Raw genomic sequence first — 56,054 nt, 5'->3', positions numbered from 1 at the left:
GTTAGCATCGGGTGCTGAGTTCGAATACTTGCAGTTGGAGTATCTTGCAGAGGTGACGATGGGAATCCTCGACCGGCTCCGCGACCGCGATCCGGAGAAGGGGTACGCGACAGATTTCGTCGAGTACGTCATTGCTGAGCATCTGGCAGACCTAGTTGACCGTGAAGTGCGCATAGTGACGAACGCTGGTGGGCTGAATCCGTCGTCATGTGCGGCTCGGGTCCGTGAGCATGCCGCTGAGCAGGGAGTGGATGTGACTGTTGCTACCGTCACCGGCGATGATATTACTGACCAGCTGGATCGGCTGCATGCTCGACACGGGTTAGAGCCCTTCGAGGACGATACGCGGTATGAGGACGTGGCCGATGATGTCGTGACGGCGGCGGCATATTTGGGTGCGTTCCCGGTTGCGGCGGCGCTCGATTCGGGTGCTGACGTGGTCATTACTGGGCGTGTGGTTGACCCAGCGTTAGCGCTCGGCCCGCTGATCCATGAGTACGAGTGGGGCCGAGAGCAGTACGACCGGCTTGCAGCTGGAATCGTCGCAGGACATCTCATCGAGTGCGGGACGCAAGTGACAGGTGGGAACTCGACGCGAGAGTGGGAAACAATCGAGTATGACGACGTTGGATACCCGATCGTGGCAGTTGAGCCCGACGGCGAGATACAGCTCACCAAGCCGGACGGTACTGGTGGAGAGGTGTCGCGGGCAACGGTCGCTCAGCAGTTAGTGTACGAGATCGGTGACCCACAGGCGTATCTGACGCCAGATGTGGCTGCAGATTTTACTGCCCCTGAGATTACGGAGGTTGGGGGAGATACGGTGGCGATCACAGGCTGTGAAGGGACAGCGCCACCGGACTCATATAAGGTGAGTGTGCATTTCGAAAACGGGTACCGTGTCGCGGGGAATATGCTGTACTCTCGACCGGATGCGTTAGCGAAAGCGAAGCGCGCGGCGTCGGTGATTGAAACCCGGATCGAAGACCGGGGTCTCACAGTTTGGGACACACGCGCGGAGTTTGTTGGACATAACGCAGCGCACGGTCCGGCTGCGCCTGCTCGCGATAATCACAACGAGGTGTTACTCCGGTTTGCTGCCCGCGGTCCGGAACGCGAGGATCTTCGACGGTTAGGCACTGAGTTTGCTCCTCTGTCACTGGCCGGTCCGCCGAGCGTAACCGGACTCACTGACAGCGGGCGACCGCGTCCCCGCCCGATTATTGATGTGTGGCCGACGCTGGTGCCAAAATCAGTGGTTGACCCTGAGGTGAGTGTCGATGAGTGATGACGGGGACGGGTCAGGGGTGTCGCCGAAGCAAGCAGTTCGAGTCGACGAGATTGCGTACGGCCGGTCTGGTGACAAGGCAAATACAGTTAATATCGGCATTATCGCCGAGTCCGATGCCGCATACCGCCGGCTGGAGAGACAGTTGACCGCTGATCGCGTCGCTGATCTGTTTGGGGAGCTCATCGACGGATCGGTAACTCGGTATCAACTGCCGAATCTACCGGGGTTCAATTTCGTAGCTAGTGAGGCACTTGACGGTGGCGGTCAGTTCAGTCTCCGGTATGACAGTCAAGGGAAAACGTATGCGGCCGCGGTGCTCCGACTTGAACTGCCTCCAGAGTCCGATGAGGAGCGCGATGAGTGATGTTGACCCCGGCCAGGTTACAGAGATCGAGACACCTCGATGGTGGGAATCGCAGTGGTATCAAGTATCACCGCGGTCGTTCCAGCACTATGAATTGTTGTTTGAGCCAGATCAGTTGCTGATGGTGTTCGCCGGAGAGTCATACAAGTCGTTTCTTCTCCGGCAGGACGGTCGTGAGCGGCGTGCAACGGAAATTGGTCGGGAGAACGCGAGGGAACCGGAGTCTGTGATTCTTGCCGACGAACACAATGACGTGATTTCGCTGTCAGAGGTGCGTGAGATCCGAATCCAAGAGGGATCGTGGATCCGCAAGCCAAGACTTAGTGTTGACACAGAAAAAACACAATTGAAATTCTATCATTTCTCCCGAACATACGATGCAAGCGACTTCGCCGAATGGGCACGCAGTACGTATGGAGATAATGTAGTACGTTACTCAGGATAACATATTCCATTATTTTTATATAGTGTTTATTCATGTTATTGGCTGTCACGTATGGCACTCAATTTCAATCCTAGCGAAGACAAGTACGTCGTCGGAGGATTGCTTGCTGCGGTGGTAATGCTCGTGGCAATGTACTTCGGCGGGCAAGTTGGACAGATCGTGTTCTCGGGGAGTGCGGTGGCGTTTATTGGGTTATACGTGCTGTTAGGCGTACAATCGTCCGAGCAGCGCCACGACACGAACGTGTTCAAACTAATGGTAGCTGGGTTGTGGCTCATCCTCGGTGTTGCGTTCGCGTTGCTATGGCACTTTCACTTCCAGAATCCCGCGTACACCGATCCGACGTACTGGCTTGGATTCCCGCGGGCGACAGCAATCGTCGTCTATGGGTTGTGGATGCCGCCCGCGTTATACCTGATGTTCGCGTATCCGTACCTCTTCAGTAGGTACATTTGGGACAAAGATCAAGTAGCGGAGTTCCGCACGATGGGGTCCGACGAGGAGGGAGATAAATGATTGACATCCTTACAGCCACCTTAACACAAGTCTCGACGACAGAGACGATGAACCCACTCATCGTCGGTATCGTTGCGGTGTACTTAGTCGGTATTGCCGCAATTGGTATCTGGGCAACTGGTCAGACAAAATCGACATCAGACTTCCTGATCGCCGGGAAGCGATTCGGGATCTGGGCCGTTGCATTTGCTGCTTTCGCCTCAATCATGAGCGGGTTCGGCTTCATCGGTGGCCCCGGACTGTTCTACGACGGCGGGTACGGGTTCCTGTGGATCGCTATCGTTGCACCGCTTGCGTTCCCGGTGTCATGGTTCGTCCTCGGCAAGAAAATGCGGCTGATGGCTGAGGCCCGTGAGATATTCACCATTCCTGACGCCGCTGTTGCCCGATTCGACAGCCAGGCAGTCCGACTATTGGTATCTCTTTCAGTACTGCTAGGTGTCATTTCGTATCTCGGGGTTCAGTTCCTCGCCATCGCGTTTGTACTCCAAACAGTGCTTGGAGTGAGCGAAGTTGTTGCACTCGTGATTGGACTCGCCGTCATCTCAGTATACACAATTGGCGGCGGCATGGTCGCTGGGGTGTTTACTGACCTCATCCAAGGCGGGATCATGGTGGCCGGGAGCGTCGTCGTCTTCTTCCTCGCACTGAACACGGTCAACGGCTTCAGCACAATGAACAGAGAGCTGAGCAGTCAGATTCCAGAACTCGCCGGCGCGTTCGGCGCATTCCCGATTATGCTCGGACTCACGTGGTACTTCCTATTCCTTGTTGGGAACTCCGGGCAGCCGCACATGGCACACAAGCTGTACATGCTGCGTGACCCAAAGCTACTGAAATGGGGCGCGCCAATCGCCGCGTTATCGTACTTCGCGGCGTCTCTCATGATGCTTGCACTTGGGGTCGGAATGCGGTCGCTCGTGGAGACCGGACAGTTCGCTGAGCTCTCAAATCCCGACAACGCCGCTCCAATCTTCCTCGTTGAATTCACGCCAGCAATTGTGGCAGGCGCCGTCCTAGCCGCTGCTGTTGGCGCAGTGATGAGTACGAGCGACGCATTCATCAACATCGGCGCTGCGAACCTCGCACGGGACATCCCGGAGAGCCTTGGGTTCGAGTACGACTCCGACCGACAGGAGTTACGCGCCCACCGCGTGGCGACCGCACTCATCATTCTCGTGTCGGTACTGCTCGTCTACTACGTAGAGATCCTCGTCGGTCTTCTCGGCGTCGTTGGGTGGGGATTATTTGCCGCTGCCATTGTTCCTCTGCTTGGGATCGGATTGAATTGGAAAGGCGCGACCACGGAAGGTGCGATAGCCGCTGGTGTGGTCGCACTGTTCGGGAACCTTAGCCTCGCGATCGCCGTCCAGTTCTACGGCTTCTCATTACCACACGGTTCGGCAGCTGAAGCACTCACGCTCCTCGTTGCTATTGTTGTAATGATCGTTGTGAGTCTCATCACGAACACGAAGGCTCGTGATGATATCGACGACGATATCGAGCGCGTCATCGACTCATGATACACTAACCATCAACGAAGCCAATGAACTAAACCACCCGATGCCATAGGCCGGTTCGAATGGCCGTCGATGATGACACCGCAGTCGGGCACGTGGAGATAGATGAACCGGCGTGGTCTGTTGCCCGACTCAATGATGAAATCGCTGCCACCTTGGAATCCGCCGCGGAGCGATTTCCAACATACGTTGTCGGTGAAGTCTCCGGTGCGACGGCGAAGGGCTACGGGACGTTCTTTACACTCCGAGACGTCGACGGCGAGGAAACGATCCAGTGTATCGTGTGGTCGTCCTATCGCGACCGCATCGGGGAACCGATCACCGAAGGCGAAGAGGTAATCGTTCGGGCAAACGTCGATTTCTACGTTGAAGGCGGCCGGACACAACTCAACGAAAAACTACTGGCCGGTCGGGGATTCCGATCGATCACAGGAATTGGAGGCATTACGTGCCGAACTCAATGAAGAGGGCCTCTTCGATACCGACAGAAAACAGCCACTTCCATCGTTTCCCGCAAACATCGGGATCATCACCTCATTAACTGGGTCTGCCCGAGAGGACTTTCGTGAGTCCGCGTGGGGACGCGCACCAGGGGTGACGCTCACTTTCTTTGGAGCGACGGTTCAGGGGAAGAACGCCGCAGCATCGATCGTCGGGGCGCTCCAACAGGCAGATCGAGATCCGGACATCGACATCATCGTCGTAACGCGTGGTGGCGGCGCAGACGACACGCTGTGGTGTTTCAACGAAGAACCCGTCGTCCGAGCAATCGCGGACTGTGCGACCCCGATAGTCGTTGCTGTGGGCCACGAGGACGATGAGACCCTCGCCGAAGATGTCGCTGACAAAGTGGCAATGACACCAACAGACGCGGGGATCGTGGCGACACCTGAGATGAGCACCATCCGAGAGCGGGTTGGGACCATCGAACGCCGGCTCCAAACGGGGTACGAAACAGTCGTCAGCGAGCAGCTTGACGCGCTCAATCGACGGATCGATAACGCCGTTGTGGGGCTCGAACGGGCGGCAGAAACCCGGCAGGCACGTATCCAGCGAGCAGCCGACCTCGAACAGCGGATCGATACCGCCTACACGACACAGACAGGATCACGCCTCGATGCGGTCGACGACAGGATCGAGACGGCACTCCAAGAGATCGAACACGCCGCGGAGACAGAGGCCGTGACGGTACGGGCAGCGCGGGGACGCATTGGCGGACTTGAGACTCGTATTGATCGGGCGTACGAGACGCACATCACCCAAGAGACCGAAGCACTTGAGCGCCGGATCGAAAGCGGGTATCGAGACATCGAGACGGACACAGACGTCCAAGAGGCAAAACAGGAAGCCCGCCAACTTCGGATAGTCATCCTCGTCCTCGTTGGGTTACTGCTACTCGGTGTCGCACTGTGGGCAGGTGGACTTCTGTGAGCATAACAGGGTTGCGTGGCTGTTACAAAAATCAGGATTGTTAAGTAGTAAAAAACAGTGATGGCAAAGGTGTACTCCGTCGGAGAGTTCGCAGATGAACTTGGAGTCCACCGTGAAACCGTGAAAAAGTGGTGTCGTGAAGACCAAATCCAGTATTCTCGAACCCCCGGTGGACACCGAAGGGTTCCACACACTGAACTTCAACGACTCACAGGAAAACCGTCGCGGAGAAGCGATAAAGTTGCCATTTACAGGCGCGTTTCAGGCCACGCTCAGAAACGAGATGGGGACCTCGACCGACAACTCGAATTGCTCACTGAGTACGCACACAACCGCGGTTGGAGTATTGAAGACAAATACTCCGACGTAGGGAGTGGTCTCAACGAGAACCGTCGTGGACTGAACAAACTCTTAGACGGTGCTGAGAACGCCGACTACGGGCGCGTCCTCGTCACCTACCAAGACCGCCTAACCCGATTCGGATTCTCCTACCTCGAACGCCTCCTCGACCAGTACGACGTCGAAATCACGGTCATCAACGAGGGAACTGACAAGACTGCACACGACGAACTCGCTGACGACCTCCTACAGCTCGTTGCCAGTTTCGCAAGCAAACTGTACGGGATGCGCTCCTCAAAACGCAGGCGGATAGTCGAGATTGTGGAAGCGGAGGTGGAAACCAATGAGTAGTCACCTCGCACTCCCGATCCGACTCCCGTTCGAAGAGAAAGAGCGCCACGCTCGATTAGACACACTCACAAAGAGCGTAGCAAATACGCTTATCGAGCGATACTGGACGCCCGAACGCCTCACCGAGGTTACCGATTACTCGTATCAAGCGTGGAAATACTTCGACGAGGGCGAAGCGTTCGCTGACGTTGATCTGTACCTCCCGTCACGGTACAAACGCTGTGTGATGCAGAAAGTCGGTGAGACACTTCGCAGTCACGCCGACAAACGCGAAGCCTTCCAGTCAATCCAAGGTGTCCTCCCTGACCACAAAATTCGCCGCATCCATACCCGGCGAATCAAAGAACAGCTGTGGAACGCAGAGGAATACATCAAATCTGGGTACGTTGACCTGCTCATCGGGCAACTCAATTCCTACTACGACAAACACGGTCGATTCCCTGAGTCGTACTTTGAGATGCAGGACTGTCCATCGTACTCGAAAGGCGTCCTTCCGTACTCCGCAGACGACGGCCCGACGAGCGGGCAGGCGGTCAAATACGAGTACGACGAAGACACGCAGACACTCACGGTCAAACTCAAAACGCCCGATACGCTCGAACCTGAGACTCGTGGTGATTGGACGTGGACAGAACACGAACTGGAAGGTTACGAAGCCTTCCATGAACTCCTCGAACACGGCAGTCTCTCCGCACCCTCCTTCCATCCGACACAGACGAAAACCGGAGACAACTACTACGAACTCTTGTTCCCCATCGAAGTTGAACATCAAGAAAAACCAGACGACGTTGAAACCGTTTTAGCAATTGACGGTGGTATCCGTAAAGACGCTACCGCCGCTGTTGTGAACAAGAATGGAGAACAACTCTCTGTCCCGTACTTCATCCAGAATACAGAGCGGGAACGGATGAAACGGCTTAATCGGGAACGCAATCAACTCAACTCCAAGTTAGCATATCTACGCCGAGAAGGGCGTGACCCCACGGACTCGTTCAGGCACGTTCAGGCAGAGTACGAGCGAGTCAACAACAAGATTCGGCACAAGCGCGAACAACTCGTTCACGATGTAGCCAACCAAGTCCTCGCACTCGCGTTGGTGTATGACGTGGATGCGATTGTTCACGAAGATTTGCGGAGTCTGTCACCGCCTCGTGGTGAAGGCCAACTCTCGTGGGAATTGTCGTCTTGGGCACGCCGAGAGATTATATCGAAAATCGAGTATCGAGCGGACATCGCCGGACTACACGTGGAGAAAGTGCATCCGGGTAACACGTCTCGGTCGTGTCCACGGTGCGGTTCCACGGGCCACACCACGAAGTCTCCCGACCACGCATCCGAGGTTTGGTGGGGCGGTCACTTCCGGTGTGACAACACCCGCTGTGGCTTCCAAGCCGACCGGGACTACGTTGGTGCAGTCAACGTGGCTCGCGTGTTCTTCAGCAGTTCGGCCTCGCTGGATCACGGTTTCACGTCCTCCTACACGGGGGACTCTGAAATCGTGCCAGCTAGCCGTTCCGCTGGCCCGCGTCTCGTGTTCGGTGACGCTCCTGCAGCGTATCTCGGACAGTCTAACGAAAAGAGGGTGACTGCTGGTGGCGGGTCGTGCTTCATAGCGCCCGCTGTCACCCCGACAGAGACGAAAAACAATAGCAGTAAAGATTCAGTGTCAAGCCCAGCGACACACAGCGTCTCTCAATTTACGAGAGCGACTGCTGTTTACTGCCGAAAATAGGAACGGTATTCAAGGACTCCCCGAGTAACTATCGCCCATGAGTAAGGTTGAGGTTGACATCGCCGAGACAATCGATCGACTTGAAGAGATCGCCGAGACGCTCGAAGATGGAGAGGTTGATCTCACCACCGCGAAGGAGCTCCGCGAGGAGGCAGACGACCATCTTGAGAAACTGCGTGACGCGCTGGATGTCGGCGACGGAGACATCATTGAGATCGACGGTGAGGACGCCGAACTAGAGCGCGCCGAGTGATTTTACAGACGTTTCCGGAAGCAGACCGTTTCCACAATCAAAATCGGGGGACAGCGGCACTATAAAAGAAGAAATCCGATGGGGATAAGGGGTTTTCCGGAACTGACCCGGTGAGGTTTTTATAACCTGACTGAAAACTAGTCTTTCAGAAGCAAATGATCCGTGATGCTCGCGTCCTCCGCGCCGGGTTCGTCCCTCGTGAAGTCGAGCATCGCGACGCCGAAGTCAATCATCTCTCCAGCGTTCTCGAACCGATCACAAATGGCGAGCCGGCCGACACAGCCATTGTCACCGGCCCGAGCGGTGTCGGTAAAACCTGTGTCTCGAAGTTCGTTACCGAACGGCTCCGCGAGGAAGTGCTCGACGTTGAGGCCACCTACGTGAATTGCTGGCGGAACTACAGTCGCTTCCGAACGCTGTACCAGATCCTCGACGACATCGGGGCAACGATAGATATCCATCGCCAGTCGACACCCCACGACGAGCTTATCGACCGGCTCCAACAGTACGACGGCCCTCGAACCGTTGTCATCCTCGACGAAGTCGACCAACTCGAAGACCCGAGTCTCATCTACGACCTCCACAGTATGGAGCAGTTCGCGGTGATCTGTATCGCGAACAAAGAAGAAGAACTGTTCAGCCGCGTCGACGATCGCCTTGTGAGCCGGCTGCGCTCCAGCGAACACGTCCGGATGGACAAGTACCACAACGAGCAACTCTACGACATTCTGAGTGCTCGAACGAAGTGGGGGCTTGAAAACAGCGTCATCACCGACGACCAGCTGTATCAGATCGCTGATGCCGCTGCTGGTGATGCCCGTCTCGCGATCGGGATGCTTCGCAGCGCAGCCAGCACGGCTGACCGCGAAAATCGCGAGGAAGTCACTAACGACATCCTCCGAGACGCTGCTGAAGATGCTCGGGCCCAAATCAAGCAGAAGAGCCTCGACTCGCTCACGCCGCACCAGCGGACCGTCTACGACATTGTTCGCGACCACGGCCCGCTCGGACCCGGCGAGATTCACGACCGCTATACTGAGGCAGTCGACGATCCGCGGACCAAGCGCACTGTGCGGACCTACCTTTCGAAGATGGCACAGTACAACCTTCTTGAAGCAGAAGGCACGAGTCGAGATCGTGAGTACTCACTCGTCGATTCAGCATCTACATCGCCGATACAGTGACTCAGAGGCCGTGGAGTAGGTATCTCGTGGGTTTGTGGGAGTCTTCTTCTCCAGATATATTCACCTCCGAAATAGATGTTCGGGGCAGGCTGCGAATTCAGAAATAGGCCATACTAACAGGACCTAGCGGCTGGTCATCACCCAAGTGTACTATCCCCTACTTCACTACAACAAACCCCGTCTGAAACTGCTGTTATTGTAACGAACCCCGTGTCAATACACTACTGACCAGAGTGCGAAATATGTACCCTGTACTGACCACACCCTAAACAGAATATATCACTTTCTAAGGATTTCAACAGAGCCGGTACAGTGATATACCATATACGGCGAAGACGGAGCGGCCGTCAGTCGCAGAGACAGACCCCCCCTTCCCGAATCTGGTTCACGCTGAATTGGTGGACGGCGAGGGCAAGACTGGCCATTGCGTCTGCCTGCTCTTCTGTCGGTCTCCCGCCGCCGTAGTAGCTCTCTGTCCGGTTCTCGCTATACAGATCCTTCATGTCTTCTGCTGTTTCTTTGGTGAACAGGCCAATCTGGTATGCGCGTTTGTAGCTGAACTCGTGATCTTTGAACTCCTGAAGTTCATCGTTCGACATCGCGAGCGCGTACGCTTCGATGGATCTCTCTATGGTTCCAAAACTCACCTCGATGATCGCTGTGTAGTAGTCTCCCTGCGCCTGAAGCGTGTTAGTCACCTCAACGAGCCGGCACGCTTTCGTCAGTTGAGTCTTCCAGTCATCGTCGGCACTAATCCCTTCCTCGAACTCTGCTCGACCACGGCCCGCCATCTTGAAGGCGTCTTGTGCCCGCTCCAGGGACTCGAGGATGTCAGTTGGATCAGACCTGTTACTCATCGCTATCACCTTCCTCGAGGAGGAGCTTTTCGACCGTCTCAAACTTGGTAGTGCTGTAGATTGGGATTCCTGAAACGACAATTTCCCGAATGTCTTCTGTGTACGTGGGAATCGCTTGGACCGCCTCAACGTCGATGTCGTAAGCATACCTATTCCCGTCGAACTCGGCGTCTTCGAGGTCGCGACCAACAGCGTTCGCCTCTCGTTGGTTTGGGGCTCGATCGTTCGTCGTGAGCACCCAGAGGTCAATGTCGCTGCGCCGATCGGCTTCGCCGCGCGCCACACTTCCGTAAAGGACGATCCCGATGACGCCCTCGAGACGGTCAGTGAGTTCATCGACCGCGGCCTTCACGGGCTTCTGGAACTCTGGTTGCGGTATTCGGAGGAGAGGGTCGTCCGGAATAGCGAGTCGCTCTCGGTTGATCTGAACGAGCCGTTGATTGTTCTCGGGCGATTCAACCACTAATTCGTTCTCGACGAGGGTATTGATCGCTCTCCGAACCGTCTGTTGGGAATGGCCAATCTGATCAGCCACTTCGCGCTGTGAGAACTGTTTGAATCGGTGGTTCGTTAAAAATAGCAAGATGTCGTTCGTTGCCTTGCTTTTGAACAAATCCGCGTCTGCGGCGGGTATTGGAACGGATATGGACACACCCTGGGTGGCGTTCGATTCCGTCTCACGGCTCATGTGCCATGCTACGGCTCACTACTATATAAACTTTATATAAATACGTCCAGTACTTAATAACAATCGAAACGCCGGTTATTTGTCGATGTCTTCGATCGCCTCAGCAGCGGGATCACCGAACTCTCCAGCTTCAATATGTGAGTACCGTTTCCGAACCATCTCTTCGGAGTTGTCCAAATATCGAGTAGCACTGAATTAGTAGGCGTGGGATAAAATATTCTGAATAATCATATTCTGGAATATCATATCTAGAGATATCATCGACAAGGTGCGTCACAATGAGGATAACTGGATTAACCAACAAGTTGCCGGGACATACCGAAATGTTGGTTAATTCGACGGTCAAAGATAGCAGCCACCTCGGAAAGAGTCTTGGAAACAGTCTACCACTCCCCAAGATCCGGTGACAGAGTTCGAGTTGACGTCTGGTACATTCTTTTCTGGAAGTCCGGAAGCGCCGCGCCGTCGCTTATTGAGTGCGTGACGAGTTATCGAGTATGGGAGATTACCCACCATCGAACCGAATGGCGGCCGACAAGCCGACACGGGGGGCTGACCGCAATCTGGGCTTGGCAGATCGCGCCGAGCCAGCCACAGAAGCGATGCTCCTGCCGTCACTCGACGATGGCATTACGCTGCTCGACATAGACGGCGGCCGTGGCGTTCCAATCCTCCAGGCGCTCGTGCTTGACCATCTCCTCCTACACGACGGGCCCGCCTTCTGGGTTGATGCGAACGGACACGCGACGACGACGACGCTGGCTCAGATCACACCGAGCCAGCGGTTGCTCAACCGGATCCACGTCGCACGCGGATTTACCGCGTACCAGCACTACGGCGCTGTCGACGATCTCCCGACGGCAGTAAACCAGGCCATCCAGAAATCGACCGCTGTCACCAGCACATCTGGTCGACAGTCAGTGGATCAAAACGATGACTCGTCTCCACACACCCCGTCGCTCATCGTTGCGCCGGCCGTCGACGCACAGTACCAAGGCGACGACACACTCAGCGAGCAGCACGCAGAAACACTCCAAGCGAGAACCCTTGCTCGACTAGCGACGTACGCCGATAGCTACGACGTCCCGGTACTCGTGACTCGGAGTACGATCGATGAGTTCACAGCACCGGTCGCGACGGCCGCCAATCATCATCTTGAGTGTGAGCAAACCCGGATGGGGCCGCGACTCGTCGGTGACGAGTTCGAGACACTCGTCTATCCAGTTGATGACGGTGCGTACTACCAGACCACGTTCGCCAACTGGCGACAGCTGCTCGCTACGCGGGCGACACAGGTCGGGCTCGAACCCGCGACATCCCCATCGTCGACATCGAGTCCGGCAGGTGTCGGGACAGGCGTGACCACTGACGGCGAGACGGCGTCGCTCACCGCGAGTCCGCTCCTCGATGCATGGACAGCACCTAGGGGGCGCTAACAATGGGACGCACGAACCCGACATATCGGGATGCACTACGGGCTATCGAAGACCGCTGGGCGGAGTTCCGGCGGGCGCTCCGTCGTCGCGACCAACCACGCTTCGACCAACTGTTCGAGTACGCTCGCGAACACGCCGACGCGAGCGGGCTGTTGAACCACCAGAATCCACTGGTGCCGGCGCTGTTCAGTATCGATCTCGAACAGGAGGCCACATTAGAAGACCATGAGGAACGCCTCAAAGCGCTCGAACACCTGCTCAACGAACAGCGCACCGATGAAGAAACCAGCGAGGAACCCCGATGAGTACACTCGCGACGATCGCATTCGACATCGAGACGACGGGGTTTTCGACGACTGACCAGCTGACCGTCGTCGGCTTCGATGCTGAGATCGGCTCGCGAGTGTTCCTCAATACAGCCGGGAATGCGTGTGCCTCAGATATCGAAGAACGCGTGAACGACCATCTCACTACGCCAGTGACGCTCTCTGTTCATGACGATGAGGGCGCGCTGTTGGACGCCGTCAAGACGTTCGTCGATACCACGATCGCACAGCGAGATGTCAAGCTCGTTGCCTACAACGGGGAAACCTGGAAGGGCGGATTCGATCTGCCATTTCTTCGAACGCGGTTGAGTCATCATGAACGCGAGTGGCCGTTCGCCGAGCTGCCGTACATCGACGTGATGGAGGTCTTCTCCTCACGATTCAACACGAGCGAGAACAGCCTCACTGGAGTGTATGATGAGCTCGTGGCGTCCGGCCACGGCACAGTCGATCCATTTGGGGAGAGCAGCGAAGCCGTCGACGCGTGGGAGACTGGTGATTTCGGAGCGGTCGTACTCCACAACGTCGCCGATATTCGGCGTACACGAGCGCTAATGGACGTTGCGGAACGGTACTGCTCGAAATCAGACTTTTCGATGAAATCGCTCGACCCAGTGATTAGTGAAGGGTGAATGCGCAGAAACTATCGAGGGCCTCGGTCACGATCACTTGCTATATTTGTCTTCGAGAGCGGCTTCTTGCCGAGCCAGTATTTTGACACCCTCGCGGATCCCTTCGGTCAACACGATCCGTCCTAGCTCTGTCAGTTCGTAGTATGAATAGGTCTCTTCAGTCCCCGTATTCGGATCGCGTCGGTTCTTGATGAGTGCGACATCCTTGAGCGTCCGGAGCGGATAGTGGAGCGCATTATCTTCCTCACCAAGTACCATTGACAGTTCGCTGGTACTGAGTTGATGATTCTCCGCAAGCGCCTCAAGGATCAGATATTGCTTGGGCTTAGACGCCACTTCGTACATCTTCAAGTAATCGTCAAGATCGAATAGGCTGTCTTCAGGGAGTTCAACGTCTAGGTCGAACCCGTTATCGCCCTCATTAGAGTCGTCACGCCGTCGGAGCGAACCGCCGTCAGGAATTGACTGTCGGTCGGGCGAGTTAGTCATATAACTCAGTTGGTCCCCCACCATATTAAAATTTTTTACTATGGTTGCGGCGAGACCATCCAACTATTTGGTCCACCGAATTGAGTAACGGATAATGGAAGAGCGGTTGATCGAGGCACTCGAAACAAGCCCCTACCTCAGCGAGACAGAGATCTCCAAGCCCCGACTTTTGGTCTATTTGATGGGACCCTACAAGTCCTATCCACCCTACGAGTCACCCTCTACCGAGCTAGGCGTAGCCACGACGCGAACTACACTTGACGAAGCAGTCCAAAACCTCCAATCTACTGAAACTGACTTTGACGCGGATGAGGCACTCTGGCTCCTCATCGAACTCCGCCGACGACTCCGAAAAGAGCGAGGAGTCAATGCCTTTCTCGCGACGGATCCTGAAATCCCGCTCTACGAAATGGACGCTGCTACCCAAAGTGTCGAATTTACTAAAGCATCCGTTGCAACTGTCTTTATTGCTCCGGCAATGGGCGACAACCTCGGTGTAGGAATCGAGATCGGATCTGTCTGTGAACATCTCTCGTCACAGGAACTCCGTGAAGAAGTGCTGTTCCTTGGCGAACAGAACGTCGAAAGTTCGATGATCGATGGGATTTCAGACCGCTGGCACGTTACAGTCGATGAGTTCGATGATTTCGACGGGCTCTATCAAGCTGTCAAAGCTCACGTCCGCCAAGTTGCGTAGCGGGAGCCTCCATTTCATTTGACGAAGTCTGTTGAAACCTCAGCGAACATAATTTCGATCGGCAGGTCTAGCTCGGAGAATCCAAATGTTTCGGTTTAACCAACAAAATTCTGTGATACAGCCAGTCTGTTGGTTAACACGGGTTCGGATATCAAACTCGGAAGCGATTCCGGAAAGTGGGTAAAGGAATGAATTTCCGAGGGCGCGCTGTTTCTATCGAGACGATCCTCGTTTCCCGAAATCCGGAACAGACACACCGGCGATTATGCGAGATTTCGGTGTATAGAATGGTAAGTGGGTGACTTACGCAAATGACGTTCACGATTGATTTCCTTGACGATGGTCGCGTTCTTGAATGGGAAGCGACCGATGATAGCGCCACCATGACCGAACGCGACGACTACACGCCCCGGTTTTACGTCACAGCACGTGACCCTGACACCGACATCGATCTCACACCACTTCGCGCACAATATGAACGACACCCGAATGTCGTCGCGACCGAGATCGTATCCCGGCGGCCCGGATTTCGTCGTGACTGCGAGTCCGCTCTCGTTGTCGACGTCAACCATGTCGACCGCGTCACACCGCTTGCGCGACAGGCCCGACAGCTATCAGCGCATCCAGTCGGCGATCTCGCCTGCTTCAACGTCGATTTCTCGCGAGGATTCCGGTACTGTCTGGAGGCGAATTGCGATCCAACGCCGACGGCAGAACTGTCAACACTCCGGCTCGGTGTTCCAGTAACCGAGACCAGCAAGGACACGTATGGCGAGCTCACAGTTGCCGGCGAGACTGTTACCGGGTCAGCAGGAGACATCCTCACCACCGTTCAAGCGGCGATCGAGAGACACGGTCCGGATATTCTGGTCTGCTCGACGAGTGAGATTGTCCCGACTCTGTACGAGATGGCGACGGACGCCGGCGTCGACGACTTCTCGCTGAGTCGGTGGCCGGACGTCGACTACCAGCAGCTCGCGAGTCGGTCGACGTACTCGAGCTACGGCCGCGTCGGTCACTCCCCAGCGCGGTACAACGTGCCCGGCCGCGCGATCATCGACGAGTCAAACACGTTCTTCTACGGGGAGACGAACCTCGACGGCGTCCTCGACCTCGTGTCGCGCTCGAAAAAGCCCGTTCAGGAGCTCGCGTGGGCGTCGATCGGGAACGTGCTCACGGCGATCCAGATTTGTGAGGCTCACGACCGCGGCGTCCTCATCCCGTGGAACTCCTGGCGGCATGAGCTTTACAAACCGATGGGGACGCTCCATAACGCCGACCGTGGCGGGTTCATCTTCGCACCCGAGGTCGGCCTCCACGAGAACGTCCACGAACTTGACTTCTCCTCGCTGTATCCGAACATCATCTGTACCCGGAACGTCTCGCCGGACGTCATCCGTTGTGACTGCCACAGCGACCGCGACGACGTCCCCGGCCTCGGATACTCGATTTGTGACGATCGAGGCTACCTCGTCGACGTGCTCCAGCCGATCATCGACGCGCGCGACGAGATCAAGGCGGCCGTCCGTCGCGAGAAGAAACGAGACGACCCCGACGAGGACCGGCTGGCGGAACTCGAGGGGCGATCGGGCGCACTGAAATGGATCCTGGTGGCTTGCTTCGGATATCAGGGATTCAGCACCGCGAAGTTCGGTCGTATCGAGTGCCACGAGGCAATCAACGCGTTTGCTCGCGAGATTCTGCTGACGGCGAAACAGCAGTTGGAGGAAGGCGGCTGGTGCGTCGTCCACGGGATCGTCGACTCCATCTGGGTGACGCCGGACCCCGACGTCGACGATGATGACCGCGAAAACCTCGAGGCGCTCGGTCGCGTCTTTCGATCGACCAACCTCGAACTCCTCGAAGCAATCGTTGCACACGAGCCGGGGAGTATCCATGAACTCGCTCGCCTTGTTGACCGGAACCCACCAGAGGTTCTCAACAACGTAAACGAGCTGGCCGACTACGGCCTCCTCGAGTTCGAAGAGAACGGCAGCGCGAAGCGCTCCGTTGTGTGGTACGACGAGATCGACGCGGACCTCCCCCTCACGCCGCCATCGGGACGAGAACGCAAAGTATAGAACAGGATTCTGACAACAGTCGCAGCGCCGTCGCCGGAACGTATTTGATGGTCGCTTTCGCCCTCCACATATGGACCTCCAAATCGACCATGTCACGGTCGCAGGACGAGATCTGGACCGTCTCGTCGATGCATTCAGCGATGCTGGCCTCCCGGTGGAGTACGGCGGCCGTCACTCGAACGGCGTCACGCACATGGCAATTGTTGGGTTTCGGGACGGAAGCTACATCGAACTCATTTCGACGCTAGAGCCTGACGCCGAGTCGCCGTGGTGGCATGGTCCTATTCACGGAGATGGCGGCCCATGTGCCTGGGCCGTCGACGTTAACGATATTGATACCGCGAGTGCTGACCTCCGCGACCGGGGCATCCACGTCGACGGCCCCTCGGAGTACAAACGGACTCGAGAGGATGGAACGCTTGTTGAGTGGGATCTTACCTACCTCGAGGAAGGCGATCCAGGCTCGACGCTCCCGTTTCTCATCAGCGACCGAACTCCCCGCAAACGGCGGGTCCAGCCAACAGGTGATCTGGCATCGTCGTCGATCACTGGAGTCGATACGGTCGTTCTCGGCGTCGGTGACCTCGACGCCGGAATCGCAGAGTTTGAGAAGGCATTCGACGCGGACGGACCAGAGATTGGTAACAGCGACATTTTTGACGCCAAGACGGCATCGTTCCCCGGACTCCCGGTGGTGCTTGCAGAACCGCGCGGCGACGGCCAACTCGCAGAGCGGCTTGCGGCCTTCGGCCCCCGACCAGTCGCGTATCTGCTCGGTGAGGAGCAACGGACAGAGGACGCCGAACGAATGCTTCCGTTAGACGACAGCACTACGGGTTCGCTTGCCGACCGAACTGTCGAGTGGCTCTCTGTAACCTACCCGTCGGGGTATCCGTATCTCGGGATTGTCGACATAGAACCCTAGAGAAAAAAGGAACCATTGAGGGGTGACACCTACGAGGAGAGGCCGTACCAAAAATTGTGGTCCGCGGTCGAACCGTTATCCGCCGAGGAACTCCCGACGAACGTTTTCATCATTGAGGAGCGAGTCGCCGTCATCCTCGTAGCGGTTCTCCCCGTTGGCGAGGACGTAGCCGCGATCGCAGCGTCGCAACGCCTCTTTCGCATTTTGTTCCACCATGAGGATCGTGGTGCCCGCCTCGTTGATCTCGTCTACCCGGTCGAACATGTCGTCGACGAGATCGGGTGCGAGCCCCGCACTGGGCTCGTCTAAGAGCAACACGTCGGGATCGAGCATCAGCGCACACCCCATCGCAAGCATCTGCTGTTGGCCGCCTGAGAGGGAACCAGCATCCTCATCTGTTCGGCCGGCGAGCGCCGGGAAGCGATCGTAGACATCGCGTTTGCGGTCGGTCGGCATCTCGTCGAGCACGTACGCGCCGAGCCGCAGGTTCTCCTCGACAGTCAGCGTCGGGAAGACGTTGTCCGTTTGTGGGACGTAGCCGATCCGCTCGCGGACTACCTCCTCTGGGGACAGCCCAGAGATGTCCGTCCCTTGGTACTCGATCGACCCGCCTAGACAGGCCGCAATCCCGACAATCGTTTTCATCACCGTCGATTTGCCGGCGCCGTTTGGCCCGACAATTGTCACGTACTCGCCGTCGTCGACGTGGAGATCAACGCCAGAGAGAACTTGAAGGTCGCCGTATCCCGCGTCAAGATCGACGACATCAAGCAGGCTCATTTGGCATCACCGCCGAGATACGCCTCGATCACACGCTCGTCTTTGAGGACCATCTCCGGGTCACCCTCAACGAGCAGTTGCCCTTGTTGGAGGACGATCAGCCGGTCAACGAGCTCAGTCAACGTTTCGAGCTCGTGTTCAATGATTACGACCGTCATCCCGTCCTCGTTGAGGTCGCGCACGTGGTCTGCAATCTCACGAGTCAACGTCGGGTTGACGCCCGCGAACGGCTCATCGAGCATGAGTACGTCTGGATCGAGCATCAGCGTACGCGCGAGCTCAAGCAGCTTCCGTTGGCCGCCGGACAGGTTGCTGCTGTATTCGTCGGCGAGGTGATCCAGTTCGAACATCTCGATCAGTTCATCTGCCCGCTCTCGGACGGTCCCCTCTCGCTCCTGCATTGAACCGCTGCGAAGCAGCGCGGGAAGCGTCCGTTCGCCCGGCTGGTCTGGAGCGGCGAGCCGCACGTTGTCTCGGACCGTCATCGTCTCCAACTCGCGGGTGTTCTGGAACGTCCGCACCAACCCACGATGTGCCAATGACTCGGGCGAATCGCCCGTCACGTCGGAGCCTTTGAGACTGACGGTGCCGCCGTCGGGTGAGATGACGCCGCTGACGCAGTTGAAGAACGTCGATTTTCCTGCGCCGTTGGGTCCCATCACGCCGACGAGCTCTCCGTCTTCTATCGACACCGAAAGCCCGTCTATCGCTCGCAGGCCCCCGAACTCCTTCACGAGGCCCTCCGCGGAGAGGAGGCTCATTGGTCCACCCCCAACTCCTGCGGGTCGCCCCAGATTCCGGCAGGGCGATAGCGGATTACTGCAACGAGGATCAGGCCGACGACGATGAGCCGAATTGAGGCGAACACGTCGCCGGAGACCGGCGTCACGTTGAGTGCGAACCGGGAGATGAGCCGAAGCCCCATAATTATCGACAACCCGGCGAGCACTGCTCGGTGGTTCGCTGCGCCGCCGAGTAGCATCCCGATCCAGACGGTGACCGTTACCTGAATCGTGAAGAAGCCGGGTGCGACCGCACCGTTGTACAGCGCGAACAACCCTCCGGCGAGGCCTGCAAGTGCCGCGCCGTAGACGAACGCTTGCGTTTTGTAGGTTATCGTGGATTTCCCCACGGAGCGCGTCACGAGTTCGTCAGCCCGGATCGCCCGGAGGACGCGCCCGTACGGCGCATCGGTCAGTCGAGTGACGACTGCGAGAGTGACGAGGGTGACTCCACCCAAGACGAGAAGCGTGGCGACGAGGCGGGTGTCGCTGTCGGAGACGAGCGAAGCGATCGGTCGTGGCACGCCGAGGATGCCGACGTTCCCCCCGAAGATGTTCTCGAAGTTGACGAAGATTGAGTGGAATATCTCCGCTGTCGCAAGCGTCACGATCGCGAGGAAGTCGCCGCGGAGTCGGATCGAGGTGAGGCTGACGGCTGCCCCGAGGATCGCGGCCGCGATCACACCGACGGCGAGTCCTAACGGCCAGGGATACCCCAAGCCGATCCCCGCAAATGTGTCCTGTGCCGTGAGCATCGCAGTCGCGTACGCACCGACTGCAAAGAAGACGACGTGGCCAAAGTTGACGAGGCCGGTGTGACCGTACTGAAGGTCAAGCCCCAGTACGAGGATCCCGTAGATCACAAAGAGGATCCCGACTTCGACGAAGACGTAGAGCGCACTCGGGAGTTGGGCGCGAAGTGGCGTCACCGCGAACAGCGCGCCGAGGAGGAGACAGACGAGTCCCGCAATCAGGGCTCGGTCTCCGCGTCCGGATGGGAGCCGATCGAGAACGCTCACGCCTCACGCACCTCTGTTCCGGCAATCCCGCTGGGTTTGACGAGCAGTACGGCGATCAGAATCACGAACGCCACCGCAGACGACAAGCCGGTCATCGACGAGGGGAGGAACGCCGTCGAGACGGCCAACACAAGGCCGATGACGTACGCTCCGAGGATCGCCCCGTACGGGCTTCCAGCCCCGCCGAGGATGGCTGCAGAGAGTATCTGCAGGATGTGGCTGAACCCGGTGTCGGCGCTGACGTTCGTCTGGACCGCCATCAGCACGCCTGCGAGTCCGGCGAGAACGCCGGCGAGCACCCAGACGCTGTCGCGGATCAACTGGGTGTCGATACCGCGAACCCGCGCTAAGCTTTCGTCGTCGCCCATCGCCCGCATCGCGATTCCCACGTCTGTTCGGGTCAACAAGAGATGGATGGACGCGAACACCGCCACTGCTGACCCCACCACAACCAGCTGTTCGGATGTGACGAAGAAGTCGCCGAGGAGGTCGACGGGTCCGACCGGAAGGTCCGGAATCGCGTCAAACTGGAACGTCGACGTCTCTGTCTCGAAGTAGCGGGCGCTTCGGCCGCCAACGAGTCGGAGTCCATTCCGGAGAACGATTCCGAGGCCGATCGATGTCAACAACATCGGGACCGGTCCGGTGTGGTTGATCGGGGTGAAAAAACCACGGGCCAAGATGATACTGACGATGCCACCGCCGATCATCGCCACGACGACCGCGACTGGAAGCGGGCCGGGCAGGGTGTTCGCGGCGAGGAACCCGATGAAGGCTCCGATGGAGATGTACTCCCCGTACGCGAAGTTGATCATGTTCACGATCCCGTAGATCAGTGTAAACCCGATCGCAGCGATCGCGATATATGACCCGGTGACCAGTCCGAATATGATCTCCTGAAGTAGCCCCATCGCGGTTAGTATTCGCCTTCCGCGACGTACTCACGGACGTCTTCGGCGGCGACCTCGGTGGTTTCGACGAAGCCACCGGACTCGGCAGTGCTGATCGTCACACTCCCGAAGACGTTGCCGTGCTCGGTGAAGTCCGTTGGCGTCGCGGCGCCTCGGTAGGTGATCTCCTCACCGTTGGCGAGCGCCTCCTTACCTTCCGCGAAGGTGCTGACAGTCGTCCCCTCGCCGCGACTCACCGGACCGAGGTTTTTCTGGATCGCCTCGGGGTTCGTCGAGCCGGCGCGCTCGATAGCGAGCGCCGTTACCTGGACGGAGTCCCACGACGGCGGCGTCCAGCCGTTGATCTCGGCGTCACCTTCTTCATTATAAATGTCCTCGAACGTGTCGTAGCTTGGGCCTGAACGACCAGGTGAGGCGACCCACGCGCCGTGGAGGTCGCTGCCAACCTGATCGATAACAGCCTGCTGTGCCAGGGTGTCCGAGAGGATGGGCTGACGCCCGTAGCCGCCGTCGGACCAGTCACTGAGAGCCGTGATCGCCGACTCCTGCGGCATGCTCACGAGGAAGGCGTCGAAGTCGGCGTCAAAGAGTCGGCTGAGCGCCGACTGGTAGCTCGAACTCCCCAGTTCGACCTCCACTCGCTCGGCGACAGTTCCCCCGTTTTGCTCGTAGACGGAGAGGAATCCGTCGACGTAGCTCCGCTCGCCCTCGGTGTTGCCGTTGATGATTCCGAGCGTCTCGAACCCTTCTTCAAGCGCATAGACGGCGCTCCCACCAGTGTGGACGGTGTCTCCGACAACGGTCCGCCACACCCACTCATCGTCACTCACGTCGCTGGGGGTGCCCTTGTCACCGCCGCGGGTGTCGAGGAACGTCGACCCCGGCCACGGGGTGACGATGGGCGTTCGGAGGTCCTGAAGGTAGTCCCACAGCGGGTTGATCTCACTCGAGAAGAGACCAACAATCGCGGCGGCGTTGTCGTTTTCGACCAACTGCGTCGCGACGGTCCGTGCTTCCTGCGGGTCGACGGCGGTATCTCGGCGAACGAGCTCTAGCTCCGCACCGAGAGGCCCGCCAGCCTCGTTGATGTGGCGGACTGCGGCGTCAGCCGCCTGCGACACACCGGGCTGAAGGAAGTCGAACGAGCCAGACAGCGCACCGGGTTGTCCGAAGACGATCGTGTCTGGAGCGTCATCGCCGCTATCGCCACCGTCGCTGTCACTACCGTCACTCCCGCTGCCGTCACCGCCATCGCCACTCTCTTCATCGCCGCCAAATCCGATACAGCCTGAAAGGCCGGCAATTCCTCCGCTTCCGGCGAGGGTTAGGAAGGCTCGACGATCCACACGTTCCGTGATATCTGATGGCATTCCAGTTTTCGCTCACATACAATACTACTTAAACACTCGGTAGACCATGGTCACATCGAAGTTACAAAGTAGATGAGTATTAGTATATTTGACCGCTAAATGATCTAAACTAGTTATAGAACGATAGGAAACTCACAAAAACAGACTTTTATTGCTGATTCTCGGCACTATTCTGATTCTCTTGATTGACAACGATATGTCGTCCACGACCGATAGTAGCCGCAACCTGTTAGCTACAGTGGAACCTCAGTCCCGTCATCTGCCTCGACCGCCTCTCGGTAGATTGTCTCGCCCGCTGCAGCGTCAAGCGTGGCGGATCCGACGCTAACCACAACTACCACCCCATCAGGCGATTTTCGCACGTACCCCTCTGTCAGAGCCACACCGAGTTCGATCAGATCGTCGGCGTCGAGATGGCTTGCAAGGAGGTCGCCGGTCTCTGCGGCCTCGTCAGGAACGTCGGCGAATGTCTGCTCGGCGCGCTCAAGGATCTGCGAGTCGAGTTCTTGCATCTCCGCCGTAAACGCGCCGACCGCGACGACGAGACTCCCCGCATCGAGTGCGTCGGGTGGGAAGACGGCTTCGGTCGCAGTCGTCGCGGTCACGACCACATCGGCTCCCTCCACGGCGTCTCTCGACGTGTCCACTGCACGGGCTGGAATATCCGCCTCGCGCAGATCTGTTGCACACGCCGTTCGCGACTCGCTCGGTGAGTAGATGCGAACGTCCGAAAGCGTCGCCACGGTCTCAATCGCTTTCGCCTGCCACCGTGCCTGCGCGCCTGCCCCCACGATTCCGAGTGTGAGACTGTCTCCATCCGGTTCCGGTGCCAAGGCCCTGACGGAAACCGCCCCGATACAGCCGGTCCGAGCGTTCGTAATTGTCGTTCCTGCCATCAACGCCTTCGGGAGGCCCGTCCGAGCCTCCGTGAGGACGACCTGGGCGTTGATCGTCGGGAGTCCTTGCTTTGCGTTCCCCTCGTGAACGCCGACGAGTTTCGTCGCGTAGTGGTCCGCCCCGTGAACGTAGGCTGGCATCGCGATCCCGGTTCCGATGGCTTCGTCGCCGTCGAGACCCGCACCGACTGGGAAATGCGGTCGGTGGGGGCGTTCAACCTCGCCAGCAGCCTGTTTGACTAATGCGTCATCGACTACGTCAACGAGCCTCGCAAGTTCAAGATTTTTGTCGACTTCCGCTGCGGAAAGGACGAGCATCATAATCAGGTCGTTGGTTCCCGACGACTTAGCCTGATCGTCGGCCGACTACTTAGCACGCTCGCCTCTCTCGCCTACTCTTTGATCACAGAGAGAGACTGATCGGCGTCGTACGTTTATGTTCTGAGGAGAGATCGAGAGGTATGGACACACTCGTTGTCGGCGGGGGCGTCGTCGGGCTTGCAGCCGCGTACTCGTTGGCTGATCGCGGCGCAAACGTGACATTAGTCGAGAAGGGGTCGCTCGGAGCTGGGAGCACCACTCGTTCGGCGGGCGGGATCCGATCGCAGTTCTCGACGCGCGTGAATGTCGAACTCTCACTCGCTAGCAAGGCGGTTTGGAACACCTTCGAGGAGCGGTTCGGTGTAGATATCGGGCTCCGGAAGAACGGCTATCTGTTTGTAGCCCGAAGTGAAGAAACCGCTGCGCAGTTCCGCGAGAACGTTGCAATGCAGCGCGAACTCGGTGCCGAAAGCGAACTGCTCGCGCCCGCCGAGGCGACAGAGCACTGCCCTGGGCTCAACCCAGACCCGTTCGTTGCGGCGACGTACAACCCCACCGACGGGATCGCCGATCCGAACCTTGCCCTCCAGGGGTATGCCGAGGCCGCCCGCGAGTTAGGTGTCGACATCCGAACGAAAACGGCGGTCACAACACTCCACCGCGAGGGCGACCGTGTCGTTGGCGCTGAGCTCCGAGCGGTGGACGCCGAAGGGTCCGAGCGGCACGCGGTCGACTGCGTCGTCAACTCTGCAGGCGCGTGGGCCCCGACAGTCGCCGCCATGGCTGGCGTTGATCTCCCGATTTCGCCTCGACGACGGCAAATCGCTGTGGTCGAGCCGTCTTCCCCAGTCCCTGAGTCAGTTCCACTGACAATCGATCTTGAGACGGGGTCGTACTTCCGCCCCGAGCGAGAGGGCTTGGCGCTTGTCGGGGGGCAGTTTGACGAAATTGCTGACCCTGACCAAGACCCCGACGCCTACGACGAGGGAATGGATATCGAATGGGCAGCGCAAGCGGTGGAAAACGCCGGTGCGTACACCGAGTACTTCGGACTCGATACCCGGATTAAACGGGGCTGGGCCGGGCTGTACGCGGTCACACTGGATCGACACCCGATTGTCGAGGAGTCGATCCCCGGTCTCGTCACCGTCGCTGGCTTCTCTGGTCACGGGTTCCAGCACGCACCCGCTTCTGGACAGATTGTCGCCGACCTCATCGTTGACGGGGGGACAGATCTCATCGATATCTCGCCGCTCTCACGGGATCGGTTTGAGAATGGTGAGACGATCAGCGAACAAAGCGTCGCATAAAGGAGAGACTCCGTCTTATGAATCCAAACCGAGGGCGAAAAAATGGGCCGGCACGAGGTCCGTCTGAAACTATCATAGTCCGGTAGCTCCCGGAGCAGATCCACCGGGCTTCAACCCCACAAAGGTCCGTCTGAAACGGGATGTCGACGATACCGACCAACACCAACAGACCGGCGCTTCAACCCCACAGAGGTCCCTCTGAAACCCGTCGTTCCCCTATACGAGTTCAGATGGCGACATTAGCTTCAACCACTCAAAATTGCCCGACGGGGTTTCAGTACAAGAGAGACAGCACTACAATCCACCCTGTCGAAATACTGAGAGGATACTCATTCACAGTCCGTACTCGACTGTCTCCAAGACGCCATCAAGCGCCTCCACGCTGGAACCGTGCCGGTCGAGCAGCTCGTCGAACGGAATCGTGTCTCCAAGACACTAGAAGGGTACACGCAGAACGTGGCGGCACTAAGACGGGCTCGGGATCAGGATCTCGCTGTTCATCCAGGCCAAGACATCGAGTACGTGGTCGTCGACGACGAGAAAAGCTCGCAGGACCGGGTTGCGTTGGCTCACGAGGAGATCGAGTCGTACGATGCGTCGTACTACGAAACACAACTCGTCAGAGCTGTCGAAAGTGTGCTGTCACCGCTTGGGTGGGATCCGTCGAAGATCCGTCGATATCTCTCGGAGACACGGGAACCGGAGCTGACAGCCTTCGCGAACGGCAATCAAGATTAACCAACACACCGTTATACCACCAAATCTGTTGGTTAATTCAGAGCCATGCCCAGAAGATCCGTGAAACCTCGTATGACGGGTGAACAAGGGCTGCTTGAGAAACTCGTTTGAGAGACACCCCTCTATCGATGTGTTCTACAGAGAAAACAAGGCGAGTGCCTCGGGGCTTGACCCCGAGGATGAAGCCGACACTTAGACGTGTCCTGTTCGTTCGATATACCGTTCAATCGTTTCCGTTGAGACGGTTCCCGCAGTCCCGATGTAGTACGAACGTTCCCAGAACCCACCACCCCACAGATACTCCTCCAAGAACGACTCGTGCTGTTCCCACATCTCCCGCACCGTGATGCTCTTGACCGCCCGTGCGATCTCGCTCGGTGAGTGCTTCGGGTGGGCTGACAAGAACAGGTGTATGTGGTCGGGTGAGATGTGGAGCGACAGTATCTCGTAGTCGTACTCGTCGCACACGCCTCGAAAACTCACTTCTAACGAGCCCTCGATTGGTTCGAGAATCGCGTGACGGTATTTCGGACACCACACAAAGTGGTAGTTGGCGTTGTACACCGCGTGGTTTGACCGCTTCTCGCCCATACAGACAGTACGTGGGCAAGAATTAAGTATTTCAGTATATAAGTAAGAGTGTGAGATGACAAAACGACTGTCCGTAGACTTCGAGGACGATGTATACAAGGAGTTCTCGAAGAAGTGCATCGAGGTTGACGAAACCAAGTCCGACGTAGTGCGTGGACTCGTCAACGACTGGCTCAACGAATCCGAATAGTGACCGACGCACAGGCCCTCGTCAAGACGTTGGACTTCCAACTCGACATTCAGAGTGGCAACGAGGGTCTGCTGTACGACGCCACACTCGAAGCCCGCTCGGTGTACAACGAGACCATCCGCCTCGCCAAAGAAGGCGTGGACTGGGACGCGATTCCCGACCGAGTAGCCGACGACGCAAACCTCGTGAAGAACACGACACAGCGCGTCGTCGCCAAAGCACTCGGTGCGATGGAGAACTACTATGAGTACGACGACTTCGGCCAACCGAGTCACACCAAGGACGGTGTGTACCCGCTCCGGGCAAACTTCACGGATGGGTACAACCTGTCGCTCACCGACGACGGTGACGTGGCGTTCCGAATCAGCGCGAAGCCGTACAAGCACGTCAAGGGCGTCCTCAAAGGGAGTGGCGCTCACCTCGACATTCTCAAGACCGCGCTTGAAAACGACGAGTGGAAGATTGGGACAGTAGAAGCCCTGTTCCACAACGACAACCCCGAGTTGCACGTCAACCTCACCAACACCGAGCAAACTGTCCGTGACAAGCATGACTCGCGGACTGCCGTCGGTGTGGACGTGAACGAGGACAACGTGGCCCTCACCGTACTCTCCGAGGGTGGCGTCGAGGATACGTTGGTCATCGACTTCCCTGAAATCAAGTTCGAGCGCCACCGTTACTTTACGATGCGAAAGCGCGCGCAGAACGCAGGGAAGGACAGCATCCACGATACGTTGGAAGGGCGTGAGAAACGGTTAGTCCGTGACCGACTCCACAAGGTGAGTCGTCACATCGTGGAGTGGAGCCGTCAGTTCGAGAAGCCGTGCATCGTCTTTGAAGACCTCAAAGAGATGCGCGACAGTATCGACTACGGCACTCGGATGAACCGACGCTTGCACCATCTCCCGTTCCGCGCCCTTCAGTTCTATACGTCGTACAAGGCGTCGTTCGAGGGAATCCCGACAGCGTGGATTAACCCGGAGTACACGAGCCAACGGTGTCCGATGTGCGGACATACGGAGCGAGCGAACCGCCACAAGAAGCGGTTCAAGTGCAAGTCCTGTGAGCATCAAGACCACAGCGACCGTGGTGCAAGCGTCAATATCGCCGTGAAAGGCATCAAGAAGCATCAAGATTGGAATGTGCCTGCTCTCAACAGCCTTCCCGTTGTTCGGAAGGTGCGACGGCAGGCATCGGGGGTCGTGGACGCCCCGACCGTGACCCACCCGACCGCTCGAGGCTATCAGGCCGATGGCCGGATGGGAGTGTCCGACTAAACCACGGGAAGGCTCGGGGCTTGACCCCGAGGCGGTTCACAGGCGATTCCCATCGCACCTGATGTCGAGTCTTAGCTTCTGTTCTGTTGTGGAACGTCTCAATGTCACGAGTCGAAGTGCGCGACTTGGTCTAATCGCAAAAGGACACATGAAAGATTGTTTCCTACCTGTGGAACAGTGAACCGATCGTCTTCTGACAGTAGCGACCCGATGAGACACACACCCCTCTATCGATGTGTTCCAAGTGAGTAAGCCGGACAAGACAGGTGCTCGGTCTTAGTCCTTGAACCGCAATTTCCAAGAATACCGTAGATAACGTCTCTCTATCGTCCGATAACCGATGTTGCTTCGACAAACTTTCTGACGTTATCTGAAGGTCGCTATTGCCAGGAGCCAAAACACATCGAACACATCGATAGAGGGGTGTGTGTGTTTGTGTTAATAGAATAAGAGAAGAGAAGAGAAGATTGAGCTCAAATCGATTGGGTAGAAAACGACGAGAACGTTCCTTCTTCATTCTAAGCCAACACGAGGCCTGTCTCGACAGTTAGGTACAAAAAATTCCTCAACTAACCCCCACCCCGTGAATACTTCGAACACATCGATAGAGGGGTGTGTGTCTTCGAGCGAGTACTGCTGAACACATCGTCACCGGCTACGGCCTGTTAGCCTTATTTTACAGTTATTACGTGGTTAGTACGGCATCACGGGTTTCACACGGCTAATCACACTTCGATAGAGGTGGGGAACCTTTTTCATACAGGGCGGTATCAATTGCTCTATGGGTACTGACGACTCCGATGATTCCGCAGAGGAACCGGGACCATCGGAGGACGAACCGACGGCTCAAGCTGAGCTGTCGAGTACGTCGCAGTCGGAGCCATCGCGACAGTCCTCGTCGTCTCACATCACGAATGGAGACTCACAACCCGAGGATGAGACTGACTCCGAGGAGCCATCCCAGTCGATCGAGGATATGCTCCTCGAATTTGACGATCAAGACGGGTTGATTCGAGACCGAGCGTTACTTGACCCAAATTATGTCGTCAAAGAGGATCGTATCGTGGGCCGTGATGATCAACTCCAAGAAGTAACCAAGATGCTTCGTGTTGCGCTTGGAGACAATCGACCACCGAATCTATTCTTATATGGGCCATCCGGAACAGGCAAATCGCTGATCACAAAGGCTGTCTGTCATAATATTAGCCGTATCTGTGAAAGCCGTGATATCCAGTTCGGCACCATCGAAGTGAACTGTCAGGATTTGGATACGCTTGGTATAGCCGTATATGAACTCGTTCAGCAGGCTGCCGACGCGGCAGGTGTCCCTGTCGAGGTTCCAAAACACGGCGTGGCGACGAAAGAAAAATGGGATGAGCTCTATCGAATCGTCAACGAACACTTCGACTCCGTTGTATTCGTCCTTGATGAACTAGATATGCTCGTTGGACGGCGAGATAAACAAGAGCCTGCATTCTCCCGGCTTCTGTATCAACTCTCCCGAGCTGGGGCGAACGACGAACTAGACGCCTACATCTCGGTGGTTGCTATCTCAAACGACACGAAGATGATGGAGTCTGTGGGGAGTCGGGCCGTCAGTTCATTTACTCCAGAAGATGTCCATTTCGACGACTACGATGCAAACCAACTCCAAGCAATTCTTCGACGTCGTCAAGATGCGTTTCATGATGATGTCGTCGACGATGATGTGATCCCACTCGCAGCGGCATTTGCAGCACAGACGCATGGTGACGCTAGGAAGGCGATCGATCTCATGCGGGTTGCCGGTGAGTTAGCTGAACGTGAAGGTGACACTCGTGTTCGCGAAGCGCACGTCCGCACCGCACAGGAAAAGGTCGAGAAGAATCGGGTGTTAGAGGTCGTTCGCGGTATCAGCACACAAAAGAAGCTTTGCCTGTACGCAACTGCGGCGGTTGCGTCCCAAACTGAGGGTGGAAGCGCTAGGAGTACGACCGGCTATCGCGTGTATCAATACCTAACTGACGCTATTGATGCCGATCAGTACCATCAGGAAACGTACGTGAATAAGATGAAAGAGCTCACGACGTATTCGCTTGTCGACTTCGAACGACGGAGCCACGGTCCCAGCTCTGGAATGTTCCTTGAGTTCCAGTTTGGAGAACGACCAGAGACCATTCTCGAAACACTTCGAGAGGATTCACGTATTGAGGCGGTCTCCGAGGATGAGGTCACCTCTGTTGTTAAAGCGCAGATCCGGAACCAAACGTAGTAGCGGTTTCAACCGAATCAGAAGTGAACTACCCCGACCTACTCACTCGCTTTGATTGTTCGTTGAGGAAGGGGCCTTAGTGCCTCAATTCAGATAAAATCGTGAAATCAAACGCCATCTGGCGATTCACCACAGTCGACGACCCTTATTCGTTGACAAGCAGGATCTTCCCGCGGAAGTCTCCCGCTTCGCCGAGTCGGTGTGCGTCCGCGACATCTTCGAAGGCGAACCGCTCGTCGACGTGGGGCTCAACGACGCCGTCGTCGACGAGCGACGCGATGTCGGCGAGTTCCTCACCGATGCGCGCCTGTCGATCGCCGAGCAGCACCGGCAGGATGACGAGCACGACGCCGAGTTCGAGCGAATTGGCGTGCAGCGCCGAGATGTCCTGGGTTGAACTCGACTCCGTCGTGACAACGGCGCCGAATGGTCGGACCGCCTCAAACGCCGTCTGAAGGTGGTCGTCGCCGACTGGGTCGAACACCACGTCGAAACCGTCGCCGTCGGCATACTCTTTGACGTACGCCTCGATGTCAGTCGCCGTGTAGTCGACGGTGTGGTCCGCGCCGAGTTTCTCGGCGAAGTCGCGCTTCTCCCCGGTCGAGCCCGTCGCCGTCACATCCGCGCCGAACCATCTACCGAGCTGGACGCCGATGTGGCCGACGCCGCCGCTGGCGCCGTAAATGAGCAGGTCGTCGTCGATGCCGACCGTCGCTTTGTCGGTGAGCAGTTCCCACGCGGTGAGTGCGACGACTGGGAGCGACGCGGCGTCCTCGAGCGGGATCGACTCCGGCGCACGAGCGAACGTGCCGGCGTGCCCAACGACGTAGTCGGCAAGCGCACCCTGCCGCCCCGCACCGCCGGGCATCCCGTACACCTCGTCGCCCGGCTCGAACTGTTCGACGTCTTCACCGACGGAGTCGACGACGCCGGAGACGTCGCAGTGGAGTGTCGCGGGGAACTCGGGCGTGAAGTCGGGGATCTCACCCTGGCGGATCTTGTAGTCGACGGGATTGAGGCTGGAGGCGGCAACGTCGACCCGGAGTTCGTCGGCAGCTGGCTCGGGGACCTCGCGGGTCGTTCGTTCGAAGACGTCGGGGTCGCCGTACGATTCGATCACGAACGCGGTCATCTCGGTGGCCATGTCGTAACGGCGGGCCGCTGGAGGGGAATAGCCGTCGGTCGTCGGACCAAGCGCACCCTCTCAGCCTACGGTGAATTTCGTGAGCTTGCCTTGATGTGTGTGGTTCACAACATCAAGAGATCTCTGAACCCGTGAAGTCACGCTACGGCTAGCGATTTACCACTGCTTTTTTCCATTATTTCCAGTACACACCCCTCTATCGATGTGTTTGATTCGCCTGTATCATTTCACAACTTCTACTCATTCCAGTGACCCCCCTCCCCCATTTACCATTTTGCATTGTATCTCGTATACACCCCTCTATCGATGTGTATTAGCTGTCTGTTACCAGGACTCAATTGATGTTTGAGTTACTTATTTACGCTCAATCAATGCATTCCCATTGCACCTCGTATACACCCCTCTATCGATGTGTAAAACTCCGTTAGAGATGCTAAAACGAATATATTCGGCAGATGTGTATCAAGCGCTAATTTAACTTAGACAATTTTGTTGACTGGGACGGCCACCACGCCAACTGATTGCTCAATACCCACATCGATGTGTTCGCGAGAACCCGCGCTTGTCGACACCCCTCTATCGATGTGTAGCAGATTGGGGCTAGGAGTGGTCAGCTATCGGGATTGACTGGACCTTTATATTTTGACTTCACCGAGCTTCCTTCCCGCCACTGCCAGTAGTAGTATCGATTGTCGTTGATTTCTTTAATCGTGATCGTGGCCTTCGACGGAACATCGTCCGGAAGATCGTCAGGGCGCTCTTCATGCTCATCGTCATCTGACTGTTCCTCAACGCAGGTCTCGCGACCTTTGTCCGCTGCCAGTTCCCCGGCATAGCGTGCGACGTACCGAAGCTGGGATGGCGAGTAGCCGTTGAGTGTGTCGATAATCTCCTCAGGGAGATCTGCTGGCGGCGTCGGTGGCTTGTTTGACATCTGCGATCGCTCTCACGTTAACCAACAAACCACGTATTGTTTTAGAGTTGTTGGTTAAATAAATATCGTCCTGCCACGGGCTGAAAAGCACGAATATCATCGTGAAAAGACCGTACTGTTGGTTACGTCATTCCAACATTGGGCCGACGACGCGAACTAGAACTCTGCTCTGAGGATGGCACCGTCTTCGGATGACTGGTTTGCAAAATCACAAACAAATAATTTCTCACGCTGTTGACCGCTGCCAAACGTGACATCTGATGGAAAAACGAGTCCATCATCCTCATCAGCCACGGTTGTTGTGCTGCCGTCAGGTGAGACCTGAACTACCAGATTCTGGCTGTTTACTGCGACATAGATGCCTTCGTCTCGGGCGGTGATCCCATCTGCACCGAGGAGCGTTTCCCCCTCAGATAACACAGTCGGTTCGCCTGCCCCGCCATCTGCGGTAACGGGCACTTCGAGCAAGCGCCCTGTTTCTTCAGATGTTTGAGTCACCGCCACGTAGAGATTCCCCTCTGTATCGAGGGTAAGACCGTTCGCGCCAAACCCTTCCGTCGACAGCCGGTCGTCGTCAAGCCATGTTGATCGCGTGCCGTCCGTAGTGACTGAGTAGATGACACCACCTTGTGATTCGGTCACTAGTAGCCGGTCACGATCGGCGTCAAATAGAATATCGTTCGGGAAGCCGCTGATGCTCACAAGTTGGTCGGCCGCTCCATCAGCCGTTACGGACCAGACGCCAGCAGAATCATCTTGTGAGGCCACGGCGACGTAGGCGGTTCCATCGGGGGCTGTTTCGACACCGATCGCGCCGGGCAGGCTCGCGACTTGTTCAGTATCTGCAAGCGCCAGGTCTCTTGCCCCGAGTTGGTCACTCGTGACCCGCCGCAGTTCGCCCGCGGTAATCCCAAAGTATAATTCCTCATCTGGGCCGTACGCCAGATTTTCCGGGACCGGATCACCAGGGATCGATACCAGCGTCTCGACTGAACTCGGGGTAAGAGATTTAGTTGATGACGTTGGCTCTTCTGACGTTGGCTCTTCTGACGGTGGCGATTCAGAGTCGGGGTTAGATCCGCTACACCCCGCGACACCGATAACAGAGAGTGTCCCGACACCCGTTATAAACTCTCGTCTCGACGGCGGTGGCGGCACTTCGGACATGGTGGTCACTCAAGTCTATTGAGCGAATCCATTTAATCACAGACCAAAACAGAAGATATCCGTGGCGATCATATCTATAACGAGATTAGCCACGAATTGCTCCTAGACACTCCCAAAGCTGACGATTCTTCACCGGACTTTTTCAGCCGGTGTCTGTTACAGATTCGCTTCTTAAACGGTAGAGCTGGCCTTCATACCTGCTGTTTATGAGATTCATGTCGGGGTATCTAAGTACTGACAGCGACTGACAACTCTATGGAGGATGAGTATCTCCGTTTCGGTCCGGAGGCTCTTCGCATTGAGCTCCGACAACTTGCTGATGCTGGCCGTCCTGTCGGAGAGGTAGTCGAAGATTTGGAGACGCTCGCCACCGACATGGCGGCCGACGACCGCACATATCACGAGCGCGCGCGAGAGCTACTAGACCGGTGTGAACAGCTCCCCAGCGGCCATCGGACCGAACCTGATACGCTCGCGGCCATCCGCCAGGAGCGTCCCGACGGTCCACGTCGTTTTGAAGCTCTGTCGTCCCCCGGCCACGACGCACTTCGAGGTGCTTGGGCAGGTCGATGTGCTGGCATCCGACTGGGTAAGCCGGTCGAGACGTGGACCCGTGAAGAGGTACGCCGATTTTTAACGACCACCGATCAGTCGCTGGACAGCTATCTCCGGGCGGACGTCGCCGGGAGCGATGAGTTCGCAATGGATGCGACCGGTGGGTGGCACGACTGGGTAACGGGAATGCCCCGTGACGACGATTTGGATTTCACCGTCGTGGCTCTAGAGACGCTTCGATCTTGTGGGAAGGAGTTCAACACGACGGATCTTGCACAGGTTTGGCTAGAGAACCTCCCGGTCTGCAAGCTTCATACTGCCGAACGAGTTGCCTATCGAAATCTGCTCAATGCCGTCGATCCGCCTGCGACAGCTCGCCGCTGGAACCCTTATCGGGAACTTATTGGCGCACAGATTCGCGCTGATTGTTATGGCTACGTGACTCCCGGCGCCCCGGAACGGGCGGCAGAGCTCGCCTTTCGCGACGCTCGGCTCAGCCACGTCGCCAACGGCTGCTACGGTGCTATGTGGGTGGCGGCGATGCTCGCAGCTCTTCCGGCGGTTAAAAATCTTCAGGATGCTGTGGCTGTCGGGCTGACGGAAGTCCCCACCGACTCTCGGCTCGCGGCTGCTATCAACGATGTGCTCGGCTGGCGTAAGGCCGGGATCGGTTTTGAAGCAGCTATCGACCGCATCCACGCGACCTGGGATGATGCCGATTTTTATGAAGGGTATCACGTCGTCCCCAACGCGCAAGTGGTTGCCGCCGTGCTCGCCTGGGCGGGTTCCGATCCCGATCTCGGAACCGCGCTCGCACGGGCCGTTGGCGCCGGCTTTGATACCGACTGCAACGCCGGGACCATCGGCTCTGTCGTCGGATTCCACTTGGGCTTCGACGCGCTCCCCGATGAGTGGGTAGCTCCCATCGATGGCGCCCTCTCGACGGCACTCGCCGACCGTCCACGGCCTTGGTTGGAGGACCTTGTTACAGACACATTAGCCGTCGCCCGAGCGAGCTGATCTCAGCCCGCCAAAACCTACAAACCGTTCCCGTCCTAGGTCCCAATACCGATGAAAAAATATCTTCAATCGTGCGGTAAGCAGATACAAATTTCTCCCATGGTGGAAATCGAAGAGAATCAAATTGTTTGGCGGGGTGGTCGCTGATGGCCTCCTCTGGATACGCTGGCTCCTTCGTTGACCACATCCGCCAAGAGTTCACTACCCAGACGTGGACTCTCATCCCGGTCGGTGTCGCTTTGAGCGTCGTCGCCGCCTACATCGTCAACGTGGTCAAGGTGCCGTTTCTCTATCTTGACGCACTCGGCGTCCTGTTGGTCGCAATTCTAGCCGGTCCCTGGGCGGCCGCAATCACGGGGGTGTTTGTCAACGCCGTGGTGGGGTTCCTCGTGAATCCCACCTTCTGGGCGTATACTCCTCTCCAAGTCACATTTGGGCTTACCGCGGGATATATGGCTCGCCGGGGGTGGTTCCGGCGCTACTGGAGAGTCGTTGTCGTCGGCTTGGTTGTCGCAGCTATCTCTATCGTGCTGGGTGCGCCTATCACCGTTGTCGCCTTCGGCGGCGTGACTGGCACCGGAAGCGACGCGGTGACGACGTTCTTCCTAGCCACCGGGTCGAACATCTGGTCGGCAGTTGTCGGGCAAACACTCGTGGTTGAACCTACTGATAAGGTAACAACGGTACTGCTCGCGGCGCTCATCGCACGACGGATCCCTGATCGATACCGGCCTGAGACAGCTGCTACAGTTCTTGACCGGGATCGCTAACCACCCGAAGCGCCATGTCCGTCAGCATACGTAGCGGCACAAGCGTCCGTGCGTCCACAACTTCGGCGACCGTCCAATGAGTGGTGACCTCATCACCTACCGACCCAGCGACACGCCGATCCACCGGCTCCATCCACTAACAAAGTTTCTGCTGGTGGGCTGTTCTGTCCTCGGTGCATATCTTGCTCCTGTACCGGTGTTAGCGGCACTACTGGCTGCGGTCTTTACGGCTGCCATCGTTGCTGGGGTCGTCTCGGACGTCTGTTGGGCTGCAATCCCGATCCTCGCGCCGTTGGGTGCCGGCCTGCTAGTCGTTCACGGCCTTTTTACCCGAGCCGGCGGAACACCACTCATTCGGCTGGGTCCCGTAACCGTCTGGCGGGAGGGTGTCGTCCACGCTGTGACCTTCTTTGGAGTGCTTGCGGCGTTCGTGCTCGTGGGATTGGTTTTCGTCACGACGACCCACCCAAAGAAACTGATGGTCGGATTGACCAGCGTAGGGCTCCCGCGGAAGCTAGGGTACGTGTTTGTCGCCTCGCTCCAACTTGTTCCCGACCTCCAACGCCGGGCGCGGCGCATCGTCGACGCTCAACGCTCGCGTGGGCTCGACACCGGTGGGTCGGTCCGCAAACGGTTGCGGGCGTTAATCGCACTGCTGAGTCCGCTGTTGATTGGTGCGCTCATCTCTGCTCAGACCCGATCGCTGGCTCTTGAAGCCCGCGGGTTCTCGATTAACGGGCCACGAAGTTCGGTGTATGACCTGACCACTACGCCTGTCGACCACATACTACGTCTCGCCGGTCTCGGGTTTGTAGTTGCCTTGGTCGGGTGGAGGCTGACGTGACCTACATTACAATCAACGGGGTGACATACGGCTATCCCAGCAGCGACGGGCCAGCGCTCCAACAGATCTCCTGTTCTCTTGAGAAGGGCTCGTTACTGGGTGTCTCCGGTCCTGCTGACGCAGGCAAGACCACGTTCTGTCGTCTGCTCTCGGGGTTCGTGCCCCATTTTTTTGGAGGTGATTACGAGGGGTCGGTGTCGGTCGCCGGCGTTGATGTTGCCGCAGCCAGTGTCGCCGAGCTAAGTGAGACCGTTGGCTACGTTTTCGAGAACCCCGCCGATCAGCTGACCGGGGCCGCAACCAACGTCCTTGAGGAAGTCGTCTTCGGACTTGAACAGCGTGGTGTCCCGGCAGACCGCCTTGAGGAGTGCGCTCGAACGGAACTTGAGCGGGTTGGTGTTGGTCATCTTGCGGCGCGGGACCCGTCCACGCTTTCGGGGGGTCAACTCCAGCGAGTCGCGATTGCCAGCGTGCTTGCGCTTGATCCGGAGATATTAGTGCTCGATGAGCCGACCTCACAGCTTGACCCCGAGGGAACCGAGGCTATCTTCGATGTCGTCGCCCACCTCCACGATGAGGGATACACCGTCATCGTAGTGAGCCAGGATCTCCAGCGGCTGGCACCCCGTGCCGACCGCCTGTTCATTTTTGACGACGGGTGTCTTCTCTGGGACGGCTCGCCCGCGTCGGTGCTCCATGATACTACCCTTGACGACCGACTCCGGATCCCCCCGACTGTCCGCATCGGCCGTGGTCTCCGAGACCGCGGACTGGTCCCCAGAGACCGCCCTCTTCCGCTGACTGTCGAAGCGGCTGTCGAGGAGATTCAGAGTAGCAGCGATTCGTCGCACGCTATGGCCGTCGAAAACTCCTGGACAGAAAATGTGTCAGGAGACACCATCGCTTCGACCACCGCCGAGGACTGTTCCCTCCATGCGGGGGCTACTACTGGTTCTGGTGACTCCTCACAGGTCCAACTTGAAGAAGTCGAGCACGTCTATGGCGGTGGAATCAACGCACTCTCGGATATTACGCTTTCAATGGATGCGGGCTGTGTGGCGGTGCTTGGCCACAATGGCGCCGGTAAGACGACGCTTGCGAAACACCTCAACGGCCTCCTGAAACCGACATCAGGATGCGTTTTCATCAACGGGACCGACACTCGGAAGGCACGTGTCGCCGACCTTGCAGCCGAGGTCGGATTGGCATTCCAGGACCCTGACGACCAGCTATTCCGGTCTACGGTTGCCGAAGAAATTCGTTTTGGTCCAGAGAACCTCGATCGCAACGATGTCGAGGGACGAGTGACGGCGGCGCTTGACCAGCTAAATCTGACGCCCTTCCGTGAGACTGACACCTACGAACTCGGCCGTCAGGTGCGAAAGCGCGTTGCCGTTGCGAGTGTGTTAGCGATGAATACGCCGGTTGTGGTCTTGGACGAACCGACCGAGGGACAGGATGCTGCCGGCGTCCGAGCTGTTGGCAGAGCAGTCGAGCGCCTTGTCGCCAGAGACCGACTTGTAGTGTGTGTAACCCACGATGTGGAGTTTGCTAAGACCCACGCTGACCGGGCTATCGCGCTCGCTGACGGCACGATAGTCGCCGATGGCCCCCCAAGAGCGGTGTTTGGCGATAGCGACGTGATGGCCCGAACTGGCCTCCAAGCGCCGATCGTGACCCAGGTTGGGCGTACTTTTGGCTTAGAAGGGATTCTTGATGTACGGTCCCTACTGGCTAAGCTTGATTAGCAGCATGTTTTTGATCTTCCTGGCATCCAATTGATCTTTCGGCAGAAATCGTAATTGGGACCAGGTTTAAACCCACCTGTTGAGGAAGGTTCAATGACATGCGCGAACTGTTCGCGATGTGGCGTGACACGCGGATGATACTGCTCGTCGCGGTGGTTGCAGCAATATACGCCGCGGTCCTGCTCCCGTTCAAACTATTCACGGTTATTCCAGGCATCACGAGTATCCGACCAGCGAATGTATTTCCGGTTATTTTCGGTATTATGTTCGGACCGGCAGCGGCTTGGGGTGCGGCCATCGGGAACCTCATAGGCGATGTCTTCGGTGGCACGCTTGGACCGGGGAGTGCCTTCGGCTTCCTTGGGAACTTCTTTTTCGGCCTTGTAGGCTACAAGCTGTGGGGCAACCTTGGCCCGCTATCCAGCGGCGAGGAGCCGAATATGCGCTCGGTCAAGCAGGTCGTTGAATACGTCATCATTGCCGTTGCCGCCTCGGCAGCGTGTGCGGTCATCATCGCTTGGGGCGTCGATCTGCTCGGGCTAGTGCCCTTCACCGTCCTCGGTCCGACTATCATGATCAACAACACCCTCGCCGCCGCGGTACTCGGTCCGCCGCTGCTTTACCTGACCTACCCACGCATCAAGGACATGGGACTGCTGTACCCCGACGTGATGCGCGAGGAAGACTTAGAGGAAACAAGCTTCTCACAGCCGGTCGTCGCTGCTCTGGGCATGCTCGTGGTCTCGCCGACATGGCTGGTGCTGGGCATCTACGTCTTCTCGCCGCAGTCGACCATGCAGATGGCGCTGGGCGGCGTCGGCCTCCTGTTGCTCGTTGTCTTCGTCGTCATTGGCAACCAGGGACTGCCAGCTCAGTTGAAAGGTGCCAATATCAGATAATCGAGTCGAAACGCCGAAACCATCTGCCCCACCAAGTTCATCCTGAATGGATACCTCCCATTCTGACGGCGGCATTGTCGCCCGTCTTAGAGATGTCATCTTCTCGTATGACAAACAAGACGACACTAGTGCCGTCGGCGACGAACATGTCGACCCTGACGCCCGAGAGGGGTTCGTCCTGCGTGGAGTTGATCTCGACGTGCCCGACGAGTCGTTCACGGTCGTCATGGGCGCGAGCGGCGGGGGTAAGTCGACGTTGCTTCGCACGTTTAACGGCATCATTCCCGATTTTATCGACGGTACGTTCGACGGAGACATACGCGTCCTCGACCGAGATCCGACCACCAGTCGCGTCAGCGCGATGGCCCGCGATGTGGGGATGGTCATCCAGGATTACGAGTCACAGCTGTTCGGCACGAGCGTCGAAACAGAAGTCGCGTTCGGACCGGAGAACCTCGCGGTGCCGCCTGAGAAGATTGGCCCACGAATCGACGACTCGCTGTCGGTCGCCGGGCTCGGTGACCTTGGTCGCACACGGGAACCGGACTCGCTCTCGGGAGGCCAGAAACAGCGGCTTGTGTTCGCCGGCGTTCTCGCCATGCACCCAGACCTGCTCATGCTGGATGAGCCGACGAGCGATCTCGACCCGGCCGGGAGCCGCGATGTACTTTCGGTTGTGAGCCGGCTGGCCGAAGCGGCGGCAACAGAGGCTTCGGTTGGCGATTGGGATGGTCCCGATAGCATCGTCCTCGTCACGCACAAAATCGAAGAGGCCCTGCTGGCTGACCACGCGATTCTCCTCAAAGGCGGCCGAGCAGCCCACGCCGGGCCGGCCGAGGAAGTGTTCCGGAATGTTGAGGCGCTGCGGGAATCCCGGGTCGCTGTCCCGCCGCTGGTCGAGGCCTTTGAGCGCCTCGGCTTTGCGGATGAAGACCTGCCGCTGGCCGTCGACAGTGCTGTCGAGATCGTCAATAATGCGAACCTGACTTGGACGCCCCCCGGAAAGCGTGACGGCTACAGTCCCAGTGTGCCTGCGGGCACCGCCACCGACCTCGGAAATCCGCTGTTCGAACTGGAGGATATCACACACGAGTATGACGCCGATGGGGAGACGATCCGGGCTGTCGACGGTGTGGATCTCACAATCAAGGAGGGTGAGGCCCTCGCCATTGTCGGCCACAACGGGAGCGGTAAGACCACCCTCGCAAAGCATCTCAATGGCCTGCTGGACCCAGACGAGGGAGTGGCCCGCTGGAATGGGCGAGACATCCGCGAGCTAGGCATGTCAGAGGTCGGCCGCAGTGTCGGCTACGTCTTCCAGAACCCGGATCATCAAATATTCGCTGCGACGGTCAGGGAGGAAGTCGCCTTCGGCCCTGAGAACTTCGAGCTAACGGGCGAGGAACTCGACCGCCGTGTTGCTAGGGCCATCGAGACGGTTGAACTCGATGGGCTGGAGGACGCGGATCCGTTCACCCTCTCGAAGGGCCAACGCCAGCGGGTCGCGCTGGCCTCGGTGTTGGCCACCGATCCGGACGCCATCGTCTTCGACGAACCGACGACAGGTCTAGACGCTGAACAGCAGGCGACGTTCATGGATCTTGTGGCCGACCTCAACCGCGAGGAAGGTGTCACAGTCGTCATGGTCACCCACAGCATGTCGACGGTAGCGACATATGCGCCGCGGACCGTCGTGATGAGCGACGGTCGGAAGGTTGCGGATGAACCGACCCGCGAACTGTTCGCCGACGAGGATTCCTTGGCCGAGTGGGACCTCCGGCCACCTCAGCCGGTGGCACTCTCGAACCGGCTGGCCGCCGAAGCAGGACAGACTGACGCGCTCCCGGCACTGTCGGTCGATGAACTGGTTGCAGGGCTGGCCGATGAACCGATAACAACGACCGGTTCGGGAGGTGGATCGACGTGAGCGCTGCATCCTCGCTATACGTCCACGGCGACTCCGTGTTCCACCGCCTCGCGCCGCGGGCCAAAATCGCCCTCGTGGCGGGTCTTTTCGCCGTCGCCCTCGTATTTGATCATCCTGCGTTCGTCGTTGTTCCACTGGTCGTGGCGTTCGGGACGCTCGTCGCGTTAGGTGGGTGGAGCAACTTCCGGCGCGTACGGTTCATCGTCGTTGCCGTCTTTGTAGTCGGTCTTGTCGTCTGGCCGCTGTTCACCCCTGCAGGTGGACCCATCTGGCTCTCGACACCTGTGGTTGAGTTGACCCGCAACGAGTTCCTCGTCGCACTCGGGCGGAGCATGCGCTTTGCCTCGTTCATCATTACCGGTCTGCTGTTCGTGACGGCCACCTCCAACGAGGAGCTGGTCGCCGGCCTCCGTAGTTTGGGCGTTCCGTTCGCCTTCTGTTTCGCTGTCGGGACGGCCCTGCGGTTGTTCCCGACCCTGCTCGGTGCGACCGGGACGGTTCGGCAAGCTCAGGAGGCACGCGGCCACGACCTGCGCTCGGGATCGCCACTCCAACGCATCCGTAACTACATCCCCCTGCTCATTCCCGTATTCATGACCGCTATCCGGAACGTCCAGACACAGGCGATGGCGCTTGAGGCTCGCGGATTCGACACCCAAGCGGAGCGCACCTTTTACGGTCGGCAATCGCTGGCTGGAAGCGACTGGGTCGCGGTCGGTGTTGGCAGCCTCATGCTCATCGGCTCGGTCCTCGTGCGGTACGTGTTGGGCATGGGGACCGTCTGAGGGAGTGCCCAGTCAGAAACTGCTGTCCGGATGCTCCCACTCTTTCCCGTACGCCTGCTGGCTCTCGGTCATCTCGTCAATGCTGACTCCGAGAGTCTCCAACTTCCGCTCAGCGACCGCGCGGTCCAACCGGTCTGGGATGTTGTATAGACCTGGCGTCAGGCCATCACCGTCGCCGGCGAGCATGTCGTGGGCCGCGATGAACATCATGGCATGGGTGGTATCGATGACCTCTGCCGGGTGACCCTGACTGTACGGTCCGGTGAGGTTGACTAGCCGACCGTCTGCCAGCAGGTTTAACCGGCGACCGTCGTGCGTGTGATATTGGGTGACACCCTCCTTCGGCGTGGTTACATCCACGGCCATTGCTTCGAGCTCGTCGAGAGCGATCTCCACGTCGAAGTGTCCAGAGTTTGCTAGTGTTGCGCCGTCCTGCATGGCCTCAAAGTGTTCTTCACGAATCACCTCGCGGTTGCCTGTCGCGGTAATGAATAGGTCGCCCACCTCGGCTGCCTCGGTCATCGACATGACGCGGTGGCCGTCCATGTGAGCTTGAAGCGCTTTCCGCGGATCGACTTCGGTGACGATTGTCTGCGCACCCATTCCCCGAGCCTTCCGGGCGATGCCACGGCCACAGTAGCCGTAGCCACAGATCACTACGTCTTTACCCGAGATGATGGCGTTGGTTGTGATAGCGATGTTCGTGAGCGAGGATTCGCCTGTTCCGTGGACGTTGTCGAAGAAATGCTTCATCGGCGTGTCGTTAACGCCGTAGACTGGGAACTCAAGGACGCCCTCATCTTCCATCGCCTCAAGACGGGTGATGCCGGCAGTGGTCTGCTCGCCACCGCCGATCACGTCGGCGGCCACGTCGGGGTGGTCAGCGTGAACCTTGGCGATGAGCTCACAACCGTCGTCGAGGATGAAGTCAGGATCGTGTTCGAGCAGGTCATGCTGTGCTGCGTCGAACTCCTCGTCGGTCATCCCCTCCCACGCGAAGGCCGTGATACCGTCGCGAGCGTCGAGTTCCTCGACGACCGGGCCGTGAGTACTCTGTGGTTCACTCGGAGTGAAGAGCACCTCCGCGCCGGCAGCCCGGAGCGTCTCGATAGCGACGCCTGACTTCGGTTCGAGGTGGGAGGCGAACGCCACGGTGTGGTTCTCTAGGGGTCGTGTCTCACCGTACTCGTCCTGAAACGACCGGAGGATGGGGGTGTGCTCGCGTGCCCAGGTTAGCGGATCGTCGGCGTCGGATGGTTTGGGCGTCATCCTGACAAAGTACTCACTGTTTCGGATTAAGCACTCCGGAACATGTTAGTTGTGGATTAAGTTAGGTTGAGGATACACCAATAGAATTGTCCCACCTTCTGCGGGATTCAGTTCCTGCGAACCCGGCGAAAGGGTGCCGACAGAAGCTCGATTAGCGGCTTGACAGTCAACTCCTTGGGGAAATTGATATTACTAAGTGGCTGTTTTGTGATCATTTATTTTATTCTGTCGGTGAGTATGATTATTTATCAGCGTGTATCCCCTGTTATCGTCTAACTATAATGCAAGCCGGACTCCGAATCGGCATTATTCAATTCAATCCGGTAGTCGGAGATATGAGCGGTAACGCCGAGCGGATCGCCGACGCGTACGCTTCGCTTATCGGGGATAATCCGGATCTCATCGTCGCCCCGGAGCTCTCGGTGATCGGGTATCCACCTCGAGACTTATTGCACCGATCGCCCATTCTTGACGCGCAAGAGGCGGTGCTCGATGAACTTGCATCGAAAACTACGGACGGTCCACCGCTCGTCGTGGGGGCGACAATCAGAACTGAACGCGACACGGGTCCACCGATCCACAACGCCGCAGTCGTGTTACGCGACGGAGAGTGGAGTGATCTGTACCACAAACGGTTGCTCCCGACGTACGACGTCTTCGATGAACACAGGTACTTCCAGCCGGGTAAAGAACCGCTAGTAGTGGATGTTGCTGGTACCGCCGTCGGCGTGACAATTTGTGAGGACGCGTGGGATGATACTGTCGTCACCGGCGCCCGCCGTCATGATCAAACACCACTACGAGACACGGCCGCAAGCGGCGCAGAGATCATCCTGACGCTGTCGGCAAGCCCCTTCAGTCTTAATAAGCCGGCCCGACGTGAACGTCGATTCCGCGCTCACGCGGAGCGGACTGACTGCCCGGTCGTGTTTGTCAATCAGGTCGGCGGCAACGACGAGCTAATATTTGATGGACACTCATTCGTCGCAGATGCCGAGGGGATACGGAGCCAGCTCGTGGGGTTTGAGAGCGACAGGGCTGTAGTGGATGTTCCACTAGATGAAGATGCGGACGTCCACGATTCGAAAGACGGGACTGACGCCACTCATGCCCGGCAAGCGCTCACGCTTGGACTGCGCGATTATTTCGCAAAGACGGGCTTCGATGAGGCAGTCGTCGGGTTGTCCGGCGGGATCGATTCGTCCGTAGCCGCCGCGCTCGGGGTAGACGCGCTCGGAGCAGAGGCTGTCTACGGGATTTCACTCCCGAGTGAGATCACAAGCCGGCAAAGCGTCGCAGACGCCCGCGCCGTCGCGACGAATTTAGGAATCGAATTCGATATAATCCATATCGGACCCGCAGTAGAGACAATCGCTAACGCGCTTGCGACGAACGAAGCGCCGCTCGCCGGTGTCGCAGCTGAAAACGTCCAAGCGCGGATCCGGGGAAGTATACTCATGGGAATCGCGAATCAGCGCGACGCGCTCGTGTTTACCCCTGATAACAAAAGCGAAGCCGCAGTCGGCTACTGTACGCTGTACGGCGACACTGTAGGCGCGCTCGCCCCACTCGGCGACTGTTACAAACGACTAGTGTACGAGCTCGCTGACGTGTTTAATGACGCGCTTGCCCCCTCCTCCGGATCCTCGCCGGTTATTCCGAGGTCGGTGATCGAGAAGCCACCGAGTGCCGAACTGCGTGCCGGACAGGCCGACGAGGAGGAGATTCCGGCCTACGAGGTTCTCGACCCCATCTTGGAACAGTATATTGAGCGGGGCAGAACCCCGAATGCGATTCGACAGGGGTACCCCGACCACGTAGTTGACGATGCGCTCAAACGGATGACTCACGCCGAGTTCAAACGCCGACAGACGCCGCCGCCCCTCCGTATCACCCAGAAAGCCCTCGGACGCGGGTGGAACTATCCTGTCGCCGCAGTATACGACCACGTCTTCGACGATGGGTAATATCTCTCACCGACGGCGGTACTGCAGAGACTTCGACGGCTTCCGGTACCTCAGTCGGTTCCACTGCTACCCATGTACATTAGCTGCGCAGTGAGATCCGTCGCAGAGAGCATCCCGACAATTCCGTTGTCGTCCTCAGAGACGGGCAAATGTTGGACGTCTTCCCGAATCATTTTGACTGCAGCGTCGTGAAGCGTAGCCGTCGAAGAAATAGTGAGGATCTCCTCTGTCATGTAGTCCGCGACGGTCCCGGTGTGGAGAGGCTGGTCTGTCGAGACAACGGTCACGAGGTCAGTACTCGTCAAAACTCCTGTAAGCTGACCCTCGCCGTCCAGCACGATTAGAGAACCGATACCATCGTCTAGTAGGGTGTTTGCAGCTTCAGCAATATCCGTCCCCGGTGTCGTAGTCACGAGAGTAGTGCTCATGAGTTTTTCAACCGGAGTGTTATCTACGTCCATATCCAGTTGAAAGTACTACCAATGTATACGAATTACGGTCAGTTTCCCGCAGATGATGTACTTCTAGCGATAGAAAAACTATTTACAACATAAACTGGGTAATAGTTTGTCATCGTAGCATATTCTGGTCGACGGAACCCAGATTGTATTCAGATGCTATTACATAGATCAGAGGCTCTGTTGAAAACCTTAGGAGCTGAACGGATAGGCGTGCGAGATACAAAGCATTGATCGAGTATGGACGGTCGATTCAATAGCTTCTAGCCACTATACTAGTTACCGATTCGGTTCACCCCATGTCGTATCTTGATCACCTCGTCTCCGATCTTCCGACGCCCGACCCTAGGTACGCCCCCGAAGAAGTCGTCCGGCTACAACTTGAGGCGTTTGCTAACAACGATGATCCGGTCGAGAACGCCGATATCAAGACCGCGTACAACTTCGCATCGCCGGCAAATCGTCGGGCAACCGGTCCACTCAACCGGTTCGTCAAAATGGTCGAAAGCCCTCGGTATGTGCCGATGATTGACCATGTTGAAGCTCAGACTGGGGCAGTTAAGCAAACTGGAGACCGAGCCCAACAACAGGTTACTCTCACCGGCCCTAAGAGCTAGACAGTCACCTACCAGTTTGAGCTCTCGGTTTGTAGCGAGGAGCCATTCGAGGAATGCTGGCTGACCGACAGCGTTCTTGATTGAAATCAATTACAAGCTAAGCCCTCACGGGTGTATCAACACGGCTCCGAAAACACATCATTAGATGATTTCAACAGAGCCGAGAAAATCAACTTATATGGCTCTGTTGAAGCCCTATTCTGTGGGCATTTTCTCACCTGAAACAGCCGTCGCTGAAAGGTCGTGTCACTGACTGAACTTTTTTCAATAACAGCTATGAGTCAGAACTATGGAACGCAAGCGGATATCGTCCGGAACCGAATGGGAGTCGAAAGTCGGATACTCTCGGGCCGTTCAAGCGAGCTCTCAAGTACACGTGTCTGGGACGACAGCGACTGACGACGACGGTGATATAGTCGGCAAGGGCGACGCGTACGAACAGATGAAAAAAGCACTCCAGAACGTCAAAGAGGCCCTTCAGAAGACAGACGCATCAATTGAGGACGTGGTCAGAACTCGAATATTTGTCACCGATATAGATGAGTGGGAGGCAATCGGTGAGGCTCATAGTGAAGTGTTTCGTGATGTTCGCCCAGCTACCAGCATGGTGGAGGTGGATCGCCTCATCGGTCCGGAGTTGCTCGTCGAAATTGAGGCGATTGCGACTATCCCAGAGTAAGCTCCCCCCTATACTGACCGATTCGTGAGTCACCTGTACTGACCGTGATTGGGTCAAAATATATTACTTGCGAAGGATTTCAACAGAGCCACTGACATTCTACGAAACTTGTGGCAATCGTGCGCGTCCCTCCATGGTTATGCAGATTCCGGCTGTGTCCGGTATTGCTTTAGCGTTTACAGCTATGTGGGTCGAACTCTCATTTTCGTTCGTGAACGAACCACAGGAGAAGCCGAGTGCGACGGACACGACCGATTCGACGGAGAGCAGCGGCGACGTTCACGCCGAGCAGTTCGGAGTGAAACGAATTCGTGAGGCGTACCGCCGCGGGATGTACGACGGGGAAACACCCGACTTCCCGACCACGTACGAGGAGCTCCGTGAGGCCGCCTTCGAACGGATGTCGGCGGACGCGAAGGCGTACGTCCACGGCGGTGCGGGCACCGAAGAGACGTTCGAGCGCAACAAGGACTTCTCGCGGTGGCGGATCATCCCGCGGATGCTACGCGGAGTGGCTGACCGCGACCTCTCGGTCAACGTGCTTGGAGCCGAACACGACTACCCGCTGATGATCACGCCCCTTGGCGTGCAGACGCTGCTCCATGAGGAGGGCGAGACTGCGACGGCCCGCGCATGTGAGGACATGAACGTACCGTTCGTGCTGTCGTCGCTGTCGTCTACCCCGCTGGAGGAGGTTGCAGAGACGCTGGGAGACACCCCGAAGTGGTTCCAGTTCTACTGGTCGTCGGACCGCGACGTCGCCGCGTCGTTCCTCGACCGCGTCGAGGATGCTGATTACGATGCGGTCGTCATCACGGTCGACGCACCGACGCTCGGCTGGCGCGAGCGCCTCCTCGAGCGCGGGTATTATCCCTTCTTAGAAGGGGAGGGGATGGCGAACTACTTCTCGGATCCCGCGTTCCGCGCGTCGCTTGACGCCCCACCCGAAGAGGACAAGCAGGCGGCAGTCGATCACTTCCTCGAAGTGTTTGGTGACGCATCCCTCACCTGGGACGATCTCGAATTCGTCTTCGACCGGACCGACCTCCCGGTCGTGATCAAGGGTGTGCTCCACCCCGAGGACGCCAAAAAGGCAGTCGAAGCCGGTGCCGATGGTGTCCAAGTGTCAACCCACGGCGGCCGACAGGTCGACGGCTCGATCTCGGCGGTTGAGGCGCTGCCAGCGATCGCCGACGCCGTGGGTGATGAAGCGGACGTGTTGTTCGACTCGGGCGTCCGGCGCGGCGAACACGTGTTCAAGGCCATGGCGTTGGGCGCTGATGCGGTCATGCTCGGACGGCCATTCGCGTACGGACTCGCTCACTCCGGCGAGGATGGCGTGCGGAACGTCTTGGAAAACACGCTCTCACAGTTCGACCTTACGATGGGGCTGGCCGGCACCGACGAGGCGAGCGCGATCGACCGCGAGGCGATCCGCGACGAACGGACGCTGTAGCCCGCGCCGCGCGTCAGTCATTTCCTTGACACCCACCTCGGGTTGAAGCGCGGGGGTTCCCACGGCACCGCACCGCTGGGTTGGAATATTGGGGTTTACGACGTAATAATTGACACTCGTCGGATTTCGTTGCCTGCGATCAGAGCCGACCGTCGTCTACGGCGTCGACGAGCGATGACCGGGCGGCGTGCCAGTCGATATTCCGCGAGAACGCGACGTCCGTCCGTGAAGACTGAACACGAGGCCGAAAGCTGCGTCCCGTACACTCATGTACATGGCATGCTAACAAATGTGTATGAGACTATCAGAAACACGAGACTTGTTCGCACGAGAACTCACTTTTCCCGTGTCGCACGAAGCGGTGATCGAGACAATTGGTGAGACTGAACTTGAGGCCCCGACAGGGCAAAACGAGACGATCGGAGAGGTCCTCAGCCGCTGTGAAACAGAGGAGTTCAGGTCACCCGACGATTTGTACGGATCCCTAATGACGTTCGTCAGCGACGGATTCATTGGTCGAAAATACTACGACGACCGTGGCGGGTCGACAGACTCCGAAGATATGGGGGAGGTGCAGTTCTGATGGCTGTCACGCTCGTCTCTGGCGTCACCGGCGTCGGGCTCACGAGTATTTGCCAGCGGGTCCGTCGGCAGCTTGACGACGACTACCTGTTGCTCAACTTCGGCGACGTAATGCTCGAGCAGGCGATGACGCAAGACATTGCGGTGGACCGAGACGGACTGTCTTCACTGTCGTACAGACGGACTCAGCGGTTACAGCGTCGAGCGGGCGAGTACGTCGCTGACCAAGCTGAGGAAAAAAACATTTTGCTCTCGACGCATCTCGCCGTCAATATCGACGCAGGCTACATTCACGGTCTCCCCGAGGGGGTCCTCCGTGATGTCGCTCCGTCGACGTTCGTTCTTGTTGAAGCGGCTCCAGACACGATCATCGAGCGCAGGGACGACAGCGATCGCGACGCACACCAGGCCACCGAACGGGAGATCGAGTTCGAGCAAGATCTCAACCGGACGGCAGCACTTGAGTACGCTCGCCGGCAGAATGCACCGATCCAGTTCGTCGAAAACGAGGGGAGCGTAACCGAGGCCGTCGACCAGGTCGTCTCCACACTCAACGCTGCGCCCAAGTAGCCGCCGCGGGTGCCGACTAATCTCGCCTCAGGCTCGGCCGGCCGACGGATTGAAACGCCGTCTTAAGTGCTGTGTTGAATATATTCTGAGTCACGGTTACAGCGGCTCACACAGTGGTTCTATGTTAGTGATGGAGAACATCAAGACGATTTCACGGAACTGCCGATACCAGCCCAGCGCTCGCACGGCGTCGCCGAGCGAGCGCTTCGTTGTCGAGTACGATGTTTCGGCCATCCACCGCTGAGAGTAGCCGTTTGCTCGGTTGAGCGCGTTGTTCGCTGCTGCGTTCGCTGACGACCCGCGGTAACGCACAAGCTACTCCACGTCATATGCGGCGATTTCGTACTCGGTATGCCAGTCTTGGAAGCCGTTGTCGGCGGCGACGGACCGCAGGTCGTCCGCATTTCGGCGGACGACCTGCGGTCCGGTTTTCGTATCATGCTTCCATCGAGCTGCGATGTGAACATCAAGAACAGCAAGCGGGTCCACATCAGTCAATGTCGTCACTTTTAGAGTCTTTATTATCCGTCCTGCCCGCTGGCGGAAGTACGCCGACGCACGTCGGCGGTCGAAGAACGTGCTGTCGAGAGCGGCGTGGCCAGACTGCGGGTGCTGCTGCGCGGGAACGCGCAGCAGCGCCCGCCACGCCCACATTTTCAGCCGATCAAATGACTTGTAGAGCGTACTATAGTCAGGCAGATCGTCCCGATTTAACTCGAGTACGTCACGAATCTCGGCCATGTACTCCAGCCGATTCGGCGTTTCGCGGTAGCTGTGGTCTTCTTCGAGCCGAAAGCAGTGTAGAACGACGTGTTTCCAGCGGGCGAGCCCGCCGCTGGTGGGCTCGCCCGCGTGCTTCCCCAACGCTTGTTTGACTAGGTGCCGACACTGCTCAACGACGTCAAGGAGATCGACTTCCATGGACAGAATCGATTTCCTCGGCTTCGTCCTTCCACTCCGTGATATAAGCAGATTAGATCGCTATTCAACACGGCAATTTCGATGTGGCCTCAATCCCACTAAGCAACGGCTACAGCTGGATCCACTGACTGGTGATTCTATTCTCAGGTAGGGATTATTGCGTCATGTCCCAGAGGAGGGCGACATCGGTGACACCAAGGACAGCCCCAGCCAGCACCCAAGCATCGACTAACGATGTGAGGTCAAAGATCGGGCCGGAAGTTGCAAGCTCGAAGGCCGACGCCCAGCTCGCCACCTCAAACAAGACTACTCCAATGATGACACAAAGGGCAGTCGCACCAGCAGCGACAAGAAGTTTGTTCTCACTCATCTTTGACACTCTAGCGACACCCAGCTACCGTCCATCATACCACGGGGTCGCGCCGAACGCCTCAGCGTAGCAGTCCGGGTGACAGGGCTCCTTTCGGTTGTCAGGCCACGCCTGATCGAGGGGAACCTGTTCTCCGCACAGTCCACACTCGACACTGTGGCCGGCCTGATGGGCGTCCGGCGAGAGGTTCTTCGTCTCGACGTAGAGCTCGTGCTGCGCCCACGGAGTGAGACGGACAGCGACGCGCTCGGCAGCTGCCGAATCTCCGTCCGGCGTCGCGGCCGAGAGCGTGAGTACCCAGTCGTCGCCCGGCTCGCCGTCGGTCGCAAGGCCGAGAGCGATCGTCGACGCCAGTTCGTCGTCGACGTAGAACCAGTCGGCATCCCGATCGATGTGGTAGTGGCCGTCGGGGCGAGGGTCTTCAGGGTCGACGTCGTCGGACACGGTGTTTCAGCGCTCAGGCGTTCGCCCTCCGTTCTCGTCCCGACGGCGGCGTGAGCGGGAGGTCCGCGTCGATCTCGTCGTACCATACGACGGGGCGCTTCGCGCTGCCGTTCTCTTCGAGCTCGAGAAGGCCGTAGTCGGCCAGCTCGTTCACGTTGTCGAGAACCTCCGGTGGGTTCCGGTCAACAAGGCGAGCGAGTTCACGGATGCTCTCTGGTTCGTGTGCAACGATTGCTTCGAGGAGTTCGAGATTGGTCGACCGAAAGACGCGGCCGAACGTCTCGAGGTCCTCGATCGACACCATTGGCTCACCGGGTTCGACATCGTCGCCGGCGTCGATTGCTTCGAGCCGTTCTTCGAGACCGCTGCGATCTGCGGACTTGATCTGGACGTGGAGTGTTCGGGTCATGATGGGGTGGGTTGGGCTGGGGTTGCGATGATGCGTCGGTCAGCGTGCTCGTCACCAGTCAGTTCGTTTCTTTGGGGGGAGTGCCGCCCGCCACGCGCGGAAGATCTCGGCGAGCCTTGGGTAGTCGATCTCGAACGTCTCTGAGCCCATGTGGAGCTCGTGGACGCCGTGGTGATCGTCGAACCGGATGATGGGGTCTTCTGCGCCGGCTTCACCGTAGTGGTAGGCGTACTTGACACCCTCCTCGAACTTCTCCGAGGTCAGGACTGAGAGCACACGCACTCGGGCGACGGTCCCATCGGCGTAGGCTTCGATCTCATCTTCGAGTACGGTGACATCATCGCTCATCCACAGCTGTGTCGAGGGAGACTATGTCGATAAGTGTCAGGGTAAAAACTAACACAAGAAAGAGATTCAAAGCCCTACCCGACGCTAGCATGGTCTCGGACGAGAGGCTCACAGAGTTGCTTGCCAACTCTGACAGCTTCTGAAGAGATCGAGCGGGATGCCAGTGAGTTCGAGATTGCGCCGCTTGAAGAGGTAACCGTTGTCAACATCGATGAGAGAAAAATACTGTTACTGTTGGAATCTTATCACACTGCCATCCTAAAACCAGTAGTATTTCAAAAATCGAATACGTAAGAGGGGATATGTACGACCTCACAGGCTTTCAGCGAGACCTGCTGTATGTAATCTCCGGTCTTGATGACCCCCACGGTCTCGCAATCAAAGATGAACTCGAAGATTACTATGAAAAAGAGATCCATCACGGGCGTCTTTATCCGAATCTCGACACGCTCGTTGAGAAAGGTCTCGTTGAAAAGAGTCAGCGCGATCGACGGACTAACGAGTACACAACTACTCGCCGCAGCACGAGAGAAATTGAGGCACGGGCCGAATGGGAAGCAAAGTATATCGACCACAGTACCTGACGGGCGCATTAGGGCCATTGACATCCTCTCCGCCCTGAAGGGCGAAGATTCCCACGGCACCGTACCGTTGGTTTGGGATGGTTACGGTTTGGAGCTGTCCTGATGATGGCTACTGGCTGTGCCAATCAGCCGTTACTCCTATCCCAGCATGGGATTCGGAGGTACTTCTTCCTACACCCGAACACTACCAGGGTGTCATAGAAGAGTTGCCACGATATTCATTTCGTGAATTTACAGCCGAACCAACCGATAGAACTTGCCTGCCGAACTGATCGGCCCGCGCAGTCCCAGAGAGATCTTTGAGCCGATTCGTTATTCAGGTTGTACACTTAAAAACAGGCATGATCGGTACAGGAACCCTTATTATTGCAATTACGTTCACCGTTGTGATGATGCTGACTTTAGCTATGCTGCTACGATTGCTGAAGAATTCTCGTGGGCTGTGAGTCCCCTGTACTGAGCGATCGGTATTGAGTGTGGGGAGTCTTCTATGACACCCTCATTGATCGAGGTTATTTACACTCCACTTCGGGGATTCCTCACCTTTAGAGCGGGGAGGATATCAGTGAAAACCTCTAGGTGTATGTATGCAGTTGTATTGGCACCGTCGCACGCTTCAGCCAAGTCCAAATCCGGGGCTTTCGACCGCCCTCACCGCTGCTGAGCGGGATGATAGCTGTGTGATGCCGGTGTTCGTGCTGGATGACGCGATTTTGTCACAAGCCGACGGCTTGGGAGTTGCGTTCATGCTCGGTTCTCTCCGCAAGCTTCGAGACTGGTATCGAGGCTATGGTAGTGATCTGGTGATACAGCATGGAGACCCGACTGACATCGTGGGTCACATCGCGCGGACTACCGGCGTCGAACGGGTCGTATGGAACAAGGATCACTCACGACTGGCTCGTCAGCGTGACCGTGCGGTTCAGCGTGCGCTCACTCGTACTGGAGTCACCTACACGTCCGTTCCAACCGAACGGGCGACCAGGACGAGCTCATCTACAACGCTACCCTCGGACCCAGAGGCGTATCTGGCTAACCCACATACACTAGCAATTGAAACTAGAGAGGTGCCACGACTTTCCGACCTTCGTGAACACGAATACGACACCGCGCCCCTCACCGCTGGTACTGAACCTGCTCGAAAGCAATTACGAGCTCTGTCAAACGGAACGACGCATCGTCGGTGTGATGACGGTAAATCGTTTTTATTTTAACAGTAGTTTGTTGATGTGACCGTACTCTAACATACATATTCCATGTTTAACGAGGTATTGCGTCCGCCTCATTCTAGCGAGCCTTATCGGCTGCTTGTGTGACTAACGAGCGGTGATCGATTCGCGTACCGTATTCACGCAGAATGCTGAGAATATATCACCGGTTGAGGATTTCAACAGAGCCCTGATATTCTGTTGTCCGCGACTACTTTGATGTTACAACTTCCTCACATGCCGGACACTCGGTCCACACGCCCTCTGTGCCGTCGTCCTTCTCGTACTCAACAAGAATACACACTTCATAGATGTCACCACCACATTCCGGGCAGTGACCGAGAAACGATTCATCAGCGTTCATAAAAGCGGGTAGAAAGAGTGTGTGACAGGCTCTCACAACACATATCGAGGGGTATCAACCTAAGAGTTTGGTACCATTGTGAAGCAGGTACAGTCGGCTTTCGGCAAATACGGACCACCATCATTGACATCCTCCCCGCGCTGAAGCGCGAGGATTCCCACGGCATGGCACCGCTGGCTTGGGATGTTTACTCCTAAATTGGTGATTAGTGTGTCTACACATTCTCAGTATCCGCTGCGGCCAAGATCTCAGGATACCGGTTCCGAATCGTCATCTCGCTCACGTCTGCAGCATGAGCGATATCTATTTGTCGGAGAGACTCATCGCATCGTTTAGCAGCCGCGTACAGTGCCCCTGCGGCGATACCTACTGGATGCTTCCCGCTATGAACCCCGTTTTCAACCGCTGTTCCGGCGAGACGTCGTGCCTCTCGCTCTGTTGCGTCCGTACACTCCACATCCGATGCGATCCGTCCAATAAACGAACGGGGGTCTGTCGGAGCAATTTCTAACCCCAGTTCACGTGAGACGTGTCGGTATGCCCGCTCAACGCGAATCTGTTCGACGCGGCTCACTGTCGAGACCTCGTCGATAGAGCGCGGCACTCCATCCATGCGACTCGCCGCGTACAGCGCCGCAGTGGCGACGCTCTCAACAGCGCGACCCAGAAGGAGTCCGTCACGAAGTGCACGTCGGTAGACGGCGCCTGCAGTCTCTCGAGTGCTGTCGGGCACGCCGAGCGCGGAAGCCATGCGATCGATCTCACCGAGCGCATGCATGAGATTCCTATCCGCCGATGAGCGTCGTCGGAAGCGTTCATCCCACCGTCGAAGGCGGCGCATCTGTTGTCGCCGTTCTCCTGACAGCGCGTTCCCCTTCGCGTCGGTGTTCTGCCATCCGATCATCGTTGACAACCCCTTATCATGTAAGAGGTTCGTGCTCGATGGCCCGACGCGAGAGTCCTGATCGCCGGTGCCGTTCGGCGTGTATAGTTTGATATTCGTATCAAGTGTCGCGTCTGAAACGACGAGTCCACAGTCGTCACAGACCGCATCAACGTCATCATCGGCTCGACGAAGTCGTCCGTGACACTCCGGACACGTGGTTTGACTGTGCTGTCCGTCCCTGTTCTCCTTCGAAACAGAGGCGCTAACGGATTTTGGGTCGCTGGCTTCGCTAGATGAAGGCCCATCAGTACCGTTTTTGCGAGAAACTGTGTCCGGTCGCTCTCCGTTAGTGCGCTCGTCCATCAAATCGCATCACCCCTCGTGACTGGGACAGGACAGACGCGTTCGACTGTATGCCTGGCCAGTACCGTTCATTGTGAGCTCTGAGCCGGCGCTGAGTCGCTGATCCTGATACCATGCGCGGTAACTCTCGTAGCAACGGCAGATGGAACTGACCACACTGTCTCAGTGGGCACGGTGACCTCATCGATCGCGAGACAGACGAGTTTCCCTTGTCCCCGCCGCGCCGCAATGACAAATTCAAACTGCCGTGATAGGTTGTCAGTCGCTGTCACGTGGACCGTTGAGAGCCCGTTCGCGCTCTCCCATGTTGTCGTGTCGACGACGCTGAGATCGCCTGCGGGAGTGACAGCAGTCGAGCCACAGGCTGGACAGGACCCTTCGTGCGGGGCCGTTCCGAGGTACCCGTAGTCGGTCTCACATGCAAAGCAGTGTTCCATGGTCTGAGACTAGTATCGGTCCACGATCGTCTCTGCGATGTGTGCCCGACCGGAACATGCTGGACAGGCGACTACGTCCCCACCGTCTAACCCGAACACGGTCACAAATTGTTGTGAGACGTGTGCTCCGCAGTGGGCGCACTCCGGCATCGGATTACCCCAGCGAGCCCTCCATCTCGAGTTCGACGAGCCGGTTGAGCTCGACGGCGTACTCGATCGGCAGCTCCTCTGTGATCGGCTCGATGAATCCTGAAACGATCATCTGCTTGGCGTCGTCGTCATCGAGGCCGCGCGACTGGAGGTAGAAGATGTCCTCGTCGCCGATCTTCCCGACGG

58 protein-coding genes and 2 pseudogenes (1 of these 60 running past the window's edge) are annotated in these 56,054 nt (G+C 57.6%); 37 read left to right on the top strand and 23 right to left on the bottom strand.

Annotated elements, in window-relative coordinates:
* The 11 genes from SD626R_RS06190 to SD626R_RS06150 all read left to right on the top strand — a co-directional run.
* Positions 1 to 1,288, top strand: the 3' portion of a protein-coding gene (locus SD626R_RS06190; protein ID WP_092564818.1) for an acyclic terpene utilization AtuA family protein. It extends 65 nt beyond the left edge of the window; only the last 1,288 of its 1,353 coding nucleotides appear in the window; the start codon falls outside the window, past its left edge; it ends in the stop codon at positions 1,286 to 1,288.
* Positions 1,281 to 1,655 carry an AtuA-related protein gene (locus tag SD626R_RS06185; protein WP_092564817.1) on the top strand — a complete coding sequence of 125 codons (375 nt, stop codon included), beginning with the start codon at positions 1,281 to 1,283 and terminating at the stop codon, positions 1,653 to 1,655. Before SD626R_RS06190 ends, SD626R_RS06185 begins: the two co-directional genes overlap by 8 nt.
* Positions 1,648 to 2,100, top strand: a complete 453-nt coding sequence (locus SD626R_RS16350; RefSeq protein ID WP_137782565.1) for a hypothetical protein — start codon at positions 1,648 to 1,650, stop codon at positions 2,098 to 2,100. The genes SD626R_RS06185 and SD626R_RS16350 overlap by 8 nt, the downstream gene beginning before the upstream one ends.
* Positions 2,101 to 2,151: 51 nt before the next feature.
* Positions 2,152 to 2,616, top strand: coding sequence for a hypothetical protein (locus tag SD626R_RS06180; RefSeq protein WP_092564815.1), 465 nt, complete (start codon positions 2,152 to 2,154; stop codon positions 2,614 to 2,616).
* Positions 2,613 to 4,139, top strand: a complete 1,527-nt coding sequence (locus SD626R_RS06175) for a sodium:solute symporter family transporter (protein ID WP_092564813.1) — start codon at positions 2,613 to 2,615, stop codon at positions 4,137 to 4,139. Before SD626R_RS06180 ends, SD626R_RS06175 begins: the two co-directional genes overlap by 4 nt.
* A gap of 59 nt (positions 4,140 to 4,198) precedes the next feature.
* A complete protein-coding gene (locus SD626R_RS17180) occupies positions 4,199 to 4,600 on the top strand; it encodes an exodeoxyribonuclease VII large subunit (RefSeq protein WP_241996659.1) in 402 nt (133 codons plus the stop codon).
* Positions 4,503 to 5,567: an exodeoxyribonuclease VII large subunit gene (gene xseA, locus SD626R_RS06170; RefSeq protein WP_321163806.1), complete on the top strand. Its 1,065-nt coding sequence runs from the start codon at positions 4,503 to 4,505 to the stop codon at positions 5,565 to 5,567. Before SD626R_RS17180 ends, xseA begins: the two co-directional genes overlap by 98 nt.
* A gap of 60 nt (positions 5,568 to 5,627) precedes the next feature.
* Entirely contained in the window at positions 5,628 to 6,257 is a 630-nt protein-coding gene (locus SD626R_RS06165; RefSeq protein WP_092564811.1) for an IS607 family transposase, read from the top strand.
* Positions 6,250 to 7,989 carry a zinc ribbon domain-containing protein gene (locus SD626R_RS06160; protein WP_199242125.1) on the top strand — a complete coding sequence of 580 codons (1,740 nt, stop codon included), beginning with the start codon at positions 6,250 to 6,252 and terminating at the stop codon, positions 7,987 to 7,989. Before SD626R_RS06165 ends, SD626R_RS06160 begins: the two co-directional genes overlap by 8 nt.
* A gap of 37 nt (positions 7,990 to 8,026) precedes the next feature.
* Positions 8,027 to 8,242 carry an exodeoxyribonuclease VII small subunit gene (locus tag SD626R_RS06155; RefSeq protein WP_092564809.1) on the top strand — a complete coding sequence of 72 codons (216 nt, stop codon included), beginning with the start codon at positions 8,027 to 8,029 and terminating at the stop codon, positions 8,240 to 8,242.
* Positions 8,243 to 8,397: 155 nt separating this feature from the next.
* Positions 8,398 to 9,426, top strand: a complete 1,029-nt coding sequence (locus SD626R_RS06150) for a Cdc6/Cdc18 family protein (RefSeq protein WP_092564807.1) — start codon at positions 8,398 to 8,400, stop codon at positions 9,424 to 9,426.
* 347 nt (positions 9,427 to 9,773) lie between these two features.
* Here SD626R_RS06150 and SD626R_RS06145 read toward each other — a convergent pair whose 3' ends face one another.
* A complete protein-coding gene (locus tag SD626R_RS06145; protein WP_176697287.1) occupies positions 9,774 to 10,283 on the bottom strand; it encodes a DUF8154 family protein in 510 nt (169 codons plus the stop codon).
* The gene (locus tag SD626R_RS06140; RefSeq protein WP_176697286.1) at positions 10,276 to 10,971 is read right to left on the bottom strand and encodes a nucleotidyltransferase domain-containing protein; all 696 of its coding nucleotides are present in this window, start codon (positions 10,969 to 10,971) and stop codon (positions 10,276 to 10,278) included. Before SD626R_RS06140 ends, SD626R_RS06145 begins: the two co-directional genes overlap by 8 nt.
* Before the next feature lie 497 nt (positions 10,972 to 11,468).
* Here SD626R_RS06140 and SD626R_RS06130 point away from each other — a divergent pair, with 497 nt between their 5' ends.
* From SD626R_RS06130 to SD626R_RS06120, 3 genes are read left to right on the top strand one after another with little or no spacing between them, the layout of a single operon-like run.
* The gene (locus SD626R_RS06130; protein ID WP_092564805.1) at positions 11,469 to 12,407 is read left to right on the top strand and encodes a hypothetical protein; all 939 of its coding nucleotides are present in this window, start codon (positions 11,469 to 11,471) and stop codon (positions 12,405 to 12,407) included.
* A 2-nt stretch (positions 12,408 to 12,409) separates the two neighbouring features.
* A complete protein-coding gene (locus SD626R_RS06125; RefSeq protein WP_092564803.1) occupies positions 12,410 to 12,712 on the top strand; it encodes a DUF8156 family protein in 303 nt (100 codons plus the stop codon).
* A complete protein-coding gene (locus tag SD626R_RS06120) occupies positions 12,709 to 13,365 on the top strand; it encodes a ribonuclease H-like domain-containing protein (RefSeq protein ID WP_092564801.1) in 657 nt (218 codons plus the stop codon). The genes SD626R_RS06125 and SD626R_RS06120 overlap by 4 nt, the downstream gene beginning before the upstream one ends.
* A 33-nt stretch (positions 13,366 to 13,398) precedes the next feature.
* Here the strand turns inward: SD626R_RS06120 and SD626R_RS06115 are convergent, their stop codons facing one another.
* Positions 13,399 to 13,854 (bottom strand): MarR family winged helix-turn-helix transcriptional regulator, encoded by a 456-nt coding sequence (locus SD626R_RS06115; protein ID WP_241996661.1) that lies wholly within the window; start codon positions 13,852 to 13,854, stop codon positions 13,399 to 13,401.
* A gap of 94 nt (positions 13,855 to 13,948) precedes the next feature.
* On the opposite strand from SD626R_RS06115, the gene SD626R_RS06110 reads away from it, so the two are divergent.
* The 3 genes from SD626R_RS06110 (at position 13,949) to SD626R_RS06100 (ending at position 17,557) form a co-directional block, all read left to right on the top strand.
* Positions 13,949 to 14,551: a DUF7509 family protein gene (locus SD626R_RS06110; protein ID WP_092564797.1), complete on the top strand. Its 603-nt coding sequence runs from the start codon at positions 13,949 to 13,951 to the stop codon at positions 14,549 to 14,551.
* Positions 14,552 to 14,862: 311 nt separating this feature from the next.
* Positions 14,863 to 16,632, top strand: coding sequence for a type B DNA-directed DNA polymerase (locus SD626R_RS06105; protein WP_321163805.1), 1,770 nt, complete (start codon positions 14,863 to 14,865; stop codon positions 16,630 to 16,632).
* A gap of 70 nt (positions 16,633 to 16,702) precedes the next feature.
* A complete protein-coding gene (locus SD626R_RS06100; protein ID WP_092564795.1) occupies positions 16,703 to 17,557 on the top strand; it encodes a VOC family protein in 855 nt (284 codons plus the stop codon).
* Positions 17,558 to 17,632: 75 nt separating this feature from the next.
* On the opposite strand, the gene SD626R_RS06095 is transcribed toward SD626R_RS06100, so the two are convergent.
* From SD626R_RS06095 to SD626R_RS06070, 6 genes are all read right to left on the bottom strand, one after another.
* Entirely contained in the window at positions 17,633 to 18,337 is a 705-nt protein-coding gene (locus tag SD626R_RS06095) for an ABC transporter ATP-binding protein (protein ID WP_092564793.1), read from the bottom strand.
* The gene (locus tag SD626R_RS06090; protein ID WP_092564791.1) at positions 18,334 to 19,098 is read right to left on the bottom strand and encodes an ABC transporter ATP-binding protein; all 765 of its coding nucleotides are present in this window, start codon (positions 19,096 to 19,098) and stop codon (positions 18,334 to 18,336) included. The genes SD626R_RS06095 and SD626R_RS06090 overlap by 4 nt, the downstream gene beginning before the upstream one ends.
* Positions 19,095 to 20,138: a branched-chain amino acid ABC transporter permease gene (locus SD626R_RS06085; protein WP_092564789.1), complete on the bottom strand. Its 1,044-nt coding sequence runs from the start codon at positions 20,136 to 20,138 to the stop codon at positions 19,095 to 19,097. Before SD626R_RS06085 ends, SD626R_RS06090 begins: the two co-directional genes overlap by 4 nt.
* Positions 20,135 to 21,049, bottom strand: a complete 915-nt coding sequence (locus SD626R_RS06080; RefSeq protein WP_092564787.1) for a branched-chain amino acid ABC transporter permease — start codon at positions 21,047 to 21,049, stop codon at positions 20,135 to 20,137. Before SD626R_RS06080 ends, SD626R_RS06085 begins: the two co-directional genes overlap by 4 nt.
* A gap of 5 nt (positions 21,050 to 21,054) precedes the next feature.
* Complete coding sequence (locus SD626R_RS06075) at positions 21,055 to 22,419, bottom strand: ABC transporter substrate-binding protein (protein WP_241996663.1); 1,365 nt, start codon at positions 22,417 to 22,419, stop codon at positions 21,055 to 21,057.
* Between the two features lie 233 nt (positions 22,420 to 22,652).
* The gene (locus SD626R_RS06070) at positions 22,653 to 23,636 is read right to left on the bottom strand and encodes an ornithine cyclodeaminase family protein (RefSeq protein ID WP_092564785.1); all 984 of its coding nucleotides are present in this window, start codon (positions 23,634 to 23,636) and stop codon (positions 22,653 to 22,655) included.
* Positions 23,637 to 23,776: 140 nt separating this feature from the next.
* Between SD626R_RS06070 and SD626R_RS06065 the strand changes: the two genes are divergently transcribed.
* Together SD626R_RS06065 and SD626R_RS06060 are read left to right on the top strand one after the other, a co-directional pair.
* Positions 23,777 to 24,946: an NAD(P)/FAD-dependent oxidoreductase gene (locus tag SD626R_RS06065; RefSeq protein ID WP_092564783.1), complete on the top strand. Its 1,170-nt coding sequence runs from the start codon at positions 23,777 to 23,779 to the stop codon at positions 24,944 to 24,946.
* Between the two features lie 339 nt (positions 24,947 to 25,285).
* Positions 25,286 to 25,684 (top strand): annotated as a pseudogene (locus tag SD626R_RS06060) (DNA polymerase I); the annotation flags it as partial.
* A 192-nt stretch (positions 25,685 to 25,876) separates the two neighbouring features.
* Here the strand turns inward: SD626R_RS06060 and tnpA are convergent.
* Positions 25,877 to 26,275, bottom strand: a complete 399-nt coding sequence (gene tnpA / locus SD626R_RS06055) for an IS200/IS605 family transposase (protein WP_092564781.1) — start codon at positions 26,273 to 26,275, stop codon at positions 25,877 to 25,879.
* A gap of 55 nt (positions 26,276 to 26,330) precedes the next feature.
* On the opposite strand from tnpA, the gene SD626R_RS06050 reads away from it, so the two are divergent.
* The 3 genes from SD626R_RS06050 to SD626R_RS06040 all read left to right on the top strand — a co-directional run bounded on the left by SD626R_RS06050 (position 26,331) and on the right by SD626R_RS06040 (position 29,993).
* A complete protein-coding gene (locus tag SD626R_RS06050) occupies positions 26,331 to 26,465 on the top strand; it encodes a plasmid partition protein ParG (protein ID WP_092564779.1) in 135 nt (44 codons plus the stop codon).
* Positions 26,465 to 27,742 carry an RNA-guided endonuclease InsQ/TnpB family protein gene (locus SD626R_RS06045; protein WP_092564777.1) on the top strand — a complete coding sequence of 426 codons (1,278 nt, stop codon included), beginning with the start codon at positions 26,465 to 26,467 and terminating at the stop codon, positions 27,740 to 27,742. Before SD626R_RS06050 ends, SD626R_RS06045 begins: the two co-directional genes overlap by 1 nt.
* A gap of 781 nt (positions 27,743 to 28,523) precedes the next feature.
* On the top strand, positions 28,524 to 29,993 hold the full coding sequence (locus tag SD626R_RS06040; protein WP_176697285.1) for an orc1/cdc6 family replication initiation protein: 1,470 nt from the start codon (positions 28,524 to 28,526) through the stop codon (positions 29,991 to 29,993).
* Between the two features lie 145 nt (positions 29,994 to 30,138).
* Here SD626R_RS06040 and SD626R_RS06035 read toward each other — a convergent pair whose 3' ends face one another.
* From SD626R_RS06035 to SD626R_RS06025, 3 genes are all read right to left on the bottom strand, one after another.
* Positions 30,139 to 31,137, bottom strand: coding sequence for a zinc-binding dehydrogenase (locus SD626R_RS06035; protein ID WP_092564775.1), 999 nt, complete (start codon positions 31,135 to 31,137; stop codon positions 30,139 to 30,141).
* 610 nt (positions 31,138 to 31,747) lie between these two features.
* Positions 31,748 to 32,071, bottom strand: coding sequence for a DUF6788 family protein (locus tag SD626R_RS06030; protein ID WP_092564773.1), 324 nt, complete (start codon positions 32,069 to 32,071; stop codon positions 31,748 to 31,750).
* Between the two features lie 156 nt (positions 32,072 to 32,227).
* On the bottom strand, positions 32,228 to 33,238 hold the full coding sequence (locus SD626R_RS06025) for an SMP-30/gluconolactonase/LRE family protein (protein WP_137782568.1): 1,011 nt from the start codon (positions 33,236 to 33,238) through the stop codon (positions 32,228 to 32,230).
* Between the two features lie 255 nt (positions 33,239 to 33,493).
* Between SD626R_RS06025 and SD626R_RS06020 the strand changes: the two genes are divergently transcribed.
* The 7 genes from SD626R_RS06020 to SD626R_RS05990 all read left to right on the top strand — a co-directional run bounded on the left by SD626R_RS06020 (position 33,494) and on the right by SD626R_RS05990 (position 41,786).
* Positions 33,494 to 34,813, top strand: a complete 1,320-nt coding sequence (locus SD626R_RS06020; RefSeq protein ID WP_092564771.1) for an ADP-ribosylglycohydrolase family protein — start codon at positions 33,494 to 33,496, stop codon at positions 34,811 to 34,813.
* A 146-nt stretch (positions 34,814 to 34,959) separates the two neighbouring features.
* Positions 34,960 to 35,583, top strand: a complete 624-nt coding sequence (locus SD626R_RS06015) for an ECF transporter S component (RefSeq protein WP_092564769.1) — start codon at positions 34,960 to 34,962, stop codon at positions 35,581 to 35,583.
* A 76-nt stretch (positions 35,584 to 35,659) separates the two neighbouring features.
* Positions 35,660 to 36,427: an energy-coupling factor transporter transmembrane component T family protein gene (locus SD626R_RS06010; RefSeq protein ID WP_092564767.1), complete on the top strand. Its 768-nt coding sequence runs from the start codon at positions 35,660 to 35,662 to the stop codon at positions 36,425 to 36,427.
* Positions 36,424 to 38,175: an ABC transporter ATP-binding protein gene (locus SD626R_RS06005; RefSeq protein ID WP_092564766.1), complete on the top strand. Its 1,752-nt coding sequence runs from the start codon at positions 36,424 to 36,426 to the stop codon at positions 38,173 to 38,175. Before SD626R_RS06010 ends, SD626R_RS06005 begins: the two co-directional genes overlap by 4 nt.
* Before the next feature lie 98 nt (positions 38,176 to 38,273).
* Positions 38,274 to 39,074 carry a QueT transporter family protein gene (locus SD626R_RS06000; RefSeq protein WP_199242126.1) on the top strand — a complete coding sequence of 267 codons (801 nt, stop codon included), beginning with the start codon at positions 38,274 to 38,276 and terminating at the stop codon, positions 39,072 to 39,074.
* A 46-nt stretch (positions 39,075 to 39,120) separates the two neighbouring features.
* On the top strand, positions 39,121 to 41,001 hold the full coding sequence (locus SD626R_RS05995; RefSeq protein ID WP_092564764.1) for an ABC transporter ATP-binding protein: 1,881 nt from the start codon (positions 39,121 to 39,123) through the stop codon (positions 40,999 to 41,001).
* Entirely contained in the window at positions 40,998 to 41,786 is a 789-nt protein-coding gene (locus tag SD626R_RS05990) for an energy-coupling factor transporter transmembrane component T family protein (RefSeq protein ID WP_092564762.1), read from the top strand. The genes SD626R_RS05995 and SD626R_RS05990 overlap by 4 nt, the downstream gene beginning before the upstream one ends.
* Before the next feature lie 12 nt (positions 41,787 to 41,798).
* Here the strand turns inward: SD626R_RS05990 and SD626R_RS05985 are convergent, their stop codons facing one another.
* Positions 41,799 to 43,055 carry an adenosylhomocysteinase gene (locus tag SD626R_RS05985; protein WP_092564760.1) on the bottom strand — a complete coding sequence of 419 codons (1,257 nt, stop codon included), beginning with the start codon at positions 43,053 to 43,055 and terminating at the stop codon, positions 41,799 to 41,801.
* 281 nt (positions 43,056 to 43,336) lie between these two features.
* Here SD626R_RS05985 and SD626R_RS05980 point away from each other — a divergent pair, with 281 nt between their 5' ends.
* A complete protein-coding gene (locus SD626R_RS05980) occupies positions 43,337 to 45,022 on the top strand; it encodes an NAD+ synthase (RefSeq protein ID WP_092564758.1) in 1,686 nt (561 codons plus the stop codon).
* 50 nt (positions 45,023 to 45,072) lie between these two features.
* Here SD626R_RS05980 and SD626R_RS05975 read toward each other — a convergent pair whose 3' ends face one another.
* Entirely contained in the window at positions 45,073 to 45,483 is a 411-nt protein-coding gene (locus tag SD626R_RS05975) for a CBS domain-containing protein (protein ID WP_092564756.1), read from the bottom strand.
* A 296-nt stretch (positions 45,484 to 45,779) separates the two neighbouring features.
* On the opposite strand from SD626R_RS05975, the gene SD626R_RS05970 reads away from it, so the two are divergent.
* The 5 genes from SD626R_RS05970 (at position 45,780) to SD626R_RS05950 (ending at position 49,384) form a co-directional block, all read left to right on the top strand.
* Complete coding sequence (locus SD626R_RS05970; protein WP_092564754.1) at positions 45,780 to 46,097, top strand: DUF4864 domain-containing protein; 318 nt, start codon at positions 45,780 to 45,782, stop codon at positions 46,095 to 46,097.
* Positions 46,098 to 46,386: 289 nt separating this feature from the next.
* The gene (locus SD626R_RS05965; protein ID WP_092564752.1) at positions 46,387 to 46,776 is read left to right on the top strand and encodes a RidA family protein; all 390 of its coding nucleotides are present in this window, start codon (positions 46,387 to 46,389) and stop codon (positions 46,774 to 46,776) included.
* A 211-nt stretch (positions 46,777 to 46,987) separates the two neighbouring features.
* Positions 46,988 to 48,232 carry a lactate 2-monooxygenase gene (locus tag SD626R_RS05960; protein WP_241996665.1) on the top strand — a complete coding sequence of 415 codons (1,245 nt, stop codon included), beginning with the start codon at positions 46,988 to 46,990 and terminating at the stop codon, positions 48,230 to 48,232.
* Positions 48,233 to 48,527: 295 nt separating this feature from the next.
* On the top strand, positions 48,528 to 48,815 hold the full coding sequence (locus SD626R_RS05955; RefSeq protein ID WP_092564748.1) for a DUF5789 family protein: 288 nt from the start codon (positions 48,528 to 48,530) through the stop codon (positions 48,813 to 48,815).
* Positions 48,815 to 49,384, top strand: a complete 570-nt coding sequence (locus SD626R_RS05950; RefSeq protein WP_092564746.1) for an adenylate kinase — start codon at positions 48,815 to 48,817, stop codon at positions 49,382 to 49,384. Before SD626R_RS05955 ends, SD626R_RS05950 begins: the two co-directional genes overlap by 1 nt.
* Before the next feature lie 96 nt (positions 49,385 to 49,480).
* Here the strand turns inward: SD626R_RS05950 and SD626R_RS05945 are convergent.
* From SD626R_RS05945 to SD626R_RS05925, 5 genes and pseudogenes are all read right to left on the bottom strand, one after another.
* Positions 49,481 to 50,305: pseudogene (locus SD626R_RS05945) on the bottom strand (IS5 family transposase).
* Between the two features lie 154 nt (positions 50,306 to 50,459).
* Entirely contained in the window at positions 50,460 to 50,675 is a 216-nt protein-coding gene (locus SD626R_RS05940) for a hypothetical protein (protein ID WP_092564824.1), read from the bottom strand.
* 24 nt (positions 50,676 to 50,699) lie between these two features.
* Entirely contained in the window at positions 50,700 to 51,119 is a 420-nt protein-coding gene (locus tag SD626R_RS05935) for a DUF8161 domain-containing protein (RefSeq protein WP_092564744.1), read from the bottom strand.
* Positions 51,120 to 51,132: 13 nt separating this feature from the next.
* Positions 51,133 to 51,528, bottom strand: a complete 396-nt coding sequence (locus SD626R_RS05930) for an HVO_A0114 family putative DNA-binding protein (RefSeq protein WP_092564742.1) — start codon at positions 51,526 to 51,528, stop codon at positions 51,133 to 51,135.
* A 51-nt stretch (positions 51,529 to 51,579) separates the two neighbouring features.
* Positions 51,580 to 51,876 (bottom strand): toxin-antitoxin system TumE family protein, encoded by a 297-nt coding sequence (locus tag SD626R_RS05925; protein WP_092564740.1) that lies wholly within the window; start codon positions 51,874 to 51,876, stop codon positions 51,580 to 51,582.
* Positions 51,877 to 52,178: 302 nt separating this feature from the next.
* On the opposite strand from SD626R_RS05925, the gene SD626R_RS05920 reads away from it, so the two are divergent.
* Positions 52,179 to 52,460, top strand: a complete 282-nt coding sequence (locus SD626R_RS05920; RefSeq protein ID WP_092564738.1) for a helix-turn-helix transcriptional regulator — start codon at positions 52,179 to 52,181, stop codon at positions 52,458 to 52,460.
* 587 nt (positions 52,461 to 53,047) lie between these two features.
* Positions 53,048 to 53,674, top strand: coding sequence for a deoxyribodipyrimidine photo-lyase (locus tag SD626R_RS17470; RefSeq protein ID WP_092564736.1), 627 nt, complete (start codon positions 53,048 to 53,050; stop codon positions 53,672 to 53,674).
* A gap of 205 nt (positions 53,675 to 53,879) precedes the next feature.
* Here SD626R_RS17470 and SD626R_RS16755 read toward each other — a convergent pair whose 3' ends face one another.
* The 3 genes from SD626R_RS16755 to SD626R_RS05900 form a co-directional block, all read right to left on the bottom strand.
* Positions 53,880 to 54,032 (bottom strand): DUF7837 family putative zinc-binding protein, encoded by a 153-nt coding sequence (locus tag SD626R_RS16755; RefSeq protein ID WP_176697284.1) that lies wholly within the window; start codon positions 54,030 to 54,032, stop codon positions 53,880 to 53,882.
* Positions 54,033 to 54,246: 214 nt separating this feature from the next.
* Entirely contained in the window at positions 54,247 to 55,281 is a 1,035-nt protein-coding gene (locus tag SD626R_RS05910; RefSeq protein ID WP_092564734.1) for a transcription initiation factor IIB, read from the bottom strand.
* A 591-nt stretch (positions 55,282 to 55,872) separates the two neighbouring features.
* A partial coding sequence (locus tag SD626R_RS05900) for a SufD family Fe-S cluster assembly protein (protein WP_176697241.1) occupies positions 55,873 to 56,054 on the bottom strand: 182 nt, incomplete at its 5' end.

The sequence above is a fragment of the Halorubrum sp. SD626R genome (assembly GCF_001261915.1).
In the GTDB taxonomy this organism is placed as follows: Archaea; Halobacteriota; Halobacteria; order Halobacteriales; family Haloferacaceae; genus Halorubrum.
The sequence above is the reverse complement of the archived record's forward strand: the minus strand, read 5'-3'. Positions and strand labels throughout refer to the sequence as shown.

Excerpts from the sequence above, each read along its gene's own strand:
- SD626R_RS06185 (WP_092564817.1), top strand. The coding sequence starts at position 1,281 with ATGAGTGATGACGGGGACGGGTCAGGGGTGTCGCCGAAGCAAGCAGTT.
- SD626R_RS16350 (WP_137782565.1), top strand. The coding sequence starts at position 1,648 with ATGAGTGATGTTGACCCCGGCCAGGTTACAGAGATCGAGACACCTCGA.
- SD626R_RS06180 (WP_092564815.1), top strand. The coding sequence starts at position 2,152 with ATGGCACTCAATTTCAATCCTAGCGAAGACAAGTACGTCGTCGGAGGA.
- SD626R_RS06175 (WP_092564813.1), top strand. The coding sequence starts at position 2,613 with ATGATTGACATCCTTACAGCCACCTTAACACAAGTCTCGACGACAGAG.
- SD626R_RS17180 (WP_241996659.1), top strand. The coding sequence starts at position 4,199 with ATGGCCGTCGATGATGACACCGCAGTCGGGCACGTGGAGATAGATGAA.
- SD626R_RS06165 (WP_092564811.1), top strand. The coding sequence starts at position 5,628 with ATGGCAAAGGTGTACTCCGTCGGAGAGTTCGCAGATGAACTTGGAGTC.
- SD626R_RS06160 (WP_199242125.1), top strand. The coding sequence starts at position 6,250 with ATGAGTAGTCACCTCGCACTCCCGATCCGACTCCCGTTCGAAGAGAAA.
- SD626R_RS06155 (WP_092564809.1), top strand. The coding sequence starts at position 8,027 with ATGAGTAAGGTTGAGGTTGACATCGCCGAGACAATCGATCGACTTGAA.
- SD626R_RS06150 (WP_092564807.1), top strand. The coding sequence starts at position 8,398 with ATGATCCGTGATGCTCGCGTCCTCCGCGCCGGGTTCGTCCCTCGTGAA.
- SD626R_RS06145 (WP_176697287.1), bottom strand. The coding sequence starts at position 10,283 with ATGAGTAACAGGTCTGATCCAACTGACATCCTCGAGTCCCTGGAGCGG.
- SD626R_RS06140 (WP_176697286.1), bottom strand. The coding sequence starts at position 10,971 with ATGAGCCGTGAGACGGAATCGAACGCCACCCAGGGTGTGTCCATATCC.
- SD626R_RS06130 (WP_092564805.1), top strand. The coding sequence starts at position 11,469 with ATGGGAGATTACCCACCATCGAACCGAATGGCGGCCGACAAGCCGACA.
- SD626R_RS06125 (WP_092564803.1), top strand. The coding sequence starts at position 12,410 with ATGGGACGCACGAACCCGACATATCGGGATGCACTACGGGCTATCGAA.
- SD626R_RS06120 (WP_092564801.1), top strand. The coding sequence starts at position 12,709 with ATGAGTACACTCGCGACGATCGCATTCGACATCGAGACGACGGGGTTT.
- SD626R_RS06115 (WP_241996661.1), bottom strand. The coding sequence starts at position 13,854 with ATGACTAACTCGCCCGACCGACAGTCAATTCCTGACGGCGGTTCGCTC.
- SD626R_RS06110 (WP_092564797.1), top strand. The coding sequence starts at position 13,949 with ATGGAAGAGCGGTTGATCGAGGCACTCGAAACAAGCCCCTACCTCAGC.
- SD626R_RS06105 (WP_321163805.1), top strand. The coding sequence starts at position 14,863 with ATGACGTTCACGATTGATTTCCTTGACGATGGTCGCGTTCTTGAATGG.
- SD626R_RS06100 (WP_092564795.1), top strand. The coding sequence starts at position 16,703 with ATGGACCTCCAAATCGACCATGTCACGGTCGCAGGACGAGATCTGGAC.
- SD626R_RS06095 (WP_092564793.1), bottom strand. The coding sequence starts at position 18,337 with ATGAGCCTGCTTGATGTCGTCGATCTTGACGCGGGATACGGCGACCTT.
- SD626R_RS06090 (WP_092564791.1), bottom strand. The coding sequence starts at position 19,098 with ATGAGCCTCCTCTCCGCGGAGGGCCTCGTGAAGGAGTTCGGGGGCCTG.
- SD626R_RS06080 (WP_092564787.1), bottom strand. The coding sequence starts at position 21,049 with ATGGGGCTACTTCAGGAGATCATATTCGGACTGGTCACCGGGTCATAT.
- SD626R_RS06075 (WP_241996663.1), bottom strand. The coding sequence starts at position 22,419 with ATGCCATCAGATATCACGGAACGTGTGGATCGTCGAGCCTTCCTAACC.
- SD626R_RS06070 (WP_092564785.1), bottom strand. The coding sequence starts at position 23,636 with ATGATGCTCGTCCTTTCCGCAGCGGAAGTCGACAAAAATCTTGAACTT.
- SD626R_RS06065 (WP_092564783.1), top strand. The coding sequence starts at position 23,777 with ATGGACACACTCGTTGTCGGCGGGGGCGTCGTCGGGCTTGCAGCCGCG.
- tnpA (WP_092564781.1), bottom strand. The coding sequence starts at position 26,275 with ATGGGCGAGAAGCGGTCAAACCACGCGGTGTACAACGCCAACTACCAC.
- SD626R_RS06050 (WP_092564779.1), top strand. The coding sequence starts at position 26,331 with ATGACAAAACGACTGTCCGTAGACTTCGAGGACGATGTATACAAGGAG.
- SD626R_RS06040 (WP_176697285.1), top strand. The coding sequence starts at position 28,524 with ATGGGTACTGACGACTCCGATGATTCCGCAGAGGAACCGGGACCATCG.
- SD626R_RS06035 (WP_092564775.1), bottom strand. The coding sequence starts at position 31,137 with ATGGCCACCGAGATGACCGCGTTCGTGATCGAATCGTACGGCGACCCC.
- SD626R_RS06030 (WP_092564773.1), bottom strand. The coding sequence starts at position 32,071 with ATGTCAAACAAGCCACCGACGCCGCCAGCAGATCTCCCTGAGGAGATT.
- SD626R_RS06025 (WP_137782568.1), bottom strand. The coding sequence starts at position 33,238 with ATGTCCGAAGTGCCGCCACCGCCGTCGAGACGAGAGTTTATAACGGGT.
- SD626R_RS06020 (WP_092564771.1), top strand. The coding sequence starts at position 33,494 with ATGGAGGATGAGTATCTCCGTTTCGGTCCGGAGGCTCTTCGCATTGAG.
- SD626R_RS06015 (WP_092564769.1), top strand. The coding sequence starts at position 34,960 with ATGGCCTCCTCTGGATACGCTGGCTCCTTCGTTGACCACATCCGCCAA.
- SD626R_RS06010 (WP_092564767.1), top strand. The coding sequence starts at position 35,660 with ATGAGTGGTGACCTCATCACCTACCGACCCAGCGACACGCCGATCCAC.
- SD626R_RS06000 (WP_199242126.1), top strand. The coding sequence starts at position 38,274 with ATGCGCGAACTGTTCGCGATGTGGCGTGACACGCGGATGATACTGCTC.
- SD626R_RS05995 (WP_092564764.1), top strand. The coding sequence starts at position 39,121 with ATGGATACCTCCCATTCTGACGGCGGCATTGTCGCCCGTCTTAGAGAT.
- SD626R_RS05985 (WP_092564760.1), bottom strand. The coding sequence starts at position 43,055 with ATGACGCCCAAACCATCCGACGCCGACGATCCGCTAACCTGGGCACGC.
- SD626R_RS05980 (WP_092564758.1), top strand. The coding sequence starts at position 43,337 with ATGCAAGCCGGACTCCGAATCGGCATTATTCAATTCAATCCGGTAGTC.
- SD626R_RS05975 (WP_092564756.1), bottom strand. The coding sequence starts at position 45,483 with ATGGACGTAGATAACACTCCGGTTGAAAAACTCATGAGCACTACTCTC.
- SD626R_RS05970 (WP_092564754.1), top strand. The coding sequence starts at position 45,780 with ATGTCGTATCTTGATCACCTCGTCTCCGATCTTCCGACGCCCGACCCT.
- SD626R_RS05965 (WP_092564752.1), top strand. The coding sequence starts at position 46,387 with ATGGAACGCAAGCGGATATCGTCCGGAACCGAATGGGAGTCGAAAGTC.
- SD626R_RS05955 (WP_092564748.1), top strand. The coding sequence starts at position 48,528 with ATGAGACTATCAGAAACACGAGACTTGTTCGCACGAGAACTCACTTTT.
- SD626R_RS05950 (WP_092564746.1), top strand. The coding sequence starts at position 48,815 with ATGGCTGTCACGCTCGTCTCTGGCGTCACCGGCGTCGGGCTCACGAGT.
- SD626R_RS05940 (WP_092564824.1), bottom strand. The coding sequence starts at position 50,675 with ATGAGTGAGAACAAACTTCTTGTCGCTGCTGGTGCGACTGCCCTTTGT.
- SD626R_RS05930 (WP_092564742.1), bottom strand. The coding sequence starts at position 51,528 with ATGACCCGAACACTCCACGTCCAGATCAAGTCCGCAGATCGCAGCGGT.
- SD626R_RS05925 (WP_092564740.1), bottom strand. The coding sequence starts at position 51,876 with ATGAGCGATGATGTCACCGTACTCGAAGATGAGATCGAAGCCTACGCC.
- SD626R_RS05920 (WP_092564738.1), top strand. The coding sequence starts at position 52,179 with ATGTACGACCTCACAGGCTTTCAGCGAGACCTGCTGTATGTAATCTCC.
- SD626R_RS17470 (WP_092564736.1), top strand. The coding sequence starts at position 53,048 with ATGCAGTTGTATTGGCACCGTCGCACGCTTCAGCCAAGTCCAAATCCG.
- SD626R_RS16755 (WP_176697284.1), bottom strand. The coding sequence starts at position 54,032 with ATGAACGCTGATGAATCGTTTCTCGGTCACTGCCCGGAATGTGGTGGT.
- SD626R_RS05910 (WP_092564734.1), bottom strand. The coding sequence starts at position 55,281 with ATGGACGAGCGCACTAACGGAGAGCGACCGGACACAGTTTCTCGCAAA.